Source organism: Rhizobium terrae (assembly GCF_003425685.1).
Taxonomy (GTDB): Bacteria; Pseudomonadota; Alphaproteobacteria; order Rhizobiales; family Rhizobiaceae; genus Neorhizobium; species Neorhizobium terrae.
In genome coordinates this window covers 390,709-446,877 of the sequence record NZ_QJKM01000002.1, presented here as the reverse complement: position 1 = coordinate 446,877, position 56,169 = coordinate 390,709, and the positions used below count along the sequence as shown (strand labels likewise).

General features: G+C 62.1%; 52 protein-coding genes and 2 tRNA genes (2 of these 54 cut by a window edge). 31 read left to right on the top strand and 23 right to left on the bottom strand.

The genetic code is table 11. The annotated features are described in order from the left end of the window. The 5 genes from edd to DMO26_RS05050 form a co-directional block, all read right to left on the bottom strand. Positions 1-1,602: the 5' portion of a phosphogluconate dehydratase gene (gene edd / locus DMO26_RS05070; protein ID WP_117190913.1), read on the bottom strand. The gene continues 216 nt to the left of window position 1, outside the view; 1,602 of the gene's 1,818 nt are visible here — the first part of the coding sequence; its start codon is at positions 1,600-1,602; its stop codon lies beyond the left edge, outside the window. A 99-nt stretch (positions 1,603-1,701) separates the two neighbouring features. Then, positions 1,702-2,400 carry a 6-phosphogluconolactonase gene (gene pgl / locus DMO26_RS05065; RefSeq protein ID WP_117190912.1) on the bottom strand — a complete coding sequence of 233 codons (699 nt, stop codon included), beginning with the start codon at positions 2,398-2,400 and terminating at the stop codon, positions 1,702-1,704. Positions 2,401-2,421: 21 nt separating this feature from the next. Further along, the gene (gene zwf / locus DMO26_RS05060) at positions 2,422-3,894 is read right to left on the bottom strand and encodes a glucose-6-phosphate dehydrogenase (protein ID WP_117190911.1); all 1,473 of its coding nucleotides are present in this window, start codon (positions 3,892-3,894) and stop codon (positions 2,422-2,424) included. Positions 3,895-3,996: 102 nt separating this feature from the next. Continuing rightward, entirely contained in the window at positions 3,997-5,286 is a 1,290-nt protein-coding gene (locus DMO26_RS05055; protein ID WP_117190910.1) for an NAD(P)/FAD-dependent oxidoreductase, read from the bottom strand. A gap of 10 nt (positions 5,287-5,296) precedes the next feature. Further along, positions 5,297-6,736, bottom strand: coding sequence for a glutamine synthetase family protein (locus tag DMO26_RS05050; RefSeq protein WP_117190909.1), 1,440 nt, complete (start codon positions 6,734-6,736; stop codon positions 5,297-5,299). A gap of 128 nt (positions 6,737-6,864) precedes the next feature. Here DMO26_RS05050 and DMO26_RS05045 point away from each other — a divergent pair, with 128 nt between their 5' ends. Continuing rightward, the gene (locus DMO26_RS05045; RefSeq protein ID WP_117190908.1) at positions 6,865-8,046 is read left to right on the top strand and encodes a BaiN/RdsA family NAD(P)/FAD-dependent oxidoreductase; all 1,182 of its coding nucleotides are present in this window, start codon (positions 6,865-6,867) and stop codon (positions 8,044-8,046) included. Between the two features lie 144 nt (positions 8,047-8,190). Beyond that, positions 8,191-8,328 carry a hypothetical protein gene (locus tag DMO26_RS33550; protein ID WP_162894716.1) on the top strand — a complete coding sequence of 46 codons (138 nt, stop codon included), beginning with the start codon at positions 8,191-8,193 and terminating at the stop codon, positions 8,326-8,328. Between the two features lie 136 nt (positions 8,329-8,464). Here the strand turns inward: DMO26_RS33550 and DMO26_RS33545 are convergent, their stop codons facing one another. Next, positions 8,465-8,746 (bottom strand): hypothetical protein, encoded by a 282-nt coding sequence (locus tag DMO26_RS33545; RefSeq protein ID WP_162894715.1) that lies wholly within the window; start codon positions 8,744-8,746, stop codon positions 8,465-8,467. A gap of 88 nt (positions 8,747-8,834) precedes the next feature. On the opposite strand from DMO26_RS33545, the gene DMO26_RS05035 reads away from it, so the two are divergent. Continuing rightward, entirely contained in the window at positions 8,835-9,698 is an 864-nt protein-coding gene (locus DMO26_RS05035; protein WP_117190906.1) for a LysR family transcriptional regulator, read from the top strand. Positions 9,699-9,719: 21 nt separating this feature from the next. Here DMO26_RS05035 and DMO26_RS05030 read toward each other — a convergent pair whose 3' ends face one another. Together DMO26_RS05030 and aceA are read right to left on the bottom strand one after the other, a co-directional pair. After that, positions 9,720-9,971, bottom strand: a complete 252-nt coding sequence (locus DMO26_RS05030) for an SMc00767 family acetate metabolism repressor (protein ID WP_117190905.1) — start codon at positions 9,969-9,971, stop codon at positions 9,720-9,722. 86 nt (positions 9,972-10,057) lie between these two features. After that, positions 10,058-11,347: an isocitrate lyase gene (gene aceA, locus DMO26_RS05025; RefSeq protein ID WP_117190904.1), complete on the bottom strand. Its 1,290-nt coding sequence runs from the start codon at positions 11,345-11,347 to the stop codon at positions 10,058-10,060. A 207-nt stretch (positions 11,348-11,554) separates the two neighbouring features. On the opposite strand from aceA, the gene DMO26_RS05020 reads away from it, so the two are divergent. From DMO26_RS05020 to DMO26_RS05000, 5 genes are all read left to right on the top strand, one after another. Beyond that, a complete protein-coding gene (locus tag DMO26_RS05020; protein WP_117190903.1) occupies positions 11,555-12,973 on the top strand; it encodes a helix-turn-helix domain-containing protein in 1,419 nt (472 codons plus the stop codon). Positions 12,974-13,093: 120 nt separating this feature from the next. Next, entirely contained in the window at positions 13,094-14,191 is a 1,098-nt protein-coding gene (locus tag DMO26_RS05015; RefSeq protein ID WP_117190902.1) for a polyamine ABC transporter substrate-binding protein, read from the top strand. Positions 14,192-14,264: 73 nt separating this feature from the next. Continuing rightward, on the top strand, positions 14,265-15,422 hold the full coding sequence (locus tag DMO26_RS05010; protein WP_117190901.1) for an ABC transporter ATP-binding protein: 1,158 nt from the start codon (positions 14,265-14,267) through the stop codon (positions 15,420-15,422). A 13-nt stretch (positions 15,423-15,435) separates the two neighbouring features. Beyond that, positions 15,436-16,353, top strand: coding sequence for an ABC transporter permease subunit (locus DMO26_RS05005; protein ID WP_117190900.1), 918 nt, complete (start codon positions 15,436-15,438; stop codon positions 16,351-16,353). Position 16,354: 1 nt separating this feature from the next. Next, entirely contained in the window at positions 16,355-17,173 is an 819-nt protein-coding gene (locus DMO26_RS05000) for an ABC transporter permease (protein WP_117190899.1), read from the top strand. A 4-nt stretch (positions 17,174-17,177) separates the two neighbouring features. Here the strand turns inward: DMO26_RS05000 and DMO26_RS04995 are convergent, their stop codons facing one another. Beyond that, a complete protein-coding gene (locus DMO26_RS04995; protein ID WP_162894714.1) occupies positions 17,178-17,426 on the bottom strand; it encodes a hypothetical protein in 249 nt (82 codons plus the stop codon). A 28-nt stretch (positions 17,427-17,454) separates the two neighbouring features. After that, positions 17,455-19,335, bottom strand: coding sequence for an AsmA family protein (locus tag DMO26_RS04990; protein WP_162894713.1), 1,881 nt, complete (start codon positions 19,333-19,335; stop codon positions 17,455-17,457). Positions 19,336-19,524: 189 nt separating this feature from the next. On the opposite strand from DMO26_RS04990, the gene DMO26_RS04980 reads away from it, so the two are divergent. Further along, on the top strand, positions 19,525-21,477 hold the full coding sequence (locus tag DMO26_RS04980) for an acetoacetate--CoA ligase (RefSeq protein WP_117190897.1): 1,953 nt from the start codon (positions 19,525-19,527) through the stop codon (positions 21,475-21,477). Between the two features lie 301 nt (positions 21,478-21,778). On the opposite strand, the gene DMO26_RS04975 is transcribed toward DMO26_RS04980, so the two are convergent. Next, complete coding sequence (locus DMO26_RS04975; RefSeq protein ID WP_117190896.1) at positions 21,779-25,777, bottom strand: ATP-binding protein; 3,999 nt, start codon at positions 25,775-25,777, stop codon at positions 21,779-21,781. 237 nt (positions 25,778-26,014) lie between these two features. On the opposite strand from DMO26_RS04975, the gene DMO26_RS04970 reads away from it, so the two are divergent. The 4 genes from DMO26_RS04970 to DMO26_RS04955 all read left to right on the top strand — a co-directional run bounded on the left by DMO26_RS04970 (position 26,015) and on the right by DMO26_RS04955 (position 28,569). After that, positions 26,015-26,461 (top strand): phasin, encoded by a 447-nt coding sequence (locus DMO26_RS04970; protein ID WP_117190895.1) that lies wholly within the window; start codon positions 26,015-26,017, stop codon positions 26,459-26,461. A 126-nt stretch (positions 26,462-26,587) separates the two neighbouring features. Then, positions 26,588-26,664 (top strand) — tRNA-His (locus DMO26_RS04965). A 237-nt stretch (positions 26,665-26,901) separates the two neighbouring features. Beyond that, entirely contained in the window at positions 26,902-27,144 is a 243-nt protein-coding gene (locus tag DMO26_RS04960; RefSeq protein WP_117190894.1) for a helix-turn-helix domain-containing protein, read from the top strand. Between the two features lie 270 nt (positions 27,145-27,414). After that, positions 27,415-28,569 (top strand): GNAT family N-acetyltransferase, encoded by a 1,155-nt coding sequence (locus DMO26_RS04955; RefSeq protein WP_117190893.1) that lies wholly within the window; start codon positions 27,415-27,417, stop codon positions 28,567-28,569. On the opposite strand, the gene DMO26_RS04950 is transcribed toward DMO26_RS04955, so the two are convergent. Beyond that, positions 28,556-29,455, bottom strand: a complete 900-nt coding sequence (locus DMO26_RS04950) for a LysR family transcriptional regulator (RefSeq protein ID WP_117190892.1) — start codon at positions 29,453-29,455, stop codon at positions 28,556-28,558. The two genes, DMO26_RS04955 and DMO26_RS04950, sit on opposite strands and share 14 nt — an antisense overlap. Before the next feature lie 121 nt (positions 29,456-29,576). Here DMO26_RS04950 and DMO26_RS04945 point away from each other — a divergent pair, with 121 nt between their 5' ends. The 4 genes from DMO26_RS04945 to DMO26_RS34765 all read left to right on the top strand — a co-directional run bounded on the left by DMO26_RS04945 (position 29,577) and on the right by DMO26_RS34765 (position 33,582). Then, the gene (locus DMO26_RS04945; RefSeq protein ID WP_117190891.1) at positions 29,577-31,073 is read left to right on the top strand and encodes a CoA-acylating methylmalonate-semialdehyde dehydrogenase; all 1,497 of its coding nucleotides are present in this window, start codon (positions 29,577-29,579) and stop codon (positions 31,071-31,073) included. 179 nt (positions 31,074-31,252) lie between these two features. Then, positions 31,253-32,323 carry a YjgN family protein gene (locus DMO26_RS04940; protein WP_117191050.1) on the top strand — a complete coding sequence of 357 codons (1,071 nt, stop codon included), beginning with the start codon at positions 31,253-31,255 and terminating at the stop codon, positions 32,321-32,323. Further along, positions 32,313-33,377: a M48 family metallopeptidase gene (locus tag DMO26_RS04935; protein ID WP_117190890.1), complete on the top strand. Its 1,065-nt coding sequence runs from the start codon at positions 32,313-32,315 to the stop codon at positions 33,375-33,377. Before DMO26_RS04940 ends, DMO26_RS04935 begins: the two co-directional genes overlap by 11 nt. Positions 33,378-33,456: 79 nt before the next feature. After that, positions 33,457-33,582, top strand: coding sequence for a hypothetical protein (locus tag DMO26_RS34765; protein WP_264319344.1), 126 nt, complete (start codon positions 33,457-33,459; stop codon positions 33,580-33,582). 27 nt (positions 33,583-33,609) lie between these two features. On the opposite strand, the gene DMO26_RS04930 is transcribed toward DMO26_RS34765, so the two are convergent. Then, positions 33,610-33,876, bottom strand: coding sequence for a hypothetical protein (locus DMO26_RS04930; protein WP_117190889.1), 267 nt, complete (start codon positions 33,874-33,876; stop codon positions 33,610-33,612). A 218-nt stretch (positions 33,877-34,094) separates the two neighbouring features. Between DMO26_RS04930 and rirA the strand changes: the two genes are divergently transcribed. The 4 genes from rirA (at position 34,095) to DMO26_RS04910 (ending at position 37,303) form a co-directional block, all read left to right on the top strand. Beyond that, complete coding sequence (gene rirA / locus DMO26_RS04925; protein WP_117190888.1) at positions 34,095-34,577, top strand: iron-responsive transcriptional regulator RirA; 483 nt, start codon at positions 34,095-34,097, stop codon at positions 34,575-34,577. Positions 34,578-34,775: 198 nt separating this feature from the next. Next, a complete protein-coding gene (locus DMO26_RS04920; RefSeq protein ID WP_117190887.1) occupies positions 34,776-35,807 on the top strand; it encodes an AbrB family transcriptional regulator in 1,032 nt (343 codons plus the stop codon). A gap of 94 nt (positions 35,808-35,901) precedes the next feature. Continuing rightward, complete coding sequence (locus DMO26_RS04915; protein WP_117190886.1) at positions 35,902-36,429, top strand: gluconokinase; 528 nt, start codon at positions 35,902-35,904, stop codon at positions 36,427-36,429. A gap of 217 nt (positions 36,430-36,646) precedes the next feature. Continuing rightward, on the top strand, positions 36,647-37,303 hold the full coding sequence (locus DMO26_RS04910) for a TetR/AcrR family transcriptional regulator (RefSeq protein WP_117190885.1): 657 nt from the start codon (positions 36,647-36,649) through the stop codon (positions 37,301-37,303). Between the two features lie 9 nt (positions 37,304-37,312). On the opposite strand, the gene DMO26_RS04905 is transcribed toward DMO26_RS04910, so the two are convergent. Genes DMO26_RS04905 through DMO26_RS04895 form a run of 3 tightly spaced genes read right to left on the bottom strand, consistent with a single transcriptional unit; the run spans position 37,313 to position 41,253 of the window. Continuing rightward, positions 37,313-38,611 (bottom strand): NAD(P)/FAD-dependent oxidoreductase, encoded by a 1,299-nt coding sequence (locus DMO26_RS04905; RefSeq protein ID WP_117190884.1) that lies wholly within the window; start codon positions 38,609-38,611, stop codon positions 37,313-37,315. A 2-nt stretch (positions 38,612-38,613) separates the two neighbouring features. Then, a complete protein-coding gene (locus tag DMO26_RS04900; RefSeq protein WP_117190883.1) occupies positions 38,614-39,972 on the bottom strand; it encodes a glutamine synthetase family protein in 1,359 nt (452 codons plus the stop codon). Between the two features lie 33 nt (positions 39,973-40,005). Then, a complete protein-coding gene (locus tag DMO26_RS04895; RefSeq protein WP_117190882.1) occupies positions 40,006-41,253 on the bottom strand; it encodes an NAD(P)/FAD-dependent oxidoreductase in 1,248 nt (415 codons plus the stop codon). A gap of 366 nt (positions 41,254-41,619) precedes the next feature. On the opposite strand from DMO26_RS04895, the gene DMO26_RS04890 reads away from it, so the two are divergent. The 4 genes from DMO26_RS04890 to DMO26_RS04875 all read left to right on the top strand — a co-directional run bounded on the left by DMO26_RS04890 (position 41,620) and on the right by DMO26_RS04875 (position 45,570). Then, a complete protein-coding gene (locus DMO26_RS04890) occupies positions 41,620-42,216 on the top strand; it encodes a PDC sensor domain-containing protein (RefSeq protein ID WP_117190881.1) in 597 nt (198 codons plus the stop codon). Further along, on the top strand, positions 42,216-43,508 hold the full coding sequence (locus DMO26_RS04885) for a sensor domain-containing diguanylate cyclase (protein WP_117190880.1): 1,293 nt from the start codon (positions 42,216-42,218) through the stop codon (positions 43,506-43,508). The genes DMO26_RS04890 and DMO26_RS04885 overlap by 1 nt, the downstream gene beginning before the upstream one ends. Positions 43,509-43,673: 165 nt before the next feature. Continuing rightward, a complete protein-coding gene (locus DMO26_RS04880; RefSeq protein WP_117190879.1) occupies positions 43,674-45,140 on the top strand; it encodes an MDR family MFS transporter in 1,467 nt (488 codons plus the stop codon). Between the two features lie 22 nt (positions 45,141-45,162). After that, positions 45,163-45,570, top strand: a complete 408-nt coding sequence (locus DMO26_RS04875) for an NUDIX hydrolase (protein WP_319025389.1) — start codon at positions 45,163-45,165, stop codon at positions 45,568-45,570. Here the strand turns inward: DMO26_RS04875 and msrA are convergent. Both msrA and msrB read right to left on the bottom strand, forming a co-directional pair. Continuing rightward, a complete protein-coding gene (msrA, locus tag DMO26_RS04870) occupies positions 45,567-46,295 on the bottom strand; it encodes a peptide-methionine (S)-S-oxide reductase MsrA (RefSeq protein ID WP_404947014.1) in 729 nt (242 codons plus the stop codon). The genes DMO26_RS04875 and msrA overlap by 4 nt on opposite strands. Positions 46,296-46,345: 50 nt before the next feature. Next, positions 46,346-46,846 carry a peptide-methionine (R)-S-oxide reductase MsrB gene (gene msrB, locus DMO26_RS04865; protein ID WP_404947016.1) on the bottom strand — a complete coding sequence of 167 codons (501 nt, stop codon included), beginning with the start codon at positions 46,844-46,846 and terminating at the stop codon, positions 46,346-46,348. Between the two features lie 735 nt (positions 46,847-47,581). Here msrB and DMO26_RS04860 point away from each other — a divergent pair. Both DMO26_RS04860 and DMO26_RS04855 read left to right on the top strand, forming a co-directional pair. Beyond that, positions 47,582-47,830 (top strand): type II toxin-antitoxin system VapB family antitoxin, encoded by a 249-nt coding sequence (locus DMO26_RS04860; protein WP_117191047.1) that lies wholly within the window; start codon positions 47,582-47,584, stop codon positions 47,828-47,830. After that, positions 47,827-48,216 (top strand): type II toxin-antitoxin system VapC family toxin, encoded by a 390-nt coding sequence (locus tag DMO26_RS04855; protein WP_117190877.1) that lies wholly within the window; start codon positions 47,827-47,829, stop codon positions 48,214-48,216. Before DMO26_RS04860 ends, DMO26_RS04855 begins: the two co-directional genes overlap by 4 nt. Here the strand turns inward: DMO26_RS04855 and DMO26_RS34760 are convergent. The 4 genes from DMO26_RS34760 to DMO26_RS04840 all read right to left on the bottom strand — a co-directional run bounded on the left by DMO26_RS34760 (position 48,185) and on the right by DMO26_RS04840 (position 50,437). Beyond that, on the bottom strand, positions 48,185-48,667 hold the full coding sequence (locus DMO26_RS34760; RefSeq protein ID WP_264319345.1) for a glycosyltransferase: 483 nt from the start codon (positions 48,665-48,667) through the stop codon (positions 48,185-48,187). The two genes, DMO26_RS04855 and DMO26_RS34760, sit on opposite strands and share 32 nt — an antisense overlap. Further along, the gene (locus tag DMO26_RS04850; protein ID WP_264319343.1) at positions 48,562-49,608 is read right to left on the bottom strand and encodes a glycosyltransferase; all 1,047 of its coding nucleotides are present in this window, start codon (positions 49,606-49,608) and stop codon (positions 48,562-48,564) included. The genes DMO26_RS34760 and DMO26_RS04850 overlap by 106 nt, the downstream gene beginning before the upstream one ends. Before the next feature lie 6 nt (positions 49,609-49,614). Further along, positions 49,615-49,896, bottom strand: a complete 282-nt coding sequence (locus tag DMO26_RS33540; protein WP_162894712.1) for a hypothetical protein — start codon at positions 49,894-49,896, stop codon at positions 49,615-49,617. Positions 49,897-50,363: 467 nt separating this feature from the next. Then, a tRNA-Gln gene (locus DMO26_RS04840) sits at positions 50,364-50,437 on the bottom strand. 266 nt (positions 50,438-50,703) lie between these two features. Here DMO26_RS04840 and DMO26_RS04835 point away from each other — a divergent pair. Both DMO26_RS04835 and DMO26_RS04830 read left to right on the top strand, forming a co-directional pair. Next, positions 50,704-52,329 carry a Ppx/GppA phosphatase family protein gene (locus tag DMO26_RS04835; RefSeq protein WP_404947013.1) on the top strand — a complete coding sequence of 542 codons (1,626 nt, stop codon included), beginning with the start codon at positions 50,704-50,706 and terminating at the stop codon, positions 52,327-52,329. Next, the gene (locus tag DMO26_RS04830; RefSeq protein WP_117190876.1) at positions 52,326-53,099 is read left to right on the top strand and encodes an RlmE family RNA methyltransferase; all 774 of its coding nucleotides are present in this window, start codon (positions 52,326-52,328) and stop codon (positions 53,097-53,099) included. The genes DMO26_RS04835 and DMO26_RS04830 overlap by 4 nt, the downstream gene beginning before the upstream one ends. Here the strand turns inward: DMO26_RS04830 and DMO26_RS04825 are convergent, their stop codons facing one another. Then, the gene (locus tag DMO26_RS04825) at positions 53,100-54,503 is read right to left on the bottom strand and encodes an MDR family MFS transporter (RefSeq protein WP_117191045.1); all 1,404 of its coding nucleotides are present in this window, start codon (positions 54,501-54,503) and stop codon (positions 53,100-53,102) included. Between the two features lie 204 nt (positions 54,504-54,707). Here DMO26_RS04825 and DMO26_RS04820 point away from each other — a divergent pair, with 204 nt between their 5' ends. Next, entirely contained in the window at positions 54,708-55,697 is a 990-nt protein-coding gene (locus tag DMO26_RS04820; protein ID WP_117190875.1) for an MBL fold metallo-hydrolase, read from the top strand. A 193-nt stretch (positions 55,698-55,890) separates the two neighbouring features. Next, positions 55,891-56,169, top strand: partial view of an IMP dehydrogenase gene (guaB, locus tag DMO26_RS04815; protein ID WP_117190874.1) — the beginning only. The gene runs 1,224 nt beyond the window's last position; the window shows 279 of its 1,503 coding nt (coding positions 1-279); the start codon lies at positions 55,891-55,893; the stop codon falls past the right edge of the window.

The window sequence follows — 56,169 nt, the reverse complement described above, 5'->3', positions numbered from 1 at the left end:
GTCGGAGGCTTCCGGGGTGATGTGGATCGCTGCCGGCACCTTGCCGGAGGCGCCGGACATGCGGCCGTCGGTCACGAGCGCCACCTTGAAGCCGCGGTCCTGCAGAACGCCGAGCGGCGGGGTCAGCCGATGCAGTTCCGGCATGCCGTTCGCCTTCGGTCCCTGAAAACGCACGACGGCAACGAAATCGCGGTTCAGTTCGCCGCGCTTGAAGGCGTCCTGCAGTTCCTGCTGGTCGTGGAAGACGAGGGCGGGGGCCTCGATGACATGCCGCTCGGGCTTGACTGCGGAAATCTTGATGACCGAACGGCCGATATTGCCTGTAAGCATCCTGAGCCCGCCGGTTTTCTGGAAAGGCGTCTCGACCGAGGCCAGGACCTTCGGGTCGCCGCTCTCGTCAGGGATCGCTTCGCGGACGACCTGCCCGTTCTCGCCGAGCTTCGCCTCCACGGTATAGGCCTCCAACCCCTGGCCGAAGACGGTGCGCACGTCGTCGTGCAGGTAGCCCTTCTTCAGGAGCTGTTTGATGAGGAAGCCCATGCCGCCGGCAGCGTGGAAATGGTTCACGTCGGAAAGGCCGTTCGGATAGACGCGGGCGAGCAGCGGCACGACGTCCGAGAGTTCGGAAATATCCTGCCAGGTGAGATGGATACCGGCGGCGCGCGCCATGGCGACGAGATGCAGCGTGTGATTGGTCGAGCCGCCGGTCGCATGCAGGCCGACGACACCGTTGACGATCGAGCGTTCGTCGATCATCTCGCCTGCGGGGGTGAATTCGTTGCCGAGCGCGGTGATCGCAAGCGCCCGTTTGGCGGCTTCGCGGGTCAGCGCCTCGCGAAGCGGCGTGCCGGGGTTGACGAAGGAGGCGCCGGGCATGTGGAAGCCCATGATCTCCATCAGCATCTGATTGGAATTGGCGGTGCCGTAGAAGGTGCAGGTGCCCGGGCTGTGATAGGATTTGGACTCCGCTTCGAGCAATTCGGCGCGGCCGACCTTGCCTTCCGCATAAAGCTGGCGGATGCGCGACTTCTCGTCGTTCGGCAGGCCTGACGTCATCGGCCCGGCCGGAATGAAGACGGAAGGCAGGTGGCCGAAGGAGAGCGCCGCGATGACCAGGCCCGGCACGATCTTGTCGCAGATGCCGAGGAAGACCGCCGCATCGAACATGTTGTGCGACAGGCCGATGCCGGCCGCCATGGCGATCGCATCGCGCGAGAAAAGCGAAAGCTCCATGCCCGGCTGGCCCTGGGTCACGCCGTCGCACATGGCTGGCACGCCGCCGGCGACCTGGGCGATGCCGCCTGCTTCCCGTGCCGCTTCCCGGATGATCGGAGGAAAGGTCTCGTAGGGCTGGTGGGCCGAGAGCATGTCGTTATAGGCGGTGATGATGCCGAGGTTCGGAACGACGTCTCCTGCGAGCGCCTCCTTCTCGGCGGGGGAACAGACCGCAAATCCGTGGGCGAGATTGCCGCAGGAAAGGACGGCGCGGTGCGGACCGCGGGAGGCCGCCCGCCGCACCCGGTCGAGATAAGCTTCGCGATGCGGTTTCGAGCGTTCGACGATACGGGCGGTGATCGCCTCGATGCTGGAATGGGCGGCCATGGTCCTGTCCTCTCTGGTCAACCCCGGCCTTGGGAGCGGCGGTGGACTTTGAAAGGCCCATGGCCGACCGGGATTGCTGCCGTTGCAATTCGGGGCGCGTCAGGGCGCCCAGTAGATTTCGAGCGGCGATGCGGCGCGGTTGAGTACGGCGCGGATCGGCATTTCCGTCTCGTCGGAACCGGCTTTCGCCTGTTCCAGCACGTCCTTCTTGCCCTGGCCCTCGATATGCAGCGCCAGGAAGCGTGCATCGGAAAGGCTGGCGAAGGAGAAGGTCAGTCGCTCTTCGCCCGCGCCTTCCGCCTGCATGGTCAGGATGCCGCGTGGAGCCGAGAGATCGAGGGCACGGTCAAGATTGTTGCCATGCGGAAAGAAGGAGGCCGTGTGGCCGTCACCGCCCATGCCGAGGATCGCCACGTCGAACGGATTGCCGATGCCGGCGGTCTTTTCCGTCGCCATGACCGCCGCGTCCTCGATCGAGGGCACGTTGTAATAGAGCGGAACGAAGGTCGCGGCCGCCGCCTTGTCCTTCAGCAGATGCGTCGCGACGAGCAGGTGGTTGGAACGCGGATTGTCGGCGGGTACGAAGCGCTCGTCGACCAGCGTCACGCTCACTCTGCCCCAGTCGATATCGCGGGTCGCAAGCGCCTCGAAGAAACGCTTCGGCGTCGAGCCGCCCGAGACCGCGAGCGAGGCGGCGCCCCGCTCGCGGATCGCCGTTTCGAGCCGTGCTGCAACCTCGTCCGCCAGGCTGGCGGCGAGGGCTGCGGCATCGGGAAATTCATGCAGGTTACCGGTCATGTCTGTAAGCCTTCATGCCCCTCAGCCTTCATGCCAGGTGCGGCCGTCGCGCTCGATCAGCGCGATCGCCTGGCTCGGCCCCCAGGTGCCGGCGGTATAACCCTGCACCTGCTGGCCGGTGGCTTCCCAGCCTTTCAGGATCGGATCGACCCAGCGCCATGCGGCTTCCACCTCGTCGCGGCGCATGAACAGCGTCTGGTTGGAGCGGATCGTATCCGTCAGCAGGCGCTCGTAGGCATCCGGATTGCGGACGTTGAAAGCCTGGGCAAAGCTCATGTCGAGCGAGACTTCGCGCAACCGCATGCCGCCCGGACCGGGATCCTTGATCATCAGCGACTGTTTGACGCCCTCGTCCGGCTGCAGGCGGATGATCAGCTGGTTCGCCGAGATGCGGCCCGCCGACGAGTCGAAGATGTTGTGCGGGATCGGCTTGAAGGTGATGACGATCTCCGAGACACGGGCCGCGAGGCGCTTGCCGGTGCGGATGTAGAAGGGCACGCCCGCCCAGCGCCAGTTGCCGATCTCCGCCTTGATGGCGACGAAGGTTTCGGTGTTGGAAACGCCGCCCTCCAGCTCTTCCAGGTAACCCTTGACCGGTCCGCCCGCGGAAGCGCCGGCCCGGTACTGGCCGCGCACCGTCATCTGCTCGACATTGGCTTCGGTGATCGGCTTCAGGGCGCGGAGAACCTTGAGTTTCTCGTCGCGAACCGCCTCCGAATACATGGAGGAGGGCACTTCCATGGCCACGAGGCAGAGAAGCTGCAGGATGTGGTTCTGCACCATGTCGCGCAGCGCGCCGGCCGTATCGTAATATCCCGCGCGGCCTTCGAGGCCAACGGCTTCGGCGACGGTGATCTGCACGTGGTCGATATGCTGGGCATTCCAGAGCGGCTCGTAGAGCGCGTTCGCAAAGCGCAGCGCCATCAGGTTCTGCACCGTCTCCTTACCGAGATAATGGTCGATGCGGAAGATCTGCTCTTCGTTGAAGACCTTGCCGATCGTGTCGTTGAGCTGGAGCGCCGAGGCAAGGTCGCGGCCGATCGGCTTTTCGACGACGATGCGGGTTGCCTTGGTGATCAGCTTGTAGTCGCGGATCTTTTCCGAGATCGCGCCGAAGATGCCGGGTGCCACGGCGAGATAGAAGACGCGGATGCGGTCCTTGCCGTCATCGAGCAACTTCTTCAGTTCCGCCCAGCCGCCTTCGGCCTTGGCATCGACCGGGACGTAATAGAGGCGCTGGCAGAATTTCTGGACTTCCGCCTCGTCATATTCGCCCTTCTTCAGGTGCTCCTTGAGCGCATCCTGGGCGAACTTGCGGTAATCTTCATGGGAAAGCGCGCTGCGGGAGGCGCCGATGATGCGGGTCGGTTCGGTGAACTGACCTTCGATCTGGCGGTGGTAGAGGGCGGGAAGGAGCTTGCGTTCCGCAAGGTCGCCGGTACCGCCGAACACGACACAATCAAAGGCCTCGACTGGGATGATCTGGCTGCTCATCGCTGTTCTTTCGTCCTGCATGGTTGGGGGCATACTTATTCTAATCGATTTAAAAACGCTAGCCCGAATTGGCATCCGGGACCTACTAAGGTTGCTTGCTTGTCAGAGCCTGTCGCGCAGCGCAAACCACGTAAGGGCAAGGAAAAGCAGCGGTGTCCGCATATGGCGCCCGCCCGGGAAGGCGGGGATCTTGAGTGCGGCAAGGTGATCGAGATCGGTCGCCTTGCCGGTGACCATATCAGCATAAAGCTTGCCACAATAGTTTGACAGCATCACGCCATGACCGGAATAACCGCCGATCGAGGTGACGCCGGGCATGACCTCGCGCACGAAGGGCTGGCGCGGCATGGTGATACCCACGTTTCCGCCCCATACATGGGTGATTTCGACGTCTTTCAGAGCAGGATAGGTGGCGACGATCTGCCGGCGGATCGCATTTGCCGTATCGGCCGGATCCCTGGAGGAATAGACTTCGCGGCCGCCGAAGAGCAGCCGGTTGTCCCGGCTCTTGCGGAAATAGCGCACCACGAACCGCGAATCAGCGACGGCCTCGCCGCCCGGAATGACATGCGGAAAATCGTCGAGCGGCGGGGTCGCGGCAATGAACGAGCCGATCGGCATGACATGCGCCGCGGTGACCGGTTCGAGATCGCCGATATAGGCATTGGTGGCGACCAGCACCCGCTCGGCGATGAGCGTGCCCCTGGGCGTCTCGACCATGGTCTTGCCGCCTGCCTGGCGGATGGCCGTCGCCTTCGTCATCTCGAAAATTCCCGCGCCGGCGTCGCTGGCGACCCGAGCCAGCCCGACAAGCAGCTTCAGCGGATGGATATGGCCGGTTCCCACGTCGCGGACGCCGCAATAATAGCCCGTCGTTCCAAGCCGCTCGGCGGTTTCCCTGGCATCCATGAAGGTGATATGCGGATAGCCGTAGCGTTCCGCCGCGATCTCCGCATTGGCGCGATAGTCCTTGTCGTGGCCGGGCTTGTGGGAAACGTTCATCTGCCCCGGCATGTAGTCCATGTCGATGCCGTGGGTCCCGGCGAAGTCATGGAGATGCCGTTTGGCATTTTCCGCCATGTCGAACAGGATTTTCGAGCGCTCGTAACCGATCTCCTGTTCGAGCTCCTCCGGCCACCAGCGCTGCCCTGTTCCCATCTGTCCGCCGTTGCGGCCGGATGCGCCGTCGCCGAAACGGCCGGCCTCGATCAGGGCGACCGAGACGCCGGCTTTGGCGAGATTGTAGGCTGCCTGCAGTCCGGTATAACCGCCGCCGATGATCGCCACGTCGACGGTCCTGGATCCGTCAAGCGCCGGATAGGCCGGCCGCTCGCCCACGCTTGCCTGATACCAGGAAATCCCCGGCGCGATCGGGCTTTGCCAACTGTCCATGAGGCAGCCCTCACACGTTGAGGAGCAGGAATTCGCGCTCCCAGGGACTGATGACCTGCATGAAGGTCTCGAACTCGCCGCGCTTCACGCCGGCATAGAGGCCGATGAATTCGGCGCTCAGCACATCGGCCAGCGCAGGGTCGGATTCGAGCAGCGACACGGCTTCCAGCAGACCGCGCGGCAGCTCGATATCGCCTTCGTTGGCGGTGTCTTCCGTCGGCGGCGTGGGATTGGTCTCGTTCATGATCCCGAGCAGCCCGCAACCGAGCGAGGCGGCGAGCGCGAGATAGGGATTGGCGTCGGAAGAGGGCAGGCGGTTTTCGACGCGGCGGGCGGCGGCATCGGAAACCGGCACGCGGAAGGCGGTCGTGCGGTTGTCGTAACCCCAGGCCGTATTGACCGGCGCCGACATGTCCGGCGTCAGGCGACGGTAGGAGTTCACATAGGGCGCCATCATCACGAGCGACTTCGGAATATAGGCCTGCATGCCGCCGATGAAGTGGAAGAACTCCTTCGAGGCCGAGCCGTCCGGATTGGAAAAGACGTTCTTGCCGGTCTTGATATCGACCACCGACTGGTGGATGTGCATGGCCGACCCGGCCTGGCCCTGCATCGGCTTGGCCATGAAGGTAGCATAGATGCCGTGCTTCATCGCCGCCTCGCGGATGGTGCGCTTGAACATGAAGACCTGGTCGGCAAGCTCGATCGGATCGCCGTGGCGCAGATTGATCTCGAGCTGCGCCGGGCCTTCCTCGTGGATCAGCGTGTCGATCTCGAGACCCTGCTTTTCGGAGAAATGATAGATGTCGTCGATCAGCTCGTCGAACTCGTTGATGCCGGCGATCGAATAACCCTGCCCCCCGAGGATCGAGCGGCCGGACCGCCCCTTAGGCGGATGCAGCGGGTAGTCCGGATCGTCGTTCTTGGCGACGAGATAGAATTCTATTTCCGGTGCCACGACCGGCTTCCAGCCTCGGTCTCGATAGAGCTTCACGACGTTCTTCAGCACGTTGCGCGGCGTATAGGGCACAGCCTTGCCCTCGGTATCGACGATGTCGCAGATCACCTGGGCGGTCGGATCGGTCTCCCACGGTACGACGGAGAGGGTCGAGAGGTCGGGCACCAGCTTCAGGTCGCTGTCGCGCGGCTCATAGCGGAATGTGCCGGTTTCTTCCGGATATTCACCGGAGATCGTGTGCCGGTAAAGCGCCGAAGGCAGCGCCAGCGAGGTGTTCGAAGTGAATTTGGAAGACGGCATCATCTTGCCGCGCGGCACGCCGGCAAGATCGGGCGTGATGCATTCAACATCCTCGATCCCGCGCGCTCGAAGCCAGGCGCTGGCCTCCCGCCAGTCCGTCACGCCTCGAAGCGAGGTGAGCGTCGGCTGGGCGACGGCAGCTTTTGCGACCGTGCCGATTGTGGGGGCGGGTTTGGCTTTCTTGGGCGGCATGACACACCGGGGTGAGGTTGATCGGATTTTCCCATCATAACCACGGATCGGCAATTGGCGAGGGGGAGGCGCCATTGACTTTGGACGGCTGATCGAAAACAGCAGTGAATGAAAGCAGGGAGCGACAATTGGCGCGGAAAATCGACGTGGTGGTTTTGGGCGCCGGCGGCGCGGGCATGATGTGCGCCATCCGGGCAGGCGGGCGGGGCCGTTCGGTGCTGGTACTCGACCACGCCAGGGCACCGGGAGAGAAGATCCGCATTTCCGGCGGCGGCCGCTGCAACTTTACCAATATCCATGCGGGACCGAAGAATTACCTCTCCGCCAATCCGCATTTCGCGAAATCGGCGCTCGCCCGCTATACGCCGCGCGATTTCCTCGACATGGTGGAGCGCCATGGCATCGCCTGGCACGAAAAGACGCTGGGCCAGCTCTTCTGCGACGACAGCGCCAAGGACATCATTCGCATGCTGCTTGCGGAGATGAAGGCGGCGAATGTCGATCTTCAACTGCAGAAGCAAGTCACTTCCATCGAAAGGACGCCGGGCGGTTTTCGCATCTGCACCTCCGATGGCCCGGTCGAGGCGGGCTCGCTGGTGGTCGCCACCGGCGGCAAGTCGATCCCCAAGATGGGCGCCACCGGTTTCGCCTATGAGATAGCCAAACAATTCGGCTTGAAGATCGTCGAGACGCGGCCGGCTCTGGTGCCGCTGACGCTCGATCCGAACCTGCTGGAGAGCCTTTCCCCGCTCTCCGGCATCGCTGTGCCTGCCGAGGTCAGGCATGGCAAGACGATCTTCCGCGAGGCGCTGCTCTTCACCCATCGCGGCCTGAGCGGTCCCTCCATCCTGCAGATATCCTCCTATTGGCGGGAAGGAGACGACGTCACGCTGGTCATCGAACCCGATCTCGATATTGCCGCGATGCTGAAGGCGGCCCGCAAGACGTATGGCCGGCAGGCGGCGCAGACGGCGCTTTCCGAGACGCTGCCGAAACGGCTGGCGCAGTTTTTCGTCGAAAGTCGCGGCCTCACGGGTCATCTCGCCGATCTCTCCGACAAGGCGGTCGACGCGCTTGCTGCGTCCATCCAGAACTGGACGATCCGGCCGGCCGGCTCGGAAGGCTATCGAACGGCGGAAGTGACGCTCGGCGGCGTCGATACGTCGGATCTGGATTCAAAAACCATGCAGGCCAAGGCGGTGCCCGGCCTTTATTTCATCGGCGAATGCGTTGACGTGACCGGCTGGCTCGGCGGCTACAATTTCCAATGGGCATGGGCTTCGGGCCATGTTTGCGGGGAGGCTTTGTAGTATAGGCTGATTCAGGACTTGTTAATTTGCGTTCGCCATCCTGCCTTAATGCCAGCCAATTCCTGTGGTTAACGACTGGTATGCGCCGGCTGCGGCATCTGCGGCAGCGGCTAGGAACAACGTGTTTTGGGGGGTTCGATATTCATGCAGAAAACCAGCCGTGCCCGTGCAGTCGCCGTCGCCAAGGTTCAGGACGATGCAAAGCTGAGGCGGCTCAGGCTGCTGGCGATCGCAATCGGCGCCACGGCGGCACTGCTTTCGCTTCCCGCGCTTTTCTCCTGATCATCCGGACTTTATAACCGTAACGGAACGGCCTGCCAGGGCCTTTCGACCTGCATGTTGAAGGTTTCAGCATCTTTTTTATTGCTGAGACGACCGAGGCCAGCCGACGGCTTGCGGATGAGGCGGATGCCCTGTTTCAGCTCGTGCAGCAGTTCCGCATCGATGCGGCCGACCGGTCGGGCCTTTCCCGGGGCCGCGTGAGTATCTCCGGTCCATTGGACAGCGATGCTACAGGCGCCGGCAAATGCCCGGCGCCATCCGGCCGCCGCTTCCGCGTCCAGCCGATGATCCTGCCCAGCCAGCGCGGAAACGGCTGGGCGAAGCGTTGGTAGAAATCATCCTCGGCGCCAAGGCCGCAGTATTCGGACTTTTTCCGGAAATGCGCTGACATCAGGATGGTGACGACATTCTCATACATCGGATTTCTCCGTTCGTTGAAGCCACTTTTTCAATAAGGACAAAAATCTGCTTCTTGTAGCGCCGGATTCCGGGTATGTTTTTCAACTATGAAAAACGTCAGCTGGGATGCCTACGAACTTTTCCTGCAGGTGGCGCGGCTTGGCGGGCTGTCGGGCGCCGCCGGGACGACCGGCCTCAGCCCCGCCACGATCGGCCGGCGCATGCTCGATCTCGAACAGGCGATCGGCCGCCCGCTGTTTTCCCGCAGCCGCACCGGCTACCAGCTGACCGCCGATGGTTCGGCGCTCGTTTCGCAGCTCCTGGACATGGAAGCCGTAGCCCGCCGCGTCGAGAGCTGGAAACGGGAGAGCGCGGGCATGCCGCTGGTGCGGGTTGCCTGCGGCACCTGGCTGGCCTGGATGTTTACCCGCAACCTTTCCGACATCCGCACCGAGCGGGATGGATTCCGCCTGGATTTCTACGTCGCCGAACGCCGCGCCAGCCTTGCCCATCGGGAGAGCGATATCGGCATTCGCGCCTTCGAACCGGAAGAGCCGAACCTTGCCGCGACGAAACTCGGCGAGGTGGCCTATGCCGCCTACCGCGCCCGCAACGCCCACCCCTCCGTTGCCGATCGTTGGCTTGCGGTTGTCGAAGAGGACGCGATTTCAGCCTATCTGCGTTGGCCACATGAGCAGCGGGCGGAGCGGATCGTCGTCACGGTCAACCGGCCGCGCTCCCTGCGCGACCTCGCGCTCGGCGGTGCGGGCACGGCGGTCCTGCCGTGTTTCGTCGGCGATCAGGACATGCGGCTGGAGCGCGTGGGGAACGAAATAGAGGATCTCCGCCATCCTCAATGGATCGTCATGAACAACGACGATCGCCACCGGCGGGAAATCCGCGCGGTGGTCGATCGGATGGCGAAATTCGTCAAAAGCCGGACAAGGCTTTTTGCCGGACAGCAGCCGTGACGGCGGCTGCCGTCGGCGGCGTCACTGGATACGGTTGGTAACGACGACCGGGATCATCAGGTCGCCCCAATGGCCGTCTCCGCCATGGTGGCGGGCCGAGCGCACGAGCTCGACGGAAACGCCGGCCTCGACTGCCTTCATGATCGCATGGTTGAGGCGGTGCAGGTCGTTGGCGAGCGTGCGGATCGCCTGCTGCTGCTCCGGGGTCATGGAGGTTGCCTGTTCCTCTGCGCGTTCCTTGACATGGGTTTGAATGGGCGTCTGGATGTTCATCTGGGTTTTCCTTTCCTTGTTTGTTGTTTGGTTGCTGCCGTCTTCTCCCCGCTTGCGGAGAGAAGATCGGGGTGAGGGGCGGAAGATCACTCCGCCGCCGGCCTGAACTGGTCGTGCTCGGTGGACTCGTGCATCGCGGTCGTCGACGAAAGCCCGCCGGTGATCGCCACGGAGACGGCGTCGAAATAGCCGGTGCCGACCTCGCGCTGGTGCTTGGTAGCCGTGTAGCCGTTGGCCTCGGCGGCGAATTCCGCCTCCTGCAGCTCCGAATAGGCAGCCATCTGCCGGTCCTTATAGCCGCGGGCGAGCTCGAACATGCCGTAGTTCAGCTGGTGGAAGCCGGCGAGCGTGATGAACTGGAACTTGTAGCCCATCGCGCCGAGTTCCCGCTGGAACTTGGCGATCGTCGCGTCGTCCAGGTTCTTTTTCCAGTTGAACGACGGCGAGCAGTTGTAGGCGAGCATCTTGCCCGGGTGGACCTTGTGGACGCCTTCCGCAAACCGCCGCGCCTGCTCCAGATCCGGCTTTGATGTCTCGCACCAGATGAGATCGCAATGGGGCGCGTAAGCCGCCGCGCGGGCGATGCATGGCTCCAGCCCATTGCGGACCCGGTAGAAACCTTCGACCGTGCGTCCGGCATCATAATCGACGAAGGGTTGGTCGCGCTCGTCGATATCGGAAGTCAGAAGCTTTGCGGCTTCCGCATCCGTGCGGGCGATCACCAGCGTCGGCACGCCCATGACGTCGGCAGCAAGCCGCGCGGCGGTGAGGTTGCGGATATGCGCCGCGGTCGGGATCAGCACCTTGCCGCCGAGATGGCCGCACTTCTTCTCAGATGCCAGCTGGTCTTCGTAGTGCACGCCGGCTGCACCCGCCTCGATGAAGGCTTTCATGATCTCGAAAGCGTTGAGCGGGCCGCCGAAGCCCGCTTCGGCATCCGCGACGATCGGCGCGAACCAGGTCTCGACCGACAGTCCCTTGCCTTCGGACGTCTCGATCTGGTCGGCACGCTGCAGCGTGCGGTTGATGCGGCGGGCAAGTTCGGGAGCCGCGTTGGCCGGATAGAGCGATTGGTCCGGATACATGGCGGACGCCGTATTGGCATCGGCCGCAACCTGCCAGCCGGACAGATAGATCGCCTTCAGCCCGGCACGGACCTGCTGCATCGCCTGATTGCCCGTCATGGCGCCCAGCGCGTTGACGAAATCCTCCTTGTGGAGGAGCGACCACAGCCGGTTGGCCCCCATCTCCGCCAGTGAATAACGGATGTCGGCCGAACCGCGCAGCCGCTTCACGTCCTCCGGAGAATAGGGGCGTTCGATGCCCTCGAAACGGCCCTTCTGCGCGCCTGGAACCAATGTGTAAAAATCTGTCATGCTCATCCTCCTGTATGGATATGCCCGGCTGCTGTCCGGCGATTTTGATGTAACCGAATTTACAGAAATCAATGCTGCACTGCCAGAAAAGACGCATAATCAGCCAGTATAAAGGGGTTAGGATGTCTTGTCTTTCACAAAGGCATCTGTGAAGATGTCAAAGTAGTAAAAACGGCAAGGCGGCCGGATTTGTAAAAGCGGTGACAAATGACGGAACGAAAGATTTTTGCGGGGCCTCGTGTCCGACGCGTCAGGCTGGGGCTCGGGCTCACCCAGACGGCCATGGCCGAAGGGCTCGGCATCTCGCCTTCCTATCTCAATCTCATCGAACGCAATCAGCGGCCGCTCACCGTCCAGCTCCTCCTGAAACTCGCCTCCGTCTACAAGGTCGATCTCGATGCGCTGCAGGGGGAAGGCGGCGGCCTGGCCGGCCGGTTGCGGGAAGTTTTTGCCGATCCGCTGCTGGCGGGCGAGATACCGGGCGATCAGGAGATCATCGAGGTGTCGGAGGCGGCGCCCAATGCGGCGCTCGGGCTTCTCAAGCTCTACCGCGCTTATCGGGAGCAGGCCGCGAGGCTGTCCGATCTTTCCGATCTCCTAGCGCGTGAGGGCCATGAGACCTCGATTGCCGGCACCCGCCTGCCGATCGACGAGGTGCGGGAAAAGCTGGAGCGCCGGCCGAATTTTTTCGCTCGCATCGAGGACGCGGCGGAGGCTTTCGTCGCCGGGCTCGGTGCCGGGGACGACCTGCCCGCCGCCTTGAAGGCCTGGGCGAAGAGCGAGCACGGCATCGTCGTGCGCACGCTGCCGGTGCACGCAATGCCGAACCTGCGCCGGCGTTATGATCGGCATTCCATGCGGCTCTTCCTCTCTGCACGGCTGTCGCCCTTCGACCGCACGCGCGAACTTGCGATGGAAGTGGCGCTTCTGGCGCTCGGGCAGGAGATTGCCGCCGAGTTGGAGGAGCTTGCCTTTTCGACCGGCGAGGCGAAGCGTATCGGCCGGTTCGAATTGGCCCGTTATGCCGCCCACGCGCTGATGATGCCCTATGGCGCCTTTCTCTCTGCGGCGCAGCGCGCGCGTTACGATCTCGATGTCCTGCGGTCGCGCTTCGACGTGTCCTTCGAACAGGCGGCCAACCGATTGACCTCGCTCGCGCGCCCCGGCGCTGCGGGTCTCCCCTTTTTCCTCATGGAACTCGACCATGCCGGCAATGTCATCCGCCGGGCCGGGGCGCAGGGGTTTCCCCGGGCCCGTTTCGGCGGCGGATGCGTCAAGCTCAGCATCCATGCCTCCTTCTCGCAGCCGGGGCAGATCCTCGTCGACCGGGTCGAGATGCCCGACGGCGCGACGTTTCTCACGCTGTCGCGGACGCTCGACGGTCCCCAGGCGGGTTTCGGCGAACGGGTCCGCCGCACCGCCGTTCTGCTCGGCTGCGACGTCTCCAATGCCGGCGATGCGGTCTATGTCGAAGCGCTGCCCGGCGCCTCCGGTACCGTCCTTGCGGGCACCGCCTGCCGGCTCTGCGAGCGGCAGGGCTGCCTGTCGCGCGCCGAGCCGCCGGTCACCCGTCCGCTGGGGCTGGACGAGATGGCAACCGGCCTCAGCGCCTTCGATTTCCAGTGAGCGTTGCGCACCGCACATTCCCCCTTGTGGGGAACTGCAATCCTTTCTACTCTCCTCGAAAAGATAAGGGATTTAGCTCGGATTTGCTATCTGCGCACAAAAACTGGAACAGGAGAGATCATGAAAAACCATCTGCTCAGCCTTGCCGCCGCCGTCGCCGCGACGGCCTTTGGCGCGACTGCGGCGTTCGCGCAGGAACGCGTTGTCCATGTCTACAACTGGTCCGACTATATCGACGAATCCGTGCTTGAGGACTTCACCAAGGAGACCGGCATCAAGGTCGTCTACGACGTCTTCGATGATAATGGTGTATTGGAAACGAAGCTTTTGACCGGCGGTTCGGGTTATGACGTCGTCGTGCCGACCGGCCCTTTCCTGCAGCGTCAGATCCAGGCCGGCGTTTTTCAGAAGCTCGACAAGACCAAACTGCCCAATCTTTCCAACATGTGGCCCGAGATAACGCGGCAGCTCTCCAAATATGATCCGGGCAACCAGTATGCGGTCAACTATATGTGGGGAACAACCGGCATCGGCTACAATGTGGATAAAGTAAAGGCCGCGCTCGGCGATGTGCCGATCGACAGCTGGGATGTCCTGTTCAAGCCCGAGAATGCGAAAAAACTGAAGGCTTGCGGCATCAACATGCTCGACGCTTCGGACGAAACCTTCGCCATCGCGCTGAATTATCTCGGCAAAAATCCCGACAGCAAAGAGATTGCCGACATCCGGACGGCCGGCGAGGTCTACTCCAAGATCCGTCCCTATCTCCGCACGTTCAACTCTTCCGCCTATATCAGTGATCTTGCCCAGGGTGATGTCTGCATCACCATCGGCTGGTCGGGTGACGTGCTTCAGGCCAAGGCTCGCGCCGAAGAGGCAAACAACGGGATCAACATCAACTATGTCATCCCCAAGGAAGGCACCTATATGTGGTTCGATAATCTCGCGATTCCGGCGGACGCGAAGAATGTCGCCGAGGCTCACGCATTCATCAACTACATGATGAATCCCGAAGTCATCGCCAAGTCGTCGAATTACGTCCAATATGCCAACGGCAACCTTGCCTCCCAAAAATTCCTGGACAAGGAAGTCGCGGAAAACCCACAGGTCTATCCGTCCGCCGAGATGCTCAAGAAGCTCTTCATCATCTCGCCCTATGAGGGCCGGGTCCAGCGAGAGGTCACCTCCGTCTGGACGAAGATCAAGGTCGGCAACTGAATTCATAAAACGGGGCAGGTGGCATCACCTGCCCCGAACGCTTTTGGGGTATCGGGGCAAAGTGGGGCAGGGCATGGCGAAATCTCTCGGACCGGTAAAGCGTAAGTTCTCTCCCTGGACCGACCCTTCGGCGGTCCCCTTCATCCGCTTCGAGAACATCACCAAGCGTTTCGGCACCTTCACCGCGGTCGATAACCTGACGCTCGACATCTACGAGCGGGAATTCTTTTCGCTGCTCGGGCCGTCCGGCTGCGGCAAGACCACCTTGATGCGCATGCTGGCCGGTTTCGAGGAGCCGACAGAGGGGCGCATCCTGCTGCAGGGCAAGGATATTTCCGGCGTGCCGCCCTATCGCCGCCCGACCAACATGATGTTCCAGTCCTACGCGCTTTTCCCGCATATGACGGTGGAGAAGAACATCGCCTTCGGCCTGGAGCAGGACAATCTGCCGAAAGGGGAAATCGCCGCCCGTGTCGAGGAAATGCTGAAGCTCGTCAAGCTGGAGCCGTTCGCCAAGCGCAGGCCGAACCAGCTTTCCGGCGGCCAGCGCCAGCGTGTCGCGCTCGCCCGCTCGCTTGCCAAGCGCCCGAAAGTGCTTCTCCTCGACGAACCGCTCGGCGCTCTCGACAAGAAACTGCGCGAGGAGACCCAGTTCGAGCTGATGGACCTCCAGACCAAGCTTGGCCTCACCTTCCTGATCGTGACCCACGACCAGGAGGAGGCGATGACCGTTTCGGATCGCATCGCGGTGATGGACAAGGGCCTCATCATGCAGGTGGCGACGCCGGCGGAGATCTACGAGGCGCCGAACAGCCGCTATGTCGCGGATTTCATCGGCGACATCAACATTCTGGAAGGCACGGTCGCCGCGACGGAAAGCGCGCTCGGGGCGCCGGGCACGGTCAGGATCGATTGCGAGGGGATGGCGGTTGCCGTCGAGCAGGAATGCCAGGCGGTCGCCGGCGACAAGGTCGCTTTTGCGATCCGGCCGGAAAAGGTCCGCATCTCGCCGGACCAGCCGGCCGACCCTTCCGCCAACGCCGTCTACGGCGAAGTCTGGGATATCGGCTATCTCGGCGACTTCTCGGTCTTCCTGGTGCGAATGGCCGATGGCCGCATCGTCCGGGCGGCGCAGGCCAATGTTTCGCGTCTCGTCGATCGGCCGATCACCTTCGGCGACATGGTCTGGCTCACCTGGCCGCTCGATGCCGGCCTCGTGCTGACGCGTTAGCGGGGGAGGAGAGATGGCAAACGTTTCTGAACCCCTCAAGAGCCTTCATACCAATCCGGCCCGCTGGCTTGTCGTCGCCGTGCCCTATCTCTGGCTGCTTCTGTTCTTTGCGGCGCCCTTCCTGATCATCTTCAAGATTTCGCTGTCCGACACGGCGATCGCCATGCCGCCCTATACGCCGCTCTTCCAAGGCTTTGGCGCGCTTGGGGATTTCGTCTCGAACCTCGATTTCGAGAACTATCTCTTCCTCACCGACGATCCGCTCTACATCAACGCCTATTTGTCGTCGCTCCGGATCGCCGTCATCTCGACATTCCTGCTGCTGCTGATCGGTTATCCGATGGCGCTTGCCATGGCGCGAGCCCCGACGTCGCTCAGGCCGACGCTGGTCATGCTGGTCATTCTGCCGTTCTGGACTTCGTTCCTGATCCGTGTCTACGCCTGGATCGGCATCTTAAAGCCCGACGGCCTGCTGACCTTGTTCCTTCAGACGATCGGCATCATGGGGCCGGACGATCAGGTTCAGATCTTCAGGACCGACTATGCCGTCTTCATCGGCATCGTCTATTCCTACCTGCCCTTCATGGTGCTGCCGCTTTATTCGGCGCTGGAAAAGATGGACAATACGCTTCTTGAGGCCGCGAGCGATCTCGGCTGTCCGCCGTGGAAGGCCTTCTGGAAGATCACCTTCCCGCTCTCGCTGCCGGGCGTCATCGCCGGCTCGATGATCTGCTTCATCCCGATCACCGGCGAATTCGTCATCCCGGATCTCCTCGGCGGCGCCGACACGCTGATGATCGGCAAGACGTTGTGGACGGAGTTCTTCGGCAACCGCGACTGGCCGCTGGCCTCCGCCGTGGCGGTGATCCTGCTCCTGGCGCTCGTCATTCCGATCGTCATCTTCCAGAACCAGCAGAAGAAGGTGGCGTAAGATGAAGTCGCCCAAGTTCGATGCCACCATCCTGACGCTCGGTTTCGCCTTCCTCTACATCCCGATCGTCATCCTGGTGGTCTATTCCTTCAACGCCTCCAGGCTGGTCACCGTCTGGGGCGGCTTTTCGCTGCAATGGTACCGTACCATGTGGTCCAACGCGGGGCTGATGGATGCCGCCTGGGTGACGGCCCGCGTTGGTGTCATCAGCGCCACGACCGGCACAGTGCTCGGTACGCTCGCCGCCCTTTCGCTGGTGCGTTTCCAGAAGTTCCCCGGCCGGATGCTGTTTTCCGGCATGATCTATGCGCCGCTCGTCATGCCGGAGGTGATCACCGGCCTTTCCATGCTGCTCCTTTTCGTGGCCATGGGTATCGACCGTGGCTTCTGGACGGTGATCATCGCGCACACGACCTTCACCATGTGTTACGTGGCGATCGTCGTGCAGTCGCGGCTGCTCACCTTCGACCGGAGCCTTGAGGAAGCGGCGCTCGATCTCGGCTGCCCGCCGGTAAAGACCTTCTTCAAGATCACCCTGCCGCTGATCTTCCCGGCCGTCATCGCCGGCTGGATGCTCGCCTTCACGCTGTCGCTCGACGATCTCGTGATCGCCAGCTTCAACACCGGCCCCGGCGCGACCACGCTGCCGATCAAGATCTACAGCCAGGTGCGGCTCGGCGTGACACCGGAGATCAATGCGATCTGCACCATCCTGATCGGGCTCGTGACGATCGGCGTCATCATCGCTTCAATCGGGACAAAGCGGGCGGAAATCCGCCGTATCCGCGACGAGCACGTCGCGGCGCGCGGCACGACCTGAGAGCTTACTCGCCGCCGCGGGGCGGGATGAAGATGTAGATGAACAGCCATGCCGGTAGCACGATGACCGCTCCAAGCAGGATGCGGGGCAGCGACCAGATATAGGCGCGCTCGAGCCCGATCCGCACGTCCTCGGGCGTCAGGCGGAAGACCGAAAGCAGGACGGGCGTGGTGATGCCGAAGAAGGTCAGTACCGCCCCCATCAGCAGGCAGGCGAGCAGCACCTTGAACAGACCCACTATGAACCGCAGCACCGAAGGTCCCCACCCCGTTGATTCGGCTTTATTGTAAGGTGTCCGGCGGGGTTTGCGAAACCGGCCAGATGACGGGGTCGGGCCATGATCCGCCGACGAAGACGATCAGGGGCGCTGCCGATCCCCCCTTGGCAGCATCCTGGACCTTGGGCTGGATGCTGGCCGAAAGTGCCATGCTGTTGTTGGCATAGGGAACGACGCCGGAAAGCGAGAGCGTTTCGCCAGGCGTGACCATCCTGCCCTCGCGAATGTCGGCCGATCCGTTGGCGAGATGGGCCGATATGTCGATGCTGTCGAAAGGCAGGTCGTTGCCGCCCGCTTCGCCGAGCGTAAAATAGGGGCGTGTTCCGGCAAGCCGGCGGATGCCGGCAAGATCGACGCCGGAGAGCGTGCCTTGCCCCGTCCGGAAATGGATCGTCCCCTTCGCATCCCGCCATGCCGGGGTCGTCAACGGCCGGTCGATATCGAGGGACAGATCGAGTGACCCGCGCGCAAGCGGCAACGGCCCCGCCAAGGCGAGATGCTTGAAGATCGTGCCGAAATCGGCGTCCTGCACGGCAAGGCGAAATGCGATCCCGGCGCCGCCGCTGCCGTTCTTGGTCGTGGCGATCCGCCCCGTCAGCCGCCCGGTTTCGAAATCGCTGTCGAGGATATCGACCCGCGACTGGTCTCCGACATTCATCACGCTGACCGCCGCTTCCGAAAGCTGGAACGGACCAAGCATGGCCTGTTGAGCGGAAAGCCTGAGGTCGAGTTCCAGTCCTGCCCGCAGCTTCCGAGGCGGGTCTCCGGCGGCGCGCGGCGCCACGGCGGCCAGCAAGGCGGAGAAATCCACCTGATCGAAGGCGAGCGTGCCGGTCAGCCGCGGCAGCCGGCCCGGCGGCAGCAGGAGATCGAGAATGCCGGTCGCCTTGGCATTGTCGAGGCCGAGCGACAGGTTTTCGAAGCGCAACGCATTCTCATTGGTCACGAGGCGGGCGGCAAGCGAAAGGCTTTTCAGCCGTTCGGCGCCGGAGAAGCTGATGCCGGACCAGGTGATTGCGGCGGAAAGATCGGGAACCGAGAGTTCCGCATCGCCGGAGAGGAAGGCATGCGCAGCAAAATTGGCGACGCCGCTGAACCGGCCGATGAAGAGGTCGGAAGCGACCGACCCTGAAAGATTGCCGCTCCTGCCGGAAAGCAGCAGCAGGGGCTGTGTCGAACCGACGTCGAATACCACCTTGCGGCCGTTGAGCAGCGCTTCTGCCTTCATGCCGAGGCCGCGGGAAAGCCAGGGCCAGTCGAGCGTACCGTTGATCGCTGAAAAACGCGTCACGTGGCCGCTTGCGGCATCATTGATCTCGAACGCGCCGTTGGAAATGCTCACGTTTCCAATCGGGGCTTCGTCCTCGACGGACAGGGATTGGCCATTGGCTTCCGGCCGGACATCCTTGACGGCGCGGCTGAGCCGTCCGTCATTGGCCCAACTCAGGCGACCGTCGGCTTCCCTGAGAAAGTAGATCTCCGGATCGGTCAGGCGAAAATCCTTGAATTCCGGCTGCCCGATCACCGCCTCGAACAGATCGAAAGAGGCGGAAAGCCGGGAAACGCGGCCGAGCAGCCGCTCGGTTCCTTCCGATTGCTTGCGGATCGTGATGTCGCGGAGCGTGATGCGCGGTTCCGGCCAGAATCGGATATCGGGCGCCCCTTCGATGCTCACATCGTGGCCCGTCCATTCGGCGACGGCACGCTCCATGCTTTCACGCACCACGGTGGAGGAAATGAGGAAGGGCGCGATGACCTGATAGAGGACGAACAGGCAGAGCGCGGCCAGTCCGCCGATCAGCAGACGGCGCGAGTGCCACCCCCAGAGAGGCCTCAGGGGACGGCTCAGTTTTTCCCGTAGTTTTCCGATCCCGCTGGTCACCATAACCACGCGAATATAGGAATTGGCGGGCCGAGGCAAATCAGTGAAACGTCCTCTTGTTGTCCCCTTTCTTGCGCAATGCAACATGATATACAGGCCGGTACGCTCAGCCCGGAAAAACGGGCGCTGATGGGCATAGGACGGGACCCTGTTTTCCGGTTCATGCGGGGTCCCCGGGTGGGAGGAATGACAATGAGCAATGAACAGCCGCTCTGGAGCCCTTCGAAGGAAGCACAGCAGAAGACGCCGCTTTTTCATTTCATCGGCTGGTGTGCCGAGCGCTACGGAAAGAGCTTTCCGGATTACGATGCCTTCTATGCCTGGTCGATCGTCGAGCGCGGCGATTTCTGGTCGGCCGTCTGGGACTATTGCGGCGTCAAAGGCGAACGTGGGGGACGTCCGCTGATCAATGGCGAAGACATGCTCGCCGCCCGTTTCTTCCCCGATGCGACGCTGAACTTTGCCGAGAACCTGCTTGCCGAAACCGGCGCGGGTGATGCCCTGGTCTTCCGCGGCGAGGACAAGGTGAGCTACCGCTGGTCCTGGGACCGGCTGCGCGAGGAGGTTTCGCGCCTGCAGCAGGCATTCCGGGCGCTCGGGATCGAGAAGGGCGATCGTATCGCCGCCATGATGCCCAACATGCCGGAAACCATCGCCTGCATGTTGGCGGCTGCCTCGATCGGCGCCATCTGGTCGTCCTGCTCGCCCGATTTCGGCGAACAGGGCGTGCTCGACCGGTTCGGCCAGATCGGCGCGAAGCTCTTCATCGCCTGCGACGGTTATTGGTACAATGGCAGGCTTCAGGATGTCGCGGCCAAGGTGAAGGCGGTCTCCGGAGCTTTGAAGACGCCGGTCCTGGTCGTGCCCTATGCGGGCGATGCCGCAGCCCTATCAGCCTCGCTTGCCGATGGCCGCACGCTGGCCGATTTCACCGCGCCCTTCACGGCAAGGGCGATCGAATTCGAATCGCTGCCGTTTTCGCATCCGCTCTACATTCTCTTCTCGTCCGGCACGACCGGCGTGCCGAAATGCATCGTCCATTCGGCGGGTGGCACGCTGCTGCAGCACCTGAAGGAGCACCGTTTCCACTGCAGCCTCGCGGCGGGTGAACGGCTCTTCTATTTCACTACCTGCGGCTGGATGATGTGGAACTGGCTGGTGTCGGGTCTCGCGGTCGGTGCTACGCTCTGCCTGTTCGACGGGTCGCCCTTCGCCCCGGACGGCAACGTGCTGTTCGATTATGCCCAGGACGAGAAGTTCGCGGTTTTCGGCACCTCGGCGAAATACATCGATGCGGTGCGCAAGGGCGGCATCGTGCCGAAGGAAAGCCACGATCTCTCGAGCCTGCGGCTGCTCACGTCAACCGGTTCGCCGCTTTCGCCGGAAGGTTTTTCCTTCGTCTACGAAGGCATCAAGAGCGATGTGCATCTTGCCTCGATTTCGGGCGGCACGGATATCGTCTCCTGCTTCGTGCTCGGCAATCCGCTGAAGCCCGTCTGGCGCGGCGAGATTCAGGGACCGGGCCTGGGGCTCGCAGTGGATGTCTGGAATGACGACGGCAGGCCGATACGTCGTGAGAAAGGTGAACTGGTCTGCACCAAGGCCTTCCCCTCTATGCCGGTCATGTTCTGGAACGATCCGGAAGGCAAAAAGTATCGCGCCGCCTATTTCGAACGTTTCGACAATGTCTGGTGTCATGGCGATTTCGCCGAATGGACGGAGCATGACGGCATCGTCATCCACGGCCGCTCCGACGCGACCCTCAATCCCGGCGGCGTGCGCATCGGCACGGCGGAAATCTACAATCAGGTGGAGCAGATGCAGGAGGTCGCCGAGGCCATCTGCATCGGTCAGGATTGGGACGACGACGTGCGCGTCGTACTCTTCGTCCGGCTTGCCAATGGCCGCATGCTCGACGACGATCTCGTCAAGGCGATCAAGACCCGCATCCGCACCGGCGCCTCTCCGCGTCACGTTCCTGCCAAGGTGATCCAGGTTACCGATATCCCCCGCACCAAATCAGGCAAGATCGTCGAACTTGCCGTGCGTGAAGTCGTCCATGGCCGCGCCGTGAAGAACAAGGAAGCGCTTGCCAACCCGGAGGCGCTCGATCTTTTCGCCGGCCTTGCGGAGTTGAGGACCTGAAAGGCCGGTTTTCCGCGGCCATTCTGTTTCGCAACGATACATCGCCGGAATAAATTCCGGAAATTGGACGGCGTTAACGCGTTATTAAGTCGAGTTGGTCAAAAGTGGAGCAACATGGTTTCATCTCGTGTATGAAAGTCACGTATCCGCGGGCTTCCATAGACATGATGTCTCCACCCGACCCTCGTTGGACAGCATTAAACTTCAAAGGCAGCTTCGGCTGCCTTTCTTTTGACGATGAATGCATCCTGTGATTGATTCACCAGGGAAGCCGCACGCAATGCGGCTTCGGCTGCATGGATCAGTTCGCCAGCACTCTTGGCGAGGGGAAGGTGATTTCCACCAGCGTGCCTTCGTTCGGCGCTGAGCTGATCGAGAAGGCGGCGCGGTTGGCATCGACCATCGCCTTGGTCAGCGGCAGGCCGAGGCCGGTGCCGTCGCCGCGCTTGCGGGCGGCGCCCACCTGCCGGAAGGGTTTCATGGCCATTTCCAGTTCCGAACGGGTCATGCCGATCCCGGTGTCGCGAACCCGGAGAACCACGCTGCCATTCGTTTCATAGGCCGTCGACACGACGATCTGTCCGCCTGACGGCGTGAAGCGGATGGCATTCGACAGGATGTTCAGGACGATCTGCTTGATCGAACGCAGGTCGGCCACCACCTGCGGCACGGTGTGGGAAAGCGCGGTGCGGATGATCACCCGCTGGCCGTTGGCCTGCGGCTGTACCAATGAGACGGCCTCCGAAACCGTTTCGTTCAACCCGACGGCGATGAAGTCGAGATCCATCTCACCCGCTTCGATCTTCGAGATGTCGAGCAGGTCGTTGACGATGTCGAGCACATGCCGGCCGGACCGGCCGATATCGTTGGCATATTCCACATAGCGCGGATGACCGATCGGGCCGAAGCGCTCGGTTGCCATCATATCGGCGAAACCGATGATCGCGTTGAGCGGCGTGCGGATCTCGTGGCTGACATGCGCCAGGAAATCGCTCTTGTGGGCATTGGCCGTTTCGGCGGCACGCTTTGCGGTCCGCAATTCGTCCTCTGTCCGCTTCCATTGGGTAATGTCGCGGATGACGGCGCAATAGCCGTTGGAGGAGGTGAGCCTGCCGATCGTCATGAACAGCGGCAGGAAGCCGCCGGAGGCTTCGCGGCCGATCACTTCCCGCCCATCGTTCAGCACGCTCGCAACGCCATGGCCGGAAAGCCCGCTGAGGTAATCGACGATCGCTCGCTGGCTTTCATGGGCGAACAGGGTGACGAAGGGTTTGCCGTTGATCTCTTCGTTGTCGTAGTTGAAGAGGGCGCTGGCTGCCCGGTTGATGGACCGGATATCGCCTTCCGCGCCGATGATCACCACGCCGTCGGTGGCCGTTTCCAGAATGGCGCGCAGCTCTTCGACTTCGACCTGGAGGCGCTGCAACTGATCGGCGGAGCGGAGCGGACGCAGCGGAATGATCTCGGCCGGCTCTCCGGCCTCTGTCGGGGGCGTGCTTTCGGCGGAAACCGGCATCAGCGCCAGCATCAGCGCAGTCGAATCATCCCACCGGACCGATTGCAGACGTGCGGTGACGGGTACGACGGCGTCGTCGGCACGCACCACCACCATGCCGCCGGGCTCCGTCGTCTTGCCTTCAAGATCCTGGCGCTGCAACAGCGCGTCGAGGCCGCCGACTTCCGCCAGTTCGTCGATCGATGCGTAGCCGGTGAGCCGCAGGAATTCGGGATTGCCGTGGATCAGCACGTCGCCGCTGTGAACGAGGAGCGCCACCGGCATCTGGTCGATGATCTCGGCCGACAGGCTGATCCGTTCGCGCACCGGGATCATCTGGCTGAGCAGCTCGCGGTCCGAAAGTTCCGGATGCGGGTCGGCGGCAGGGCCGGCCGCCGCTTCGGCGTCCTCGTCCGGCTCGTCGGCAAATGCCCGGTTGGCGTCTTCTCCGAAGGCGGCTGCCTCGGCCTCGGAAATATCCTCTTCCAGCCCCGCGGCCGGCTGCGCCTCGAAACCCGCTTCGGCGTCCGATCGCTCTTCCACCGGAGCTTCGGGGCGCGCCCCTGCGGCCTGATCCACCGGCGTGATGCCGTATTCCTCGCTGTGGGGCGCATGCGGATCCTGTACCGGGTCGATGGCGGCCGGTCCGACCGAAGTCATATCATCAGCCGTATCGGGAGCCGGCGTTTCGGGACCGGCCGGTGTCGTTTCCTCGTTGCGGCGGCCGACGAAATTGTCGAGCTGGCGCGCGATCTCCCGGAACGCTGCCTGTTCGACAGGGGTCAGGCCGTCGCGGCGGTTGGAGCGGTGCTCTTCCAGCTGGATGACCTTGTCGGAATGGCGCCGGCCCGGATTTTCGACGATCCTCAGCGCAGGACGCTCGCCCGCCGGCCAGTCAAGCAGCGAGGGAACCTGCCGGCCGGACATCTGCGATTCAGGTTCCGCCTGAGCCGGTGCCTCGCCGGTCGATGCGTCGGACGCGACATCGGAAGAGGTATTCTGCGTGCTCTCCGCTCCGTCGTCCTGCGTGAAGGCCGGCGGCTCCCCTGCAGTCACATCTTCGACGATGACATCGTCCTCAGCCGGGGTTTCGGGGAAGGTGGGCTCTGCCGTATCGGCGACCACGGCATCCTCGGGGGCCGGCAGGTCTTCCCCGACGGTCTGCGAACCCGTATCGGTTACGGAGAACTCGGAAGCCTCGGATGCGGTTTGTACATCCGGTCCGGCAACGTCCTCCGGCATCGCGGGAACCAGTGTCAGCCCGATGGCCTCCGGGTCTTCCGCCACATCGGCGATACGCACGATGCCGAAGCCGCGGAAGCCGTCGAATTCGCGGGTGCGGGTATAGGTCGGCAGAGCCGCCAGATCGACCGGCACGACCAGCGACGTGCCCTCGACCGGCCACCATATGGTCTTTCCGGACCAAGTGTCGCGCTTGCCGAGCAGTTCGGCGATCTTCCCTTCCGGATCGAGATGGAAAAGGGCTGCGAGATCGGTAAATGCCATGCCGTTGATATCGGCGGCGTGCGGACCGACCGCATCGGCGAACTCGCTCGAGACTTCGCTGAACCGGCCTTCGGCATCGATCTTCCAGACGAACCGTGTGGCGCGCGCATCGCGCCGGAATACGAACCCTGCCGGTGCGGGCGCCGCGGCTTCGGGATTTTCCGCTTCCTCGGCAGCGGGAAGTGTTTCCGGTTGCGGCTCCGCCGGTTCCGTCGCCTGTTCTGCAGCGGCTTCGGTATCGGGAACGAGGTCTTCTGCAGTCTCGATCGCTTCGATTGTGTCGGAGGGCGCTTTCTCCTGCCAAACGGCCTCCGCGGCGGTTTCCCGGAGGATTTGCTCTTGAGGTTCCTCGACCATGGCCGCGGAGTCGGCCGCCAGGGGTAGCTCGCCAGTCTCGACCGAGATTTCTTCTTCCGGCTCCTCGGTGTCTTCGATCTCGCAAACCGCGGTGATCGCCTCGGCATAGGCGTCGGACGGCGCGGCCTCCACGATGAGGCTCTCGTCCTGTTCGGGGAAGGCGTGGTCGTCAGCCGGCTCGGCAGGGGTGGGGGCTACCGCTTCTTCCGCGAGGGCTGCCGCCGCTGCGGCCGGAACCTCGTCCTTCGGCTCGAAGGCGTTCTCGACGGCGGAACGCCCCTGCACGGTCTCCACCGTGAACAGGAGATGCAGCGCCGGATCGTCGGAGAGCTTCCCGACGGCGGCCGGCAGGTATCCCTTGACAGTCGGGATCGGCCGCTTGACGAGCCGGCTCGGATCGCTGCCCGCCATGGTCGCGAGCATCTTCGCCGTTTGCGGCGTGACGCCGAGGCCCGTAAATTCGGCAGAGGCGGCGAGCACCTCGCCATCCGCGTCGATCACCGCCATATGCGTGTCGGGATCGTCGAAACCTTCGATCATCTGCGCCGCACGGGCGGCGGGCGACAGCCGGCCCTTTTTCACCGGAGCGCTGAACAGCACCGCCGTTTCACCCTGGACCTGGACGAGTTCGCAAGCCGCCTGCACGGGAATGCGCTGGAAACCGGCGGCGATGCGGATCGTGAAGGTGCGGATGTCGCCGACCGCGCCGAGCTGGCGCGATGCTGCCTCCGTCTGGCGCAATGCGATGTCGGCACGATTGGGGCCCTGGTCGAGGAAATCGTAGATGGCGTTGAAGCCGAATAATTCGGCGCCGCGCCCGTTCGCCCAGAGCGCATTCTTCATGTCCGGCGAGAACAGCACGATCGCCTCGCCCGCTGCAAAGCGGTCACGCACGCGTTCGTGGACGGCAATGTCTATAAACGGGTACTGAACTGCGGACATGGGCCAGACCTACAGAATTTTGTGACCGCTTTCCTGCGGAATTTAACGGATTGTTAATAACCGCCCACCGCCTTGCGGTCGAGAGCGGTGCAAACCAAACCTGCCGCCAAGGTTAATTTGGAAATTCATTTTATTGTGCAGCGCACAATGATATTGCAATGCACAATGAGATGGGCTATATAAGAGGCATGAAATCTTCGGTGCTGCCGAAGAAAACGCCAACGAGGACCTGAAACGATGGCATACAAGACCGACGATATCTTTTCCTTCTCCGCTTTCGATCCGTCGAAGTTCACCGAAAGCTTCCGCGAATTGGCCGAAAAGGGCGCCGCCCAGTCCCGCGAGGCCTATGCTAAGATGAAAACCGCTGCTGAGGAAGCTACCAAGACCGTAGAATCTACAATGCAGTCGGCGCAGGCTGGTTCCGTCGAACTCGGCCTGAAGGCAATTGATGCGCTTCGCACCAACGCCGACGTATCGCTCAATCACATGGAAGCGCTGCTCGGCGTAAAGTCGATCTCCGAACTCCTAGAGCTGCAGACCGCATTCATCCGCAAGCAGGCCGAAGTCACCGTCGAGCAGGCCAAGGGCATGCAGGAAGCTGCCCGCAAGCTTGCCGAAGACATCGCCAAGCCCGGCAAGGAAGCCGCCGATAAGGCCATGGCGACCTTCAAGGCCGCCTGATCGGCACGTGGCTCAAGGGAAAAGGCCGGAGCCAAGCTCCGGCTTCTTCAATTTGCCGGGAAGGGGCTTGCAAAACGAGCCCGATCGCCGTATGTGACCCCCGAACGGCGCAAAACAGCGCTTCGTGCGGTTGTAGCTCAGTTGGTTAGAGCGCAGGTTTGTGGCACCTGAGGTCAGTGGTTCGACCCCACTCAACCGTACCATTCTCCAGATCAGAGAAACGATGAGATGGCTTCGTAGGGCATGGTCTGCCCGTCGGTTCCGCTGGCCCGGAAACGAACACAATTTTGTGCGACGCACCATTTCCTCTTGTCTGGATCATTAGCATGCCTATCTTTCAGGCTGCGAGTGCCTAAATTTTTTGACTCTCGTGTCTCGGGCTATTGCCCACCTTCACCTGCCCGGGTTGACCGGCAGGCTCTTTTGGAAGGACTAGGATCATGACAATTTCGATCAACAACTTCGCCTCCGCCAACGGAGCCAAGTTTTCTCCGCAACATATTGCTTCCGCTGTTGCCGAAGCGCGCCGCGCCATGGGCTACAGCATCGATGAACTGGCCATCACGACGGGGCTCGTCGGCGACGAGATTCTCCGGATCGAAAACGGTACGGACGCCGATCCTGCGAAGCTGAAACGCATCGCCGCCGCACTCAAGGTTCCGGTATCGCAATTCCTGGCCTAAAATAGAGGCATCCAGCCGCTTTGGCGGCTGGACCTTCGCATCGCTCCGGTTAAGGTTAACAATCCTTTCAGGTTAACTTCTGTCCGCCGGCTTGATAGAGGATTCCCGAGGCGCAGGGCCAATTTCTCGGCCGGTCTCACGATTTTGTCTGCAACAGCTTTGGCGATTTCCCGATCGGTTCGGGCGGGAAGGCATTTTTCCCGTGCGGATGTTACCTTTTAAACTTTGATCTGGGTCTAGACCGCTTCAGCCAGCCGCCGGGAAACCGCGATGCTCCACCGTCCGACGCACGATCTGGATACGGCTTTTTCCGTTTCTGTTGTCGAAAATCCCGCGGACCTGCCGGAGGAGTGGCCGCGGGCCGGTTTGATCGCCGATGCGCGTTGCCATGTCTTCCAGACGCGCGAGTTCATCGAGACCTGGTGCACCACCTTCGCGCCCGCAAAGAGGGCAAGACCGCTTTTGGTCGCGGTCCGCACCGGAGATGGCAGCCCATTGCTGTTCGTGCCCCTGACGATCGAGCGCAACCGTGGAGCCCGCGTCCTGACCTTCATGGATGAAGGCGTCGCCGACTATAATGCTCCGATTCTTTTTCCGACCACCCGGATCTGGACGACGGACGCGGCCCGGGAACTGTGGTCGGCCATCGAAAAGGCGCTGCCGGCTTATGATATCGCTTTCCTCGACAAAATGCCGGCCTATGTCGCCGATCTCCAGAATCCTTTGGCGCTTCTTGCCGAGGAGCCGAACGACGAATCCTGTCATGGTAATGTGCTGACGCGCCCCTGGAAGGACGTCGAGGCGACCCAGCCTTTCCTGAGGACGCTGAAGAAGAGCATTCGCGGTATGGAGCGCATCGGCAAGGTGGAATTCGCCGTCGCCGAAAACGACGCCGACCGAGAACTCTTCTTCGAGACGATGGCGCGGCAGAAGCAGCGCCGTTTCGAGGAGACGCGGGTGCCGGGATTCGATGCCGAGCCCCATAAGCTGGAGTTCTTCCGCCGCGCCAACCGGGTTTTCGCTTCCGAGGGCGTGTTGCATCTCTGCGCCTTGAAGGTCGGCGAAGAGATCGTCGCGACCGCGTGGAGCCTGACCCGCGGCAGACATCTCTACGATCTGCTGATCGGCTTCGAGGCCGGGGAGTGGAGTAAATTCTCGCCGGGCCGGGCGCTCAATCTGATGCTGTTGAAGTGGCTGCAGGATAACGGTTACACCTATCTCGACCACGGCATCGGCAACGAACCCTGGAAGCTCGAAGCTTGCGAGACGACGGTGCCGCTTTTGCGCCGGACCGTGGTCCGCACACCGCTCGGCCGCTTTCATCGGTCGCGGCTGAAAGTGATGGCCCGCCTGCGGGCCACCAACATCTGGCAGAGGGTCCGCCCGCTCAAATGGATCGTCTTGCGCGCATTCAGGAAGCACTGACCGGGCTCAGGAAGATATCGCCTTCCTCCGCCACCAGTTCGTTGAGGAATTCCACGACGGTTCTCAGTCGCACGAGGTCGCGCGTGGTTTCGTGATAGGTGGTCCAGTAGGAACGCCGGATGACGATCTGAGGCAGCACCCGCACGAGTTCCGGATACCCTCGCGCCACATAGTCGTGCAGAATGCCGATGCCGGCGCCCGAACGCACCGCCTCCGTCTGGCCGATCGCGCTCGAAATCTCGAAACTCGCGTCCCAATCGCGCATCACCTCGCCGGTAAAGTTGAGGGAGGGCGAGAAGATCAGGTCGTCCACGTAACCGATGCGCGGATGGCCCTTCAGCGCTTCGACGGATTTCGGCGTGCCCGCTTCCTCCAGATAGGTCTTCGACGCATAGAGGCCGAGCGTATAGTCCGTAAGTTTGGAGGAAACCAGCCGTCCTTCGACCGGCCGTTCGATGGTGATGGCGATATCGGCCTCGCGTTGTGATAGCGAAAACGAACGCGGCACCGGCACGAGCTGCAGTTTCAGTTCCGGATGCCGGCGCGTCAGCCGGCCGAGCCGGGAGGCGAGGAAGGACACGCCGAAACCGTCCGGCGCGCCGATCCGGACCGTGCCGGCGATCGCCGCGTCGATCCGGCCCGTGCTTGCCTGAGCCGCCAGCATCTCCGTTTCCATGCGCTCGGCGGCGCGGAAGAAGACTTCGCCCTCGGCGGTCAGCTCGCAGCCGTTCGTGCGGCGGATGAGAAGGCGCGTGCGAAGGTCTTCCTCCAGTGCCGTCACGCGACGGCCGAGCGTGGCATGGTTGATGCCGAGCCGCCGGGAGGCGGCCAGGATTTGCCCGGAGCGGGCCACAGCCAGGAACATGCGCACATCATCCCAGTTCATGTGAAGCTCCAATGTCGAAATTTGCACAATGGATGCGTAAACTACGGCGTTGCCTTGTGCAAATGCTGGAGTATCTTCGGCCATACCAAAAAGATCGCCACAAGGCAGGAGGAGCATACCCATGCGTGAGATCGGGCATTTCATCGGCGGCAAGCGTGTCGCCGGCACAAGCGGCCGCACGTCGGACGTCTTCAATCCCGCGACCGGTGAGGTTCAGGCCAAACTTTCGTTGGCAAACGTTTCGGAAATCCGGGCGGCCGTCGAAAATGCCAAGGAAGCCCAGCCGAAATGGGCGGCGACCAACCCGCAGCGCCGCGCCCGCGTTTTCATGAAATTCGTCGATCTCCTGAACCAGAACATGGACGAACTGGCGACGCTGCTCTCCAGCGAGCATGGCAAGACGGTGGAAGATTCTAAGGGCGATCTCGTTCGCGGCCTGGAAGTCTGTGAATTCGTCATCGGCATTCCGCACCTCTCCAAGGGCGAGTTCACGGAGGGCGCGGGTCCGGCGATCGACATGTATTCCATGCGCCAGCCGGTCGGCATCGGCGCGGGCATTACGCCGTTCAACTTCCCGGCCATGATCCCGATGTGGATGTTCGCCCCCGCGATCGCCTGCGGCAACGCCTTCATCCTGAAGCCCTCCGAGCGTGATCCGTCCGTGCCGATCCGGCTTGCCGAGCTGATGATCGAGGCAGGCCTGCCCGCAGGCATCCTCAACGTCGTCAACGGCGACAAGGCTGCCGTCGACGCGATCCTGACGGATCCGGATATCGGCGCCATTTCCTTTGTCGGCTCCACCCCGATCGCCCGTTACGTCTATGGCACGGCCGCGATGAACGGCAAGCGCGCCCAGTGTTTCGGCGGCGCCAAGAACCACATGATCATCATGCCGGACGCCGACATGGATCAGGCCGTCAACGCTCTCATGGGCGCCGGTTACGGTTCGGCCGGCGAGCGCTGCATGGCCGTTTCCGTCGCCGTCCCCGTCGGCGAAGACACCGCCAACCGGCTCGTCGAGAAGCTGACGCCGAAGATCGAGAGCCTGCGCATCGGCCCTTATACGGACGAGAAGGCCGACATGGGTCCTGTCGTCACCAAGGAAGCGCATGCGCGCATCAACGGCCTGATCGACCGCGGCGTCGAGGAAGGCGCCAGGCTTGTGGTCGACGGCCGCGGCTTTAAGCTGCAGGGTTACGAGAACGGCTATTTCGTTGGCGGCACCCTGTTCGACCACGTCACGCCGGAGATGGACATCTACAAGACGGAAATCTTCGGCCCGGTCCTCTCAGTAGTCCGCGCTCATAACTATGAAGAAGCCCTGTCGCTGCCGATGAAGCATGAATACGGCAACGGCGTCGCGATCTTCACCCGCGACGGCGATGCGGCCCGCGACTTCGCGAGCCGCGTCAACATCGGCATGATCGGCATCAACGTGCCGATCCCGGTGCCGCTTGCCTATCATTCCTTCGGCGGCTGGAAAGCATCCTCCTTCGGCGACCTCAACCAGCACGGCACGGATTCGATCAAGTTTTGGACGAAGACCAAGACGATCACCGCCCGCTGGCCGTCGGGAATCAAGGACGGCGCCGAGTTCGTCATGCCCGTCATGAGGTAACTGGCAGCAAACCAACAAGAGCATGACAAGGGCCTCCTCGCAGGCCCTTTCTGTTTGCAGATTGTTGACTTTTTGTGCGTTGCCGCAATTGAAACCGGAAAAAGCCGCTCTAGAATCCATCCCGGGTTTCGAATCGTGCCGGTCCTAGGCATTCGGATAGGGGAAGTTCATTCATGGCAATGTTGAATACGACGCCTCCGGCACCGGCGGCGGGAAATCTTGAGCGCGCCTCATTCACCGGCACCGCGTCGGAATATTTCGGCATCTGGATCGTCAACGTTCTGCTTACGATCATCACGCTCGGCATTTATTCCGCCTGGGCAAAGGTCCGGCGCAACCGCTACTTCTACGGCAATACCGTCATCCTTGGACGTTCGTTCGAATATCATGCCAAGGGCCTGCAGATTTTCCTGGGCCGGTTGATCGTCATCGGCTTCTTCATCCTGGTCAACATTCTGTCGATCATTCATCCGCTGTTTTCGGTGGTGACCACCGTTTTGATCCTCGTCGCCTTGCCTTGGCTTTTGAAGCGCGGCCTGCGTTTCAGCGCCCGCGTGACCAGCTACCGCAACGTGCGGTTCGATTTCGTAGGCTCGGCATGGGGCGCGTTCGTCTCGATCCTGCTCGGCAGCTTCGTCGCTTTCATCACCTTCGGCATTCTGGCGCCGCTCGCCAGCCGCTGGCTGTGGCGCTACATCTTCAACAACATGCGCTATGGCGATCGGCCTTTCGTGACCGAGCCCAGGCTGAAGTCGCTCTACGGCGTCTGGTGGCTTCCGGCACTCATGGTCGTGATCGGTGCGGCCTTGCTGGGCATTCTTGCCGCGGGAACGATCGCCGCGATGAGCGCGATGAGTGAGGATGAAGCGGCTGCCGCCCTTGCCTTCAGCCCGGTCCACTTCGTCTTCATTCTTGTTTTCGTGGTTTATGGCGCTGCGGCGCTGATCTACCGCATCGGTGTACGCAACGTCGTCTGGTCTGCCGCGAGTCTCGACGGCCGTCATCAGCTCTTCAGCGATGTGCCGCGCTGGACCTATGTCTGGGTCGCGGTCACCAATGTCATCGTGACCATCATCACGCTTGGCCTGATGCGACCCTGGGCGGCGGTGCGCATGGCCCGGTTCACGACCGAACATACCGGCATTGCCGTCGTCGGCGATCTCGGCGAAATCCTGTCGTCGATCGAGGCGACCGGTGCTGCGATCAGTGCCGAATACATGGATATGGAAGGGTTCGACTTTGGCTTCTGATGAGGTGGTGATCGCGCGGGGCGAATGGCATCCGGCCAATTCCAGCCGCTCGGTTCCCGCTGCGCTGAAGCAGGACGGCGAAAGGATTGTCGCTGCGGAAGAGGCCTTCGTGCTTGTCTCCGCAGTGCCCGAGCGGATCGAGTTCAGCCAGCGTGTTGGCTCGATCCCGCGGCGCATGACCTTTCCGGATGGATCGGTCTTCGAAACACGCGACAACGACAGCGTGGATCGTTATCTGCGTGGCCGGTACGGTGCCCGTCATGGCTTCATCCATGGGCTGGAACGGTTCCATCCCCGGCTCATCGTGTTTGCGTTTGCCGTCGTGTTGCTGGCGGCATCCATCTATCGTTTCGCGCTGCCGGTGCTGATCGAAGTGGCAATCTGGGCGACACCGCCTTTCGTCCCTGAAATGATCGGTTCGGGTACGCTCGCCTCGCTGGATCGCACGGTATTCTCGCCTTCGGAACTGCCGGAGGCCGAAAGAAAGGCGATCCTGGAAGGGTTTGCCAAGCTTGCCGCCAATTCGGAGGGCGGGGAAGCGGGCTACAAGCTGAATTTCCGCGAGGGCGGGGCGATCGGCCCCAATGCCTTCGCATTGCCGGACGGCAGCCTGGTCCTGACCGACGACCTGGTGAAACTCGCCGGCGGTGATCGGGAAATGATCCTCGGCGTGCTCGGCCACGAGATTGCCCATGTGGAGGGAGAGCACAGTCTCCGCCAGATCTATCGGGTTGCCGGCGTTGCAGCGCTGGTCATGCTGATCGCGGGTGACGTGGGCTCCGGCGTCGAGGATATCCTGACCCAGGGCGGCGCTTTGCTCGCCCTTTCCCATTCCCGCGCCGCGGAAGCGGAAGCCGACCGTCGTTCCGTCGAACTGATGCAGGCCGCCGGTTACGATCCCGCAGCGCTCGCCCGCTTTTTCGCCGTGCTGGAGGATAAGCTTGGGGACCACCGCGACGCCGATATCTTTTCGAGCCATCCGGGCACGCCACAGCGCCAACAGGATATCCGCAATTACGCTGCCGAACTTCAAGGTCGGCCTGGAGCAAGGTAGGCATGTTCTTACGCATGCATTGACGTATCTGCAGACTGATCTAATTTAGCTTGCGGAGTAGGAGTGGGGAGTTCAGTCCATGGTTTATGAGTGGGATGCCAGGCGCGCCCGCCGGGCGCATTTGACGAAGGTGGCCTTCAGCCTGTTCGTGGTGCTGGTCGTTGTTGCCGTTCCGACATGGGTCGCGGTCTCGATGACCGGCTGACCCGAGGGTTTCCGACAATTGCCGCAATCAGGCCCCGAAGCGGAACAGCGACCTGATGGTGCGGGAAATCGACATATAGGCCGGCGGTTCCTGTCCGATCGCCCTAAAGCCCGCTTCCGTGAGAGAAAACACCCGACCCGCTTTTCCTTCGCGATGGATGACATATTGCATGGTGAGGGCGTAGTTGATGGCAGCAGCCATGTCGCTGGTCCAGCCGATCTCGTCAGCCGGAACGCGCGAGGCGCCGGCTTCGTAGAGGATGGTCAGAACCTCGTGCAGATCGCGGGACAACATCCTTGATCTTTGCACACCGCAATGGCCTCCGCCATGCCCGGTATGATGCCCGGATGAAAAATCCCGTCGGCGAAGACGTCTTTAGATTGGCGATGTGGATTCCTCGCCGCGAGTGGCCGGTGGAGAGGCGAAAACCTGATGAGAATTTTCTTATTTTGGAATTGTTCAAAACTAGCCGAGCCTCTATATAGGGATGGTACGAGTCTCGGGAGACCAGCATGCGCTTGACCAAACAGACGAATTACGCAGTACGGATGTTGATGTATTGCGCGGCCAATGAAGGCCATCTGAGCCGCATTCCCGAAATCGCCAGGGCCTATGGCGTTTCCGAACTCTTCCTCTTCAAGATCCTCCAGCCGCTGAACAAGGCGGGCTTGGTCGAAACGGTGCGCGGCCGCAACGGCGGCGTCAAGCTCGGCCGCAGCGCCGATCGCATCACGCTGTTCGACGTCGTGAAGGTCACCGAAGACAGTTTCGCAATGGCCGAATGTTTCGAGGATGGCGCGGTGGAATGCCCGCTGGTCGACAGTTGCGGCCTCAATGCCGCGCTTCGCAAAGCGCTCAATGCCTTCTTCGACGTGCTTGCGGAATATACGATCGACGACCTCGTCAAGGCCCGCCCGCAGATCAACTTCCTGCTCGGCCTTGATAATGTGCATCTGCCGAAGATCGCACCGAAGATCACGGCGCCGGCCGCCTGATCCGGGCCTTGGCGCCGGTCCCCGCCGGTTCGGGTTCGCGGGGCATACAAATATGCAAGGGCGCCGTCTCCGGGGTGGCGCCTTTTTGATTTTTATCAGGTCCCAGGTTGACCTTCATTGCACATGCAATAGAAGGAACCCAGGCGTTTCGGACTCTCTCGCCCATCCTTTCCTGTGGCGCCTTCAGGACCTGAGCCCATGTCTTTTCCGCAATTGCGGGCCTTTGCGCTGACTGCGCTGATCGGTACCACCGGCGCGCTCGTGGCGCTCGCCATTGCCTTCCCCGCCCCTTATCTCATCGGCCCTGCAGTCGCCGTGACGCTTGCCGGTCTTGCGGGGCTGAAGCTTTCGGTGCCGAACGAGATACGCAGCGTCTGTTTCGTCATCGTCGGCGTCTCGATGGGCACGACGGTGACGCCGGACGTCATCGTGGCGGCCCGCACCTGGCCGCTGAGCTTCGTGACCGTATTAGTGGCCGTGGTCCTGCTGCTCTATGCAAGTTGCTGGGTGCTGCGCCGGTTCTTCCATTATGACCGCATTACATCGCTCCTGGCTTCGTCGCCGGGCCATCTGAGTTATGTCCTGAGCCTTGCCGCGGAAACGCGCTGCGACCTGCGCACCGTCAGCATCGCCCAGAGCGTGCGCGTCCTGGCATTGACGATCGTCACGCCGATCATCGTCAGCGTCCTGGATCTGGTCGATGCGGATGCCGTGTTCGTGGTGCAGTCGATGAGTCCCTTCGTGCTTGCGGCCACGCTCATTGCGGCAGTGCTCGCTGGGCTGTTTTTCCTGCGTCTGAACTTTCCCGCCGCGCTTCTGCTCGGCGGCGTCTTCGCGTCGATCGGCACGCATGTAACCGGCTTTGCCAGCGGCGCGGTGCCCAACTGGCTGCTGGTGCCGACCTATGTCCTGCTTGGGGCGCTGATCGGAACGCGGTTCAGCGGGGTCTCGATCCGCGAGGTGAGGAAAGCCTTCATCGCCGGTGTGGTCGTCACGATCGTCGTGACCATCATGGCGGTCGGCATCGCCGGCGGCGTGTCCTACTTCCTCGGGGTGCCGCTCGATGCGGCGCTGATCGCCTTTGCTCCGGGCGGGCTCGAAACCATGTCGGCCATGGCGGTTATGCTGAATGCGAACCCGACCTACGTCGGGGCCCATCATGTCCTGCGTCTGCTGTTCCTTTCGGTGCTGATGCCGTTCGTGCTCGGCAGGGAGGCGCGTCGGCGCTGAACGGGCGGCGGATATCGTCCTCCGGGGCTTGTGGAAGGAGCTCCGGTCCGGTTATCGCTCGGTGAGCCACGGATAAGAAAAGGGTATCGCCATCATGAACGGAAAAGTTTCTCTTGCGGTCGTTGTCATGGGCGTCAGCGGGTCGGGCAAGACCTCGGTCGGTCAACGTCTGGCCGAGCGGCTGAATTGTGCGTTTGTCGAGGGGGACCGGCTGCACCCGGCTGCCAACGTTGCCAAGATGGCGCAGGGTATTCCGTTGACCGACGAGGACAGGTGGCCCTGGCTCGATCTCGTCGGTGGAGAACTCGCCGCGGCTCGGGAACGTGACGAGAGTGTCGTGGTGACCTGTTCCGCACTCAAGAAAGTCTATCGGGACCGGCTGCGCCAGGCGAGCGGCGGCTTGCTGTATTTCGTTTTCCTGACCGGCGACCCCAAGGTGCTCGAGGCGCGGATGGGCGCCCGCACCGGTCATTTCATGCCCGCGTCCCTGTTGCAAAGCCAGCTCGCCACGCTGGAAAATCCGCAATCGGAAGCGGGTGTGGTGATGGTGGACATAGACGCAAGCTTGGACGCCATCGTTGGCAAGGCTTTCGATAAGCTCGTCAAGTTGTACGAGAGCTGATAATCTGATTCATGCTCCTATTTTAGCCGTTGGCATGTGTTGTGCGGCGCCAACGGAAGTAATTTCAAAAAATTATTGGGACTTGTGATCCGAGACTCTTCAACCACCGTATAAACAGACGCGATTTGTGTTTATGCAGTTTCGCCGGAACCTCGGAAAACTCCGCCGAGTCGGCGAAACGCATCGATTGGCAGGTGTTTGAGGAGACGGTTTGCGGATGCCAGATTCGACGCAAGGTCCGGGGCGGGGTTCCCTTCGCCGGGTGCCGAAACAGGAAAGAAGCCGCGAGCGTATCGACGAGATCCTCAAAGTATCCATGGAACTGATCGGCCGCAAAGGCATCGATGCGGTAACCATGAAGGAAATCGCCGCACTCTCCGGCGGGCCGATCGCCTCGGTCTATCAGTATTTCCCCAACAAGTCCGCAATCATCGCGATGCTCTACGAGCGTTATGTCGAGGAGGTCCGGTCCATGATCACCGGACATATCGAAGGAATCGCGACGGCGGATGATGCTTTGGATGCGACCGACGCGTTGATTGATCTCTACTACAACAACATGCGTGAGCGACCGTCGACGCAGGATCTCCTCAACGCCATCCAGGCGGACAAGGCGCTCGCAGATCTCGATATCGCCGAGACGCGCTTCCAGGCAGAAATGTTTTACCAGGCGACCGAGCGGTTCGTAAGTGAGCCGGTGCGTGAAGCCTATGCCCGGACGCTTTTCGTGATGTTCCATATGGCCGGTGCCACGTTGCGTCTTGCTCTCATGGTGTCGCGCGAGGAGGCTACTGCGCTGGTGTCGCAGTTCAAATCGATCGTCCGCGCCCAGGCGACCTATTATTTTACCGGCAGTTTCCCCGTCTCTCTCTGAACGAGCGGTTCAGAGCCCCAGCCGGTCGCGCAGGCCGTACCACCAGGCTCCGAGCACAGTCAGCGGCACGCGGAACGTCCTGCCGCCGGGGAATGGCAGGTTGGGCAGCGATGCCCAGACATCGAAACGTTCGGCATGGCCCGCGACGGCCTCGCCGAGGATCTTGCCAAGCAGATGCGTCGTCGTAACCCCGTGGCCGCTGTCGCCATGCGAGAAATAGACCTTGTCAGAGAGCCGGCCCATATGCGGAATGCGGGTCAGCGTCAGCGCGAAATTGCCGCTCCAGGCATAATCGATTCTCACGTCCCTCAACTGCGGAAAGGTCTTCAGCATATTGGGGCGAATGACGCCCGTCAGGTCGCTGGGGCCGTTTCCGCCATAGCCGATGCCGCCGCCATAGAGCAGCCGGTTGTCGGCGGTGCGGCGGTAGTAGTCGAGGATGTAATTGGCATCCTCGACGCAATAGTTGGCCGGCAACAGGCTTTCGATCAATTCCTTATCGAGGGGTTCTGTCGTCATGACCTGACTGGAAACCGGCATCATCCGGCCATGCACCTCCGGCAGAAACGGCGCCAGATAGGCATTGCCGCAGACGAGCACATAGGAAGCCTTCACCGATCCTCTTTCGGTTCGCACCCTGGGCTTCTCACCCATGTCGAGACCGATGACCCGCGATCCTTCGAAAATGCGGCCGCCGAGGCTTTCAACGGCGGCTGCTTCGCCGAGCACCAGATCGAGCGGATGGACATGGCCGCCGAGCCGGTCGATCATTCCGCCGGCATAACGTTCCGTCTTCACGTATTTGCCGACATCTGCCTTGGAGACCATTTCGAGGCCGGCATGGCCGTGGCGTTCCCAGTCCGTCTTGTGATGCTCCATCTCGCGGATCTGCTTGTCGGTGAAGGCCGCGAAGAAGCCGCCATGCACCAGATCGCAGTCGATGCCGTATTTCGCGATGCGCCCGCGGATGATCTCGCCGCCCTCCAGCGACATTTCCCCGAGCTTCACCGCCTTGTCGCGGCCATAGCGGCCGGCGATCGTTTCGAGATCGCGGCTGTAGCCGTTGACGATCTGCCCGCCATTGCGGCCGGAGGCGCCGAAGCCGATCCGCTCCGCCTCCAGCACCACGACGGAATAACCGTGTTCGGCAAGTTCCAGCGCCGCCGAAATGCCGGTGAAGCCGGCACCGATAACGCAGATATCCGCATCCGTCTCGCCCTCCAACGTAGGGCGGACGCGTTTGTCCCTGGCCGAAGCGGCGTACCAGGAATTCGTATGGCGCGGGTTGTCACCGGGTTTGAATGCCATGGTCAGACCGTCCGGATATAGGCGTCGTATTCCACGTCGGTCACCCGCAGCGAAAATTCCGACAGTTCCTGTTGTTTGCAGGCCGTGTAGAGCGCCCGGTATTTTGGTCCGAGCGTCGCATAGGCGAAGGTCGAGCGAGCGAACTGCGAAAGCGCATAGTCCCAGTTGGTCGGCAGCGGCTCATGGCTGATGGCATGCTCGTCGCCGGTGATCGCACCGCCCGGATTGCGCTTCTCCTTGATGCCGGAAAGGGCTGCGTTGAGGATCATCGCCAACACCAGATAGGGATTGGTGTCCGAGCCTGCGACACGATGCTCGATACGGGTCGCCGGCTTCGACGCGGTAATGACCCGCACGGCGGCCGAACGGTTGTCGAAACCCCAGGAGGCATAGGTCGGCGCGTGCTCGCTCGGGCGCAGCCGGCGGTAGGAATTGGCATGCGGCGCGAACACCGCCATGCTCTCGCCCAGGTTTTCCAACAACCCGCCGACCGAATGGAAGAGGGCCTCAGACGGTCCGTCCTCGCCGACATAGACGTTGCGGCCCGCCTCGTCGAGAAGCGAAAAATGCACATGCATGCCGCTGCCGGCCTGGGTGCCGTAGGGTTTGGCCATGAAGGTGGCGTCGAGATCGTTGGCGCGCGCCACGCCCTTGACGATCCGCTTCAGAAGCACCGCATGGTCGGCGGCCTTGAGGGCGTCGGGCACATGGTTGAGGTTGATCTCGTACTGGCCGGGACCGTTCTCCCGCAGCGTCGTATCGGCAGGTATGCCCTGCGCCCGGGCGGCGCTCGCGATACCGTGGAACACGTCCTCGAAATCCTGCAGTTCGGAAATGGAAAGCACCTGGGTCTGGCCGGTGTGCCAGCGACCTTCGCGGGAATTCGGCGGCCGGACGGGATCGAGGGCCGAGCGCACCGGGTCGATCAGGTAGAATTCCAGTTCCGTCGCCACGACCGGCGTCAGCCCGATCTTCGTGAAACCTTCGAGCACCCTGGCGAGGATCTGCCGCGGATCGCCGTAAAAGCCCGTTCCATCGGGGTCGCGCATGCCGAGCAGGACCTGCGCCGTCGGACGGTTGAGCCAGGTGACGCGCGACAGGGTTCCCGGGACCGCAAAACAGATGCCGTCCGGATCGCCGGTGCCTTCCGCGAGGCCGGCGGCATTGACATCACGGCCCCAGACATCGAGTGCATAGACCGAGCGCGGCATGGCCATGCCTTTCGAGAGGATGTCGAGGGCGCGTTCGCGCGGAATCCATTTGCCGCGCGGCACGCCATTCACGTCGATGACGAATGCTTCGAGGACCTCGATGTCCGGATTGCTTTCAAAGAAAATCTGGGCGGTGCTGATATCATCCATGCACCACCAGATAGCTTGTTCTCTATCGCGCGGCTAGGCGTTGAAGCGCTCGGGACGATAGGCGGAGATGTCGATCAGCGTCTTGCTCCCGGTGATTGCCTCGGCGATCACCTGGCCGGTTACCGGTCCGAGGGTGAGGCCGTGATGCGCATGGCCGAAGGCGAACCATAAGCCGTCGTGCCGAGGGGCTTTGCCGATCACCGGCATCATGTCCGGTGTGCAGGGACGCGCGCCCATCCACGCCTCCTTGTCGAGCCGCTCGCCGAGCGGAAAGATGGTGCGGGCGACCGCCTCGGCACGCTCAAGCTGAACCGGCGTCTTCGGCGCATCCCTGCGGGCGAATTCCGCACCCGTCGTCAGCCTTATGCCCTGGTTCATCGGAGCAAGGAAATAACCGCGCTCCGCATCCATGGTCCAGCCGTTCAGCTTGGCATTGCCGCTGGCTGAGTAGTGCATATGGTAGCCGCGCTTGACGCCGACCAGGAAATTGTAGCCGAGCGGCTTGGTGACGGTGTCGGACCAGGGGCCGAGCGCGACAACCACGTCCTTGGCCTCGACGGTGCCGTCGCCGGCGACAATCCGCCAGCCTGTCGCGGTCTTCGACAGGCTTTTCGCATCGCCCTTCAGCACCCGGCCGCCGAGCTTTTCGAAGAGCGCCACATAGGCGCGCGTCAGCGACAGCGGATCCCTGACAGACCAGGGGTCTTCCCAGCGCAGCCCGCCGACGAAATCGTTGGAAAGATTGGGCTCCTGCTCGGCGATGTCGGAAGGCGAAAGTTCCTTGAAGGCAACGCCGTATTCTTTCCTCAGCCGCACGGCTTCGGCGATCTCGCCGTCGTGCTTGGCGCGGGTGCGGAACACTTCCGTCCAGCCGTTCTTGGCGATCAGGTCCTGAGCGCCGGCTTCCTCGATCAGCTCGTTATGGGTGGAGATCGAATGCTCGATCAGCGGAGCATAGGCGCGGGCGATCAGCTGGTGGCGTGTCAGGTTGGAATGCCACCAGTATTTCGCCAGGAAGGACGTGACTGACGGAATGGCCTTCCAGTGATAGTGGGCGTCAATGCGGTTGTTCAGGGCATAACGCAGGATCAGTCCGAACTGCTGCGGAAAGCCGTAAGGGACGACGCCCTCGCGCTGAATGAGGCCGGCATTGCCATAGGACGTTTCGAGCCCCGGTTCCTTGCGGTCCACCAGCACGACGGACCTGCCGCGCCGGGCCAGTTGCAAAGCCGTCGAAACGCCGATGATTCCGGCACCCAGCACGATCGCATCCGCAGTCATGATCCGTATTCCATTCCGTTCTTTTATACTTTGAAGACCATGCCGCCCCGGATGCTGCGGTGCAAATGAAAAATCAAGACTGCTTACGCAGATTCCCTGTTGCTTCCCTGAACGGTCCTCGAAACCTGGGCGGCAGCTTGACGTATGTAGGCGCCGGATAACTGCGGTCCGCGTTCTCGGAGGTCATGGATGCGGGCCATGCCGTTCCGAAGACAGCATTTGAAACCTGATGCCAAGGATATGTGAGGCATTTGCTCTGTTTTCATTTTAGGTGAACGTAAACTACTGACTTTTTATTGTTCGGGATGGTGGTCCGCGACGCCTTGCCACCAGGAGGACGGGCGGAGCACAAATAGGGCAGGCTGAATGAAATTATCCTCGATCCAGACGTTGATCGGCGCTGTGGGCACGATCCTCGGCTTCACGGCCCTGCTCGTCTGGGGTGAATACGCCAGCTGGCAGTCGCAGGTCGCCCGGATCGAGACCGATCTGAAGCAGAGCGCGAGAGCATTGGTCCAGCATGCAGATGACACGCTTGAGATGGCAAAGCTGCCGCTCGCTGGAATTATCACGGAGATCCAGGATGAAGAGGCCGATCCAGACATGGCCTCAAAGCTCCGGAATGTGATGAAGCAGCAGATTGCCAGCACACCCTGGCTCGACCGCTTGAGCTATATCGACGTCAAGGGGAATATTATCGCGACCTCGACGGATATCGATACGAAACATATCAATTTCGCGGATCGGGATTATTTCAAGTTCCACCAGTCCTCAGACGTGCTTCAACCCGTCCTCGGCATGCCGATCAAAAGCCGTGTATCGATGGATTGGATCCTCACCGTCTCGCAACGGGTCAACCAGTCGGACGGCAGCTTCGGAGGCGTGGCGACGGTCGTCATCACGATGAGCAATTTTTCCCGCTTCTTCGAGAGCTTCGATGTCGGCCACACGGAACGTTCCTGATGGTGCGGGGCGATGGCGTCATCCTGGCCCGGGCTCCCTGGAGGGAAGACCTGCTTGGCACCAACATAGCCTCCCATGAACTGTTCACGAAACACCTGAGGAATGCGCCGCTCGGGGCATATCACTACAAGTCGCCCGTCGATGGGGAAGCGCGAATCGGCGGCTATTATAAAAGCGATCTCACCGGCATCGTGGTGCTCGCCGCGGCCTCGCGATCCGAGGTGCTGGGCAGATGGATCGAAATGGCGAAGATCCGCTGGATCTCCGGCGTTGCGGTTGTCGCCATCGCCGGCATCCTCGTCTGGCGGTGGCGGCGTCAGGCGGGCCTGCGGCGGGCGAGCGAGGCGCTGCTGGTCGCGCGTGAAGCCGAGTTCCGGCTTCTCGCCGAGGGATCGAGCGATCTCATCCAGCGTTTCAACGGCAACGGCATCCGGGAATATGCGTCCCCCTCGTCGCGGGAGGTCTATGGTATCGAAGCGGAGGCGCTGATCGGCACCAACGTACTGGACAACTTGCATGAGGACGATCGGGAAACCGTGCTTCAGGTTCTGGAGCGGTTGCGCGCCGGCTCCCCCCGGGAGAGTCTGGTGGTCCGCCGCAAGCATTCCAACGGAAAGCAGATCTGGCTTGAGACAACCCTGAACCGGCTCCCCGGCGGCACCGATAACGACGAAATCCACATCGTTGCCGTGACGCGGGATGTCTCCCGCCAGAAGAAGCTCCAGGAGGAGCTCGACGTGCTGGCCAATACCGATGAACTGACGAAGCTTGCCAACCGTCGTTCGCTCAATACCCGTTTCGAGGAAATGGTGGCCCGCGCCGAACGAGATAAGGCGCCGCTATCGCTCCTGATGATCGACGTGGACCGTTTCAAGCTTTTCAACGATACCTACGGGCATGCGGCCGGCGACGACTGTCTTCGGGCGATCGCCGGCGCGGCGCTCGGCTGCATCCGCCGCTCCAAGGATCTCGCAGCGCGCTACGGAGGCGAGGAACTCGCCGTTCTCCTGCCGGAAACCGATGCGGATGGTGCGGCAAGAGTGGCGGAAAACATCCGCCAGGGTGTCTTTGGACTGAGGCTGGCTCACGAAAAGAACCCTCCTTGGGGGCGTGTGACGATCAGTATCGGCAGGGCGACGCTCAGCATCGCGGAATTGGAAAAGTTGACCTCTAACGACCTTTTCGAACGGGCCGACCGCGCGCTCTACCAGGCCAAGAACAATGGGCGCAACCGCTCCATGGCCGCCGAAGACGAGACGGTCGCTGTGGCGAATATCGGGAAAACCGCCTGAAGCATGGCAGGATGCCGCGCCTTCTCGCCGCGGTTTGAGAAATGCCAAATTTTTGCCTTGACGGCCGCCTGCATGGGGATACTAAAAGGTTATCCCAACGACGGCCGTCTGACCGCCGAACGTCCATTCTATCGTGTTCGCCCCGGCGTCCCCAGGTAAAAATCCATGACCCATCCAAGCTCGAACCGGGCGCTTGTCATCGCGGCCGTGATGGCAAGCATGGCGATGATCGCAATCGAAGCGACGATCGTCTCGACGGCCATGCCGCAGATCGCAGCGCAGCTCGGCCAGTTGAACCTCTATAGCTGGGTCTTCTCCTCCTTCCTGCTCGCCCAGACGGCGATGACCGTGGTGTTCGGCAAGCTTTCGGACATCTACGGCCGCAAGCCGATCGTCCTTCTCGGCACGGCGATCTTCCTCATCGCCTCCATTCTCGCCGGTTTTGCCTGGTCGATGCCGTCGATGATCGCCTTCCGCCTGCTGCAGGGCATAGGGGCAGGGGCAATCCAGCCGGTGGTCATGACGGTCGTCGCCGATCTTTATCCCGGTGCCGAGCGCGGCAAGGTTCAGGGCTACCTCGCCAGTGTCTGGGCGCTTGCGGCGGTGGTCGGCCCGCTGCTCGGCAGCGTCATCGTCCACAGCCTTCCCTGGGCCTGGGTTTTCTGGATCAACGTTCCGATCGGCATTCTTTCCGCGATCGGCTTTATTCTGTTCCTCCATGAAGACAAGCAGAGCCGCACCGCCTCGATCGATTTTCTCGGTGCCGGCCTTTTCACGGTTTCCATCTCGGCCCTGATGATCGCGCTGACGGAAACCGAAGGTGCGGCCGCCTCCATGATCGTCGCGCTGGCAATCTTCGCGGTCAGCTTCGCGCTGTTCATCTGGCAGGAGCAGCGCGCACCGGCACCGATGGTCTCGCTGCCGCTCTGGCTGAAGCGGCCGATCGCCGCCGCCAATACGGCGGTCTTCCTGTCCAGTATGGCGATCATGGGGCTGACGACCTTCCTGCCCATGTATGTGCAGACGGTGCTTGGCCGTTCGCCGCTCGTCGCGGGTTTTACGCTCACAATGCTGCTGGTCGGCTGGCCGACGGGCGGTACTCTCGCCTCCCGGCTCTTTCCGCGTTTCGGTCTCCGCCCGATCATGATCGTCGGAAGCGCCTTTGTTCCTTTCGGCGCGCTTCTCCTGGTGTTCCTGGCACCAGGCAGTTCACCGGTCCAGGCCGGTCTCGGATCGTTGCTGATGGGCTTCGGCATGGGCCTGCTCAACATTTCCGGGCTGGTCATCATCCAGGAAAACGTCGGCTGGTCGGAACGCGGCAGCGCCACGGCCTCCAATGTCTTCTCGCGTAACCTCGGCAGCACGCTCGGTGCCACGCTGCTCGGTGCCGTGCTGAGCTACGGGCTGAGCAATACCGGCGGTGCGCCGGTCACCTCCGACGAGCTGCGGGATCTCCTGCAGGGAACAGGAGCCGGACTTTCGGCGGATTCGCCGATCCGCCTTGCGCTTCAGGATGCTCTGCACATGACCTTCCTCGCTATGCTGCTGATGTCGGCGCTGATCGTCCTTGCGTGTCTCTGCGTACCGAGCAACGTGCGGCATGGGCAAGCCGCTCAGGAAAGCCGGTCCTGAGGCCGATGCGGAGAGACTGCGCGTGAACACCATCCGCATCGCCGCAGCTCTGCTTCTTCGCACCGATGGCGATACGCTTCTGGTGCGCAAGCGCGGTGCGACAGCCTTCATGCAGCCGGGTGGCAAGATCGAACCGGGTGAAAGCTCGGCCGCCGCTCTCGTTCGCGAACTGGAAGAGGAGATCGGCCTGCGGGTCTCGCCGGAATGTTTCCGCCCGCTCGGCCGGTTCGAGGCGCCGGCCGCGAACGAACCCGGCGATACGGTATCCGCGGAGGTCTTTGTTCTCGATATCGGCGACACTGCCGTCACCAGGGCGGCGGAGATCGAGGAGATCCGCTGGATATCGCCGGACGATCCCGGCGATATCGTTCTGGCCGAGTTGACCGGTCGCCACATCCTGCCGGCCTGGCTTCGGATGTCGAAGACCTAGTTGCCAAGCCCGGCTTCGGCGACGAGGACCGGATCGGCGCGGAAGTCGTTGGGGAAGAGGCCCTTCAGGTTCTCGATCTTCGGCAGGTCGTTATAGACGATATAGGGATAGGTGGGATTGTTGGTCAGGAAATCCTGGTGGTAATCCTCGGCCGGATAGAAGGTCTTGCCCGGCTCGATCGTGGTGGCGATCGCCGCTTGATAGAGCTTCGCCTTGTTCAACTGGTCGATATAGGCCTTGGCGACCCTTGCCTGTTCGTCGCTGGTCGGGAAGATGGTCGAGCGATATTGCGTGCCGACGTCCGGTCCCTGGCGGTTGAGCTGGGTCGGGTCGTGCGCCACTGAGAAATAGATCTGCAAGAGCTTGCCGTAGCTTATCTTCTTAGGGTCGAAGGTAATGCGGACGGATTCCGCATGGCCTGTCTTGCCGAAACCGATCTCCTCGTAACGGGCCGTCTCCCTGGCGCCGCCGGCATAACCGGAAACCGCGTTGGTGACGCCTTCGACACGCTGGAAGACGCCCTGCACGCCCCAGAAACAGCCGCCTGCGAAGATCGCGGTTTCCTTGGGTGCCGAACCGGCTGTCTCGTCTACGGCGGGCGCGGGGATCGCGATCCCCTCCTGCGCATCGGCCGTCGCCGTGCCGAGTGCGAGGCCCGCAAGCATGAGCGTGGTTCCCGCAAGTGCGGTGAACAGGCGGTGCATTCTGAATGAGGTCTGCATCATGGATCTCCTCGATCGAAGCGAATTCCGGAAGTTGCGAGCAGTCCGGCAGGTCAGGCGGCTGCCGGGCGAAATTTCATGACGAGGCCGTTCATGCAGTAGCGCAGGCCGGTCGGCTTCGGGCCGTCGTCGAAGACATGGCCGAGATGCCCGCCGCACCGGGCGCAATAGACGGCGTCGCGCACCATGCCGAGCGAGGTATCGCGCATCCTTCCCACGGCGTTTTTCAGCGGCGCCCAAAAGCTTGGCCAGCCGGTGCCGCTGTCGAATTTCGTATCGGACGAGAAGAGGTCCTGATCGCAGCCGACGCAGGCGAACCTGCCCTGGCGGTGCTCGTTCAAAAGCGCACTGGTGCCGGGATATTCGGTGCCTTCCTCACGCAGGATATGGTACTGCTCGGGCGTCAGCAGCTTGCGCCATTCATCCTCCGAATGCGAAACCGCAAACCTGCCGCCGGGCATGACGGCATATGCCGCCCGTGTTCCCGCGCCGAGAACGGTTGTGACCGCAACCGCCAGGCAACTGCCCGCCAGGAACATGCGTCTGTCCATGATCGACCTCCCTGTCGATAACCTGCTTTCTCGCATGATTACGGAAGAGTGGCGCGTTTGGTTACACACTTCGGCGCGAAACACCGAAACGTGATACCGCACGCAAATCCGGGGTATCTGAAGGGAGAACTGGCTAGGGATCCTAGATTATCTATCGATTTCAATGGTTTAGATGAAAAACCTTGAAATTCCCTTTGTTTTCCTGCCGCGAGCGACCGTGGATCCCACTCTTGTGCCCTGGCGGTGGACATCATTCAGCAGGACGGGCGAGCGGCAATAATTTGCGCTTTCGGATTCTATATTCGCGGTGCCGCAGCGATAGAGCGTGCGGCAGCTTTGCGCCTCAATGTCGGTCGTCAAACCTGCGCTGGCGAACCTCTAAAAGCAGACATTGTCTATGACACGTTCGAGTGCCAGCCGATTATTTCGACGTATGGGTTCGAATCCCGCCAGTCCGCCGCGCGAGATTCGAACCGTAGCTGGGTAAGACGCATAGATAGTCTGTTTCCTTAGCTTCGCTCACCCAGCAGCGGTCAGGCTCCTTCCGGCCCACAAAGTGGATTTAGCCGCTCTTCAACCCGGAAATATGCGGCCGAGCAGCCCGGAAATCGGTTAATTCATAACGTCAGTCCGAATAGAGAGAATGAATTATGTTGTTGATGCGGCATTTCACTTGGACACTGTAATGGGGTAGAATGGTAGAAAACTGGCTAATTAGGTAGAATGGAGTATCTCCACATGAGCCTGAACGTGAAAGACCCCGAAGCACATCGCCTCGCCCAGGCGATCGCCCATGCGACTGGGCAGAGTATGAGCCGTGTCGTGACCGATGCGCTGCGTGAGCGTTACGCGCAAATTGAAAAACAGAGAGGCAGGGCTTCTGTTGAAGAACTTCTTGCGATCGCCGACAGGGCTGCGGCCCATCTAAAGCGACCTTACGCCGATCACGCCGAGCTTCTCTATGACGAGGACGGCCTGCCGAAATGATTATCGACACGTCCGCCATGGTAGCGATCCTGTATAGCGAGCCGGAGGCTGCTGCCTTCACGCGACTGATCCACGATTCGGCAGCCATCCGGATCAGCGTGGCAAATTACTTGGAACTATCCATGGCGATCGAAAAGCAGCTCGGGCCGGAAGGCATGAGGCAGGCCGATGCGTTCTTCCGTCGTGCAGCGATCGACATCGAGCCAGTGACAGTCAAGCAGGGCCATCTGGCCCGACAGGCATTCCTCGACTTCGGGAAAGGCCGACACAAAGCTGGACTGAATTTTGGCGACTGTTTTGCCTACGCTCTCGCCAGAGATTTCGACGAGCCCTTGCTATTCAAGGGTAACGATTTCACAGAGACAGACATACGTTCGGCAGCATAACGCACGAACGGGTATGATGGTTTGGAGCTGACGTGTTGACTGATGCTTTGGAGCTCCGGAAGCGGTTCCGCTTCGGCTCAATGCTGCCGTGCACAGCGGTATCGAACTCCTGCCGGCCTGGCGGGTAAGGTTCGTCGTCCACATCCACGCTCAACTCGATGTGAAGCTCAGTCCTTCGAGGAAATTTAGTTGCGGCCTCGACTCCGCGGTCGCCCGACAGGGCGGTTCCCAGCTCCGCCGCGCGCGCCCGCATGTTGGCCGCGTCCATCGCCGCCAGCGCTTTTGCCAGACCGGCAGCGCTGAGTTTCTTCCGGTCGAGTGGGGCGGGCCCAGCGCCAAGAGCTGCTACCCGCCTGCCCCAGAAGGGCTGGTCGCCGAAGAAAGGGACGATCTGCGTGGGCAGTCCTGCACGAAGGCTCGCCGCAGTCGTTCCTGCTCCCCCGTGGTGAATGGCGGCACTTGCCCGTGGCAGTAACCAATCGTGTGGCGCGTTTGCCAGGAAAAACACACGTGGGCTCGCGTCCACTTTACCGATCGTACCGCCCCCACCCGTAAGCAGGCCGCGCTTACGGTCATTTCGAGGGCCTCAAGGATCATGCCCGTCATCGCCGCGGGGTCGAGCCCCGGCATGCTCCCGAAGCCGAAATAGACAGGCGGGGGGCCAGCCCGCAGGAAAAACTCCAGCGCCTCATTCGGCTGCCAATCGGGACGGTCGAGGAACCAATATCCGGTGACCAGCACGTCTGGACCCCAGTCGGTCGGTTTCGGGAGCACTGCCGGACTATAGGCGTAGAGTGTCCCTGCCACCCTCTTGCGAGCAGTCTTTCCAGGCAGGCCGAGCGTGGTTGCGCGCCACGCCTTCAGGTCCTTGGCGAACAGCAGCCGCGCGCCGTTAATGGCAAAGGTGTGGCTCATTCTGTTAAATGGTCCGAGCGACGCGAACGGAAGCATGGGACTGGGAAATTCGCCGGTCGGCGTGAATCCGGGAACAGGGGAAGCAAGGACATGCGGTACACCGAGCGCCGCGGCCATATCCGGCGAGCCGAACGATTTCGGATGGTAGACCAGCACGTCAGGCTGGAAGCTGCGGACGGCCCGCCACTCCTCGTCAAGAAGCCTCATCATTAGGGGGCGCACATGCTTGAGAAGCTTCAAGCCGGCGCTGAATCCTTTGCCGCCGGCAACGGCGGCCTTGCCCTCCCGCGTATCTAGCAGCGCCAGGAACTCGCCGGGAAGTCCCACGAACGGAACATTATGCTCGGCGGCAATGTCGGTGAACTGGACGGGAGCGGCCAATTGGACATCATGGCCACGCGCCATCAGGCCCATAGCCAACGCAATGTAAGGCTGGACGTCACCGCGTGTGCCGAGGGTTTCAATTGCGAAGCGCATCCACCCTCAGTACACCATGCTGAACGGAATGTCCGCTCGTTGCGATGCTGACCCCAAAACCTGCCAGCCCGTTCTCAGCCCAGTCACGGAAATTATTTCCGCTTTGCGACTGCGCGCCACGATCAGCTCGCCGCGATAGTTTGCTCGGATTGCATCAACATGCGATGCTGGCACGCCATTGTTCAGAAGGTAGGTCAGGCCGGCGCAGTCGTTCTCCAAAGACAAATCCACGCGCGTTCCGAACTTTGCGGGCTGGTAGGCCCAGCCAGCTTCGAGATCGAGTTCCATCTCCTCGACATTGTCGCACGTCCATTGCGCTTGGCCATCGTGCTGATGTCGTCGAGTCGTTCGAGCTCCTTGTCGCGCTCATGCTCAAACAGTTTCTGGAGCTGTTGCTTGGACATCGTTTCCTTCGAGTTCAACTTCAATTCGGCCAGCCGCGTGTTGAGCTTCCGGCCGATGATCTGAGCCTTCTTATGGTCGGAACAATGAAGGCTGAGTGAAAGGCGCCTGCCGGGAGGGGAGTGGACGAAGACGGCCGGGACGCGCGCGCCAATAGAAAATATTTTCCGCGGCGGATCAAATTCTCGACCTCGTGGCGCACGGCCATGACAAATGCCCTGTCTTTTCTCGGAGATTCGTCCCGCGCGCTTGAACGGCGTGAGCATCACCTCTGGGCATCAGGTCGCCAATGATGCCAAAACGATATCCGGTACGACTGGAAAATCACCAAAATAAGGGCTTTTAGGGAGAATTGGCTGGGGAACCTGGATTCGAACCAAGATTAACGGAGTCAGAGTCCGTCGTTCTACCGTTGAACTATTCCCCAGCACGCTCGACCGAAGCAGTGGCTTGGCTGGTGTGCGGCGCTTATAAACAAAAGCGCGCAGATTGCAAATACCGATTTCGAAAAATTTGAACGCGGGCGAGAGTATCGGGGCGGCTTTTGGATGTTTCGTTCTTCCGCTCCGGGGCTTTAGGAACTGGACGATCGGCTCGGCAAAAAGCCGTTGGCTAAAAACGCCCGTGCTGCTATCTTGGCGCCAACGAAACAATCAGACGCCAGCGGCATGCCTAAGGGCCTTGCGCGGCGAGATGGATTTAGAAGTGATGGACCCCGATAGCGGCGACAAGCCGCCGGAAGGCGGGGCGTCGGCGGCACCGCGCGGAGAGGGCAGATCCTCGAGGCGTAGGAAGGCGAAGCGGCACGGCAAACACCGTGACGCGATGCCTGTTTTGCATTCGGGTTCGGTCGTCCAGGCCGTCCCAGCCACGCGTTCCGACAATCAGCCGCCCCACAATCAGCTAGCGGGCCAGCCTGCGCGCAAGCGTAAACGTCGGCGTACGAAATCCGCCGTTCGGCCGCAGGCAAAGGCCGATTCCGCGACGGAGCCGGCGTCTACTGCGCCTACCGGCGAGCAACCGGCGCATTCCCAGAAATCGTCGCGTCATCGGCGCAAGAAGAATCGCGGGGGACGCGGCCTCCAGGGCCGGCCGCTGACCTCCGCCAAGGCGGCGCCCAACGTTGCGAAGGCACCGGGTCCGGCAGGCGCCGGGCCGGTTTCGTCCAGGGATCCCAGGAGCAGACCTGCCGGCGATCCTCCGGCCCCCGATCCGCGCGGTGAAAAAGCCTATTTCGTCGACGATCTCTATGCCGCGCTTGACCTCGGCACCAACAACTGCCGTCTTCTGATCGCCCAGCCGACGCGGCCCGGTCAGTTCCGGGTCGTCGATGCGTTTTCGCGGATCGTCCGGCTCGGCGAGGGGTTGGGCGCGAGCCGCAGACTTTCGCCGGAGGCCATGGACCGGGCGATCGAGGCGCTGCGAATCTGCGCCGCCAAGCTTGCCCACAGACCGGTACGCCGGATGCGGCTGATCGCCACCGAAGCCTGCCGCGCCGCCGAGAACGGCGAGGAGTTTCTGGCCCGCGTCACGGCGGAAACGGGCCTGGAACTGGAAATCATCAACCGCGAGACCGAAGCGCGGCTTGCCGTCTCCGGCTGCTCGTCGCTCGTCGGCCGGGAGACGCGCTCCGTCGTGCTGTTCGATATCGGCGGTGGCTCCTCGGAAATCGCCGTCATCCGCATCGGCGAGAACCGTTCCAGCCGGCTTGCCAACCACATCACCCACTGGACATCCCTGCCAGTCGGCGTGGTGACGCTGTCCGAGCGTCATGGCGGGCGCGACGTGACGCCGGATATCTTTGCCGCGATGGTGGCGGAGGTCGAGGGCATGCTCGCCGGGTTCGACTGCCCGCCGCTCGGTGCTCTTCGGCGTCAGGGGGCGGAGGACTTTCATTTGATCGGCACATCCGGAACGGTGACGACGCTTGCCGGCGTGCATCTCGATCTGCCGCGTTACGACCGCCGCAAGGTGGATGGCCTGTGGCTTTCCGATGCCGAAGTATCTGCCATGCAGGCAAAGCTGCTTTCTTGGGATTTCGCGGGCCGCGCGGCGAACCCCTGCATCGGGCCGGACCGGGCAGATCTGGTTCTGGCCGGTTGCGCCATCCTGGAGGCGATCAGACGGCGCTGGCCCAGCGCGCGGATGCGCGTCGCCGACCGGGGCCTCCGCGAAGGGCTGTTGACCGACATGATGGCGGATGACGGCGTATGGCGGCGCGCCCGCCCGCGCCGCCCCAATACCGGCCAAGGGACGGCCGGGCAGAATTCGGCTCACCAGGGTTCGAGCGGCCAGGACGAGGCGGGAGCGAAGCGATGACGAAACCACCCTCCAAATCTCCCGGCGCGGGCAACCGCACCGGCCGCAAGCTCGGCCAGAAGGTCAAGAAGGGCAAGCTCAAGGCGTCGTCCCGCCGCTGGATCGAACGGCATATCAACGACCCCTACGTACAGCGCGCCAAGCTTGAGGGTTATCGCGCCCGTGCGGCCTTCAAGCTGCTGGAGATCGACGAGAAGCATCATATCCTGAAGGGCGCCCGCCGCATCATCGATCTCGGGGCCGCACCGGGCAGCTGGTCGCAGATCGCCGCCAAGGTGACTGATTCGACGGATGAGGATATCCGCGTCGCGGCAATCGATTTCCTGGAAATAGCTCCGCTGCCGGGGGTCAGAATCCTGCAGCTCGATTTCCTGGATCCGGAAGCCCCTCGGCTTTTGATGGAGGCGGTCGGCGGTACGCCGGATCTCGTCATTTCCGACATGGCGGCGCCCACGACCGGCCACCAGAAGACCGACCATCTGCGCACCATGCATCTGTGTGAAGTCGCAGCGCATTTTGCCGTCGAGGTGCTGGGCGAGGGCGGACATTTCCTGGCGAAAACCTTTCAGGGCGGCACCGAGCGGGAGCTGCTCAACATGCTGAAGCAGAACTTCAGGCAGGTCATCCACGTGAAGCCCGGCGCCTCGCGCCAGGAATCGGTCGAGATGTTCCTGCTTGCCAAGCATTTCAAGGGTCGCAAGGCACGGGTCGAAGGGGCCGATGCCGCGGAGGCCGAGACGGCAGGGCCGGAGGTCGAGGACGAGGCGTGACTATTCGCCCGCTTCCGGCTGTATCCGCCCGCCGCGATGGCCCGAAACGGCCGCGCCGATCATCGGGTCGAGCCTGAGCAGGGGGACGACCGCCAGGAGCGAAAGGCCGGCGACCAGGAAGAAGGCGAGGTGGAAATCGGCGATCTGCAGATGCGTGCCGGTCAGCACCGACGACGCTTCGAGGATGAAGGCCGCGAAGGCGACGCCGAGCGCCATGCTGATCTGCTGCAAAACGGAAGCGATCGAGGTGGCCTGACTTGCCTGCTCGTCGCGGATTTCGGCATAGCTCAGCGCGTTCGAGCCGGTGAAGAAGAAGGACCGGCAGAAGCCGGACATCAAAAGGAAAGCGACGATCAGCGCGTGAGAGGTTTCCGGTGTGAAGAAACCGTTGGCCGCCGTGGTGATGGCGCCGAGCACGCCGGAAGCGATCAGCGTCACCTTGAAGCCGGTCATCGCGAAGACCCGGCGCGCGGCGAACTTAACCATCAGCGCACCGAGCGCGCCGGCAAAGGTGATGAGGCCGGACTGGAACGGGTTGAGGCCGAAACCGAGCTGCAGCATCAGCGGCATGAGGAAGGGAATGGCGCCCGTCGAGATGCGGAACAGCGTGCCGCTGGAGCTTGCCGCCCGGAAGGCATCGTCCTTGAAGATCCGGAGATTGAGGATCGGCGCCGGATGGCTGCGCCCGTGGATCATGTAGGCGACGCCGGCGGCAAGCCCGATTGCTGTGGCTGAGATGCCGACGGCCGGCGGCAGGGCTGGAAGGCCGATAACCGAAAGGCCGAACACCGTGCCGGCGGCGGTCACCGAGGTCAGGAAGAAACCCCGCCAGTCGATCGAAGGCGGGTTCGTCGCCTCCACTTCCGGCAGGAAGATGGTCGAAAGCCAAATGCCGAGAAGGCCGACCGGCACGTTGATCAGGAAGATCCAGTGCCAGGTGAAATAGGTGGTGATGAAACCGCCGATCGGCGGGCCGGTGAGCGGCCCGACCAGGGCCGGAATGGTGAGCAGCGCCATGGCGGAAACGAGTTCGCTGCGCGGCGTGGTGCGCAAAAGGACCAGGCGCGCGACCGGCGTCATCATCGCTCCGCCCATGCCCTGCAGGAAGCGGGATAGCACGAATTGGAAGAGATCAGCGGAGAATGCGCAGCAGATCGAGCCGACCATGAACACGAGGATCGCGACGCGGAAGATCTTCTTGGCACCGAACCGGTCTGCCATCCAGCCGCTGATCGGGATGAACATCGCGAGCGCCACCATGTAGGAAGTAAGCGCCAGTTTGAGCGTGATTGGCCCGACATTCAGGTCCGAAGCGATCGTCGGAAGCGCCGTCGAGATGACGGTCGAATCCATCTGTTCCATGAAGAGGGCGACGGCAAGGATCAGGGGGACGATGCGGTTCATGAGGAAGCCTGAGATGCGCGGGGTTGGGCCGTCCATAAACCTGTTGGACCCGTCTGCCAATGAAAGAATCTCACCATTTCACGTTTTGGGTCACGTCTGCGTGAGGGCGGATTTCCCTGCCACAAAGGGCAGTTATCTTGCATGGGCCTCGAGCCGCAGCTCAACAGGGCGGCGCCGGCGAGGGCATCAGGAGGGAGCTACATCATGACGTCATTTGAAATCGGCAGACGGGCCTTGCTCGGGACTGCGGGGCTTGGGTTGATAGCCGCCCCCGCCATCATCGGGGGACAGGTTTTTGCGCAAGAGAAGAAGAAATTGGCAATCGATCGCGTCACACCGCCGGACATTCACAAGTTCAAGGTCGGTAGTTTCCAGGTTCTCGTCGTCAAGGATGGCGCCCGTCCCTCCGGCAATCCGGGTGAGACATTCGGTACCAACCAATCGGCGGAGACCGTCGGCAAGCTACTTGCCGACAACTTCCTGCCCACCGACCAGTTCGTCAACAGCTTCTCGCCGACGCTCATCGACACCGGCAGCGACGTCATCCTGTTCGATACGGGTCTCGGCAAGGCCGGCCGCGCGCAGGGCACCGGTCGCCTGGTCGAAGGGCTGGCCGCTGCCGGCTACATGCCCGAAGACGTGACGATCGTGGTCATCACCCACATGCACGGCGATCATATCGGCGGCATCATGGAGGACGGCAAGCCGGCCTTCCCCAAGGCCCGTTATATGGCAGGCGAGGCGGAATACAGTTTCTGGACCGACGGCGCGCGTGCCGGCACGCCGGCCGAAGGCAACCAGAAGGCCGTAATCGCCAACGTCAAGCCGCATGCCGACAAGATGACCTTCCTGAAGGACGGCGGCGAGGTGGTCTCGGGCATCACCGCCATGCTGGCGCCGGGTCACACGCCCGGTCACCTGATCTTCAACGTGGAATCGGCCGGCAGGCGCCTGGTGTTGACCGCCGACACCGCCAACCACTTCGTGCTCTCGCTGCAGAAGCCGGAATGGGAAGTCCGCTTCGACATGGACAAGACCCAGGCGGCGGCAACCCGCAGACGAGTCTTCGACATGATCGCCACCGACAAGATCGCCTTCCTCGGCTATCACATGCCGTTCCCGGCCGTCGGTTACGTGGAAAAGCAGGATACGGGCTACCGTTTCGTGCCGAAGAGCTATCAGTTCGACATCTGATTGAGCGTTTTAACGATAATCCGAGCTATGCAAACCCGGAGGGCCAGCCCTTCGGGTTTTTTCTGTTCCCTTCCTGTCATGAACGTGTTACCAGCCCTCGCCAACTTCCAAGCAATTGTTGCCGGAGAGTCGGGGCGCTATCCAAGTCGTTCCTGAGCGTATCCTGCATTTTCTGAAACGAAGGAATTTGGCCATGGCACGCATCATTGAAACGGCAACCGGCGCGGACGCGCTAACCTTTGACGACGTGCTGCTGCAGCCGGGACATTCCGAGGTCCTGCCGGGCCAGACCAATATCTCCACCACCATAGCCCAGGATATCGACCTTAATCTGCCGATCATCTCGTCGGCGATGGACACGGTGACCGAAAGCCGGCTCGCCATCGCCATGGCGCAGGCCGGCGGCATCGGCGTCATCCACCGCAACCTCACGCCGGTGGAGCAGGCCGAGGAAGTACGCCAGGTCAAGAAG

Bases quoted from the DNA above. Each gene is read 5' to 3' on its own strand.
- DMO26_RS04835 (WP_404947013.1), top strand. From the start codon at position 50,704: ATGGATTTAGAAGTGATGGACCCCGATAGCGGCGACAAGCCGCCGGAA.
- DMO26_RS04830 (WP_117190876.1), top strand. From the start codon at position 52,326: ATGACGAAACCACCCTCCAAATCTCCCGGCGCGGGCAACCGCACCGGC.
- DMO26_RS04950 (WP_117190892.1), bottom strand. From the start codon at position 29,455: ATGAACTGGGATGATGTGCGCATGTTCCTGGCTGTGGCCCGCTCCGGG.
- DMO26_RS04945 (WP_117190891.1), top strand. From the start codon at position 29,577: ATGCGTGAGATCGGGCATTTCATCGGCGGCAAGCGTGTCGCCGGCACA.
- DMO26_RS33550 (WP_162894716.1), top strand. From the start codon at position 8,191: ATGCAGAAAACCAGCCGTGCCCGTGCAGTCGCCGTCGCCAAGGTTCAG.
- DMO26_RS05015 (WP_117190902.1), top strand. From the start codon at position 13,094: ATGAAAAACCATCTGCTCAGCCTTGCCGCCGCCGTCGCCGCGACGGCC.
- DMO26_RS04915 (WP_117190886.1), top strand. From the start codon at position 35,902: ATGAACGGAAAAGTTTCTCTTGCGGTCGTTGTCATGGGCGTCAGCGGG.
- DMO26_RS04825 (WP_117191045.1), bottom strand. From the start codon at position 54,503: ATGAACCGCATCGTCCCCCTGATCCTTGCCGTCGCCCTCTTCATGGAA.
- DMO26_RS04850 (WP_264319343.1), bottom strand. From the start codon at position 49,608: ATGCGCTTCGCAATTGAAACCCTCGGCACACGCGGTGACGTCCAGCCT.
- DMO26_RS04880 (WP_117190879.1), top strand. From the start codon at position 43,674: ATGACCCATCCAAGCTCGAACCGGGCGCTTGTCATCGCGGCCGTGATG.
- DMO26_RS05020 (WP_117190903.1), top strand. From the start codon at position 11,555: ATGACGGAACGAAAGATTTTTGCGGGGCCTCGTGTCCGACGCGTCAGG.
- DMO26_RS05030 (WP_117190905.1), bottom strand. From the start codon at position 9,971: ATGAACATCCAGACGCCCATTCAAACCCATGTCAAGGAACGCGCAGAG.
- DMO26_RS04910 (WP_117190885.1), top strand. From the start codon at position 36,647: ATGCCAGATTCGACGCAAGGTCCGGGGCGGGGTTCCCTTCGCCGGGTG.
- rirA (WP_117190888.1), top strand. From the start codon at position 34,095: ATGCGCTTGACCAAACAGACGAATTACGCAGTACGGATGTTGATGTAT.
- DMO26_RS05005 (WP_117190900.1), top strand. From the start codon at position 15,436: ATGGCAAACGTTTCTGAACCCCTCAAGAGCCTTCATACCAATCCGGCC.
- DMO26_RS04905 (WP_117190884.1), bottom strand. From the start codon at position 38,611: ATGGCATTCAAACCCGGTGACAACCCGCGCCATACGAATTCCTGGTAC.
- DMO26_RS04990 (WP_162894713.1), bottom strand. From the start codon at position 19,335: ATGGTGACCAGCGGGATCGGAAAACTACGGGAAAAACTGAGCCGTCCC.
- DMO26_RS05010 (WP_117190901.1), top strand. From the start codon at position 14,265: ATGGCGAAATCTCTCGGACCGGTAAAGCGTAAGTTCTCTCCCTGGACC.
- DMO26_RS04890 (WP_117190881.1), top strand. From the start codon at position 41,620: ATGAAATTATCCTCGATCCAGACGTTGATCGGCGCTGTGGGCACGATC.
- DMO26_RS04975 (WP_117190896.1), bottom strand. From the start codon at position 25,777: ATGTCCGCAGTTCAGTACCCGTTTATAGACATTGCCGTCCACGAACGC.
- DMO26_RS05055 (WP_117190910.1), bottom strand. From the start codon at position 5,286: ATGGACAGTTGGCAAAGCCCGATCGCGCCGGGGATTTCCTGGTATCAG.
- DMO26_RS04930 (WP_117190889.1), bottom strand. From the start codon at position 33,876: ATGTTGTCCCGCGATCTGCACGAGGTTCTGACCATCCTCTACGAAGCC.
- DMO26_RS04860 (WP_117191047.1), top strand. From the start codon at position 47,582: ATGAGCCTGAACGTGAAAGACCCCGAAGCACATCGCCTCGCCCAGGCG.
- DMO26_RS04980 (WP_117190897.1), top strand. From the start codon at position 19,525: ATGAGCAATGAACAGCCGCTCTGGAGCCCTTCGAAGGAAGCACAGCAG.
- DMO26_RS05000 (WP_117190899.1), top strand. From the start codon at position 16,355: ATGAAGTCGCCCAAGTTCGATGCCACCATCCTGACGCTCGGTTTCGCC.
- DMO26_RS33545 (WP_162894715.1), bottom strand. From the start codon at position 8,746: ATGTATGAGAATGTCGTCACCATCCTGATGTCAGCGCATTTCCGGAAA.
- DMO26_RS05035 (WP_117190906.1), top strand. From the start codon at position 8,835: ATGAAAAACGTCAGCTGGGATGCCTACGAACTTTTCCTGCAGGTGGCG.
- DMO26_RS04820 (WP_117190875.1), top strand. From the start codon at position 54,708: ATGACGTCATTTGAAATCGGCAGACGGGCCTTGCTCGGGACTGCGGGG.
- aceA (WP_117190904.1), bottom strand. From the start codon at position 11,347: ATGACAGATTTTTACACATTGGTTCCAGGCGCGCAGAAGGGCCGTTTC.
- DMO26_RS34765 (WP_264319344.1), top strand. From the start codon at position 33,457: ATGGTTTATGAGTGGGATGCCAGGCGCGCCCGCCGGGCGCATTTGACG.
- DMO26_RS04940 (WP_117191050.1), top strand. From the start codon at position 31,253: ATGTTGAATACGACGCCTCCGGCACCGGCGGCGGGAAATCTTGAGCGC.
- DMO26_RS04885 (WP_117190880.1), top strand. From the start codon at position 42,216: ATGGTGCGGGGCGATGGCGTCATCCTGGCCCGGGCTCCCTGGAGGGAA.
- pgl (WP_117190912.1), bottom strand. From the start codon at position 2,400: ATGACCGGTAACCTGCATGAATTTCCCGATGCCGCAGCCCTCGCCGCC.
- zwf (WP_117190911.1), bottom strand. From the start codon at position 3,894: ATGAGCAGCCAGATCATCCCAGTCGAGGCCTTTGATTGTGTCGTGTTC.
- DMO26_RS04895 (WP_117190882.1), bottom strand. From the start codon at position 41,253: ATGACTGCGGATGCGATCGTGCTGGGTGCCGGAATCATCGGCGTTTCG.
- DMO26_RS04960 (WP_117190894.1), top strand. From the start codon at position 26,902: ATGACAATTTCGATCAACAACTTCGCCTCCGCCAACGGAGCCAAGTTT.
- DMO26_RS05050 (WP_117190909.1), bottom strand. From the start codon at position 6,736: ATGCCGCCCAAGAAAGCCAAACCCGCCCCCACAATCGGCACGGTCGCA.
- DMO26_RS04955 (WP_117190893.1), top strand. From the start codon at position 27,415: ATGCTCCACCGTCCGACGCACGATCTGGATACGGCTTTTTCCGTTTCT.
- DMO26_RS04900 (WP_117190883.1), bottom strand. From the start codon at position 39,972: ATGGATGATATCAGCACCGCCCAGATTTTCTTTGAAAGCAATCCGGAC.
- DMO26_RS04855 (WP_117190877.1), top strand. From the start codon at position 47,827: ATGATTATCGACACGTCCGCCATGGTAGCGATCCTGTATAGCGAGCCG.
- DMO26_RS33540 (WP_162894712.1), bottom strand. From the start codon at position 49,896: ATGGAACTCGATCTCGAAGCTGGCTGGGCCTACCAGCCCGCAAAGTTC.
- DMO26_RS04920 (WP_117190887.1), top strand. From the start codon at position 34,776: ATGTCTTTTCCGCAATTGCGGGCCTTTGCGCTGACTGCGCTGATCGGT.
- DMO26_RS04970 (WP_117190895.1), top strand. From the start codon at position 26,015: ATGGCATACAAGACCGACGATATCTTTTCCTTCTCCGCTTTCGATCCG.
- msrA (WP_404947014.1), bottom strand. From the start codon at position 46,295: ATGATGCAGACCTCATTCAGAATGCACCGCCTGTTCACCGCACTTGCG.